Origin of the sequence: Falsiroseomonas algicola (genome assembly GCF_011040385.1) — a bacterium.
In the GTDB taxonomy this organism is placed as follows: Bacteria; Pseudomonadota; Alphaproteobacteria; order Acetobacterales; family Acetobacteraceae; genus Falsiroseomonas; species Falsiroseomonas algicola.
In genome coordinates this window covers 1-57,671 of sequence record NZ_JAAIKB010000022.1, presented here as the reverse complement: position 1 = coordinate 57,671, position 57,671 = coordinate 1, and the positions used below count along the sequence as shown (strand labels likewise).

Below are 57,671 nucleotides of genomic sequence, written 5' to 3'. Positions count from 1 at the left end.
TGCACGAACCTCTGAGTTGTTCGCGATGATAGTTCTGGCGCGCAGCCGGATCGGTTGCCCGGAGGTTTCGAGGATAGCAGGAAGCTCAAGCACTTCCGGTACATCCTGCGGGTTGTTCGTTGTCCCCCGCACGATACCAACTACACATCTATTGTACAGTTCAAGCCCGTTCAGTTGATCATTGGGCCGCAGCGTGGAGACAAAATCAGCAAGAGTCAGTATTCGGCCCTGGCTACGAGCGGCGCCGTATACAGATACAAATACTTGTTGAAGGTTACTGGAAGCATCAATACGATTTTGCTCGATGCACTGCTCAAGTCGACTTCTAAACTCCTCAACTGGTACGTCTGAGCGGCCTTGCGCGGCACATATATTCGAAATAGGAGCCATTAGCAGAACGGAAAAAACGCCAAAGCATGAATTACGAAAGCGGTTGCTTTCGTAAGGCATCCTTGGATGTTCGTTACTACATGAATAATGCGATCTCAAAATTTATGCCTCCGTGCGCAAACAATCCGCTCCCAGGTGGGCTCTCGTAAAGCCTACATCCGTTCGATACGCTCGTGTCAAATCGAACGTGCCTAGCACTCCGTTCCTGCTCTTTTCGTCCCTCTTCGGGGTGATCCCAACCGTGCCACGGTGCTCACTCCAGGCAAGGTCCGGTCCTCGCCATCCTCGCCATGCTCGCGCCAATCGGCGCTGCGCGTGGCTCCGGGTGGCTACGGTCCTCCCCTGCCCTCCGCTGCGCGCCGTGGCCGCTGGGCCTGGTCGGGACGAGGGACGTCCCGACCCATCAACCGCGCCTCCAGCGGGTCGAACAAGGGACCTGGGTTCAGAAAGCGACTTGGCAGGCGAGTCTACGCATCGGTGTCCGGCTGCACCGCATTCGTCCGCCATCCCACGGGCAGCGGCAGCGCCGCATGCAGCGCCGCAAGCGTCTCCAGCAGCGCGGCTTCCTCGTCGTCCAGTGGACGCACCCCGCGCGGGTGACGCACGAAGCGCCCCTCGTCGCAGCCGATAGCGCGCGCAATCTCCCGCTGTTCCGGCGTCAGCGCCCCATGCAGCGCGGCGAGCAGTCGCAGCCAGGCCGCTAGGTTGTGTGCGACCGGCCGCGCCCCGCGCGCCATCTTCCGCAGTGCCGCGTCATCCACGCCGAGGCGCCGCGCGACCTCCCGCCGCGACCAGGGCAGGGCATTGAGGCAGTGGGCGATCTCATCCGGCGTCATGGGCATGGCGGGCAAAATGCCCGCCACCCCGGGGCGCCGGCAACCGCCGGCGGCCCTCATCCAGGACCCGGCGGGGAAGGTCATGAGGTCCCGCCTCCCGGCCCGCCGCTGGAGGCGATGCCCACGTCGTGCCGGGCGCGCTCGCGGTCGCGCAGCAGGGCAAGCAGCGCCGCCTCGACTTCGTCGCCGAGCAGGCAGGCAAACTGCCGCCCATCCGCGCCCTGCAACGAGAACAGCACGCACAGCGGGTCGGGCTCGAACGTGCCGAAGGTCATGGCCTCGCCGCCCTCGCCCTTGAAGGACTGCGGTCGGCCGAGGAACGGAAGGGGATTGGTGATCATGCGGGTGCGCTCCGGATGGGATGGGAGAGGGATGCGGGCGGGGGCGCTGGCCCCCGCCCCTGGCCTCAGGCGGCGCCCTTCAGCGTCGCCATCCGCTCCCCGAGCAGCCACAGCGCCCGGTTGAGCCGCACATCCTGGTCGATCCCCGTGACCTCGCGGGAGGTGACGCGGCGGGGCCGTCCGTTCGGGTCGCGACCCCAGGCCGAGAGCCCGCCCCGGATGGTGTTCTCCTGGACCCGGTTGAACACGGTCCAAAGATCGTCCGACCGGTCGGAGGAGCGCCGCGCCTCGAGCAGCTGCGCCGGGCGGATGGGCGTGTCAGCCTCGCCGGCCGCGTCGCCGAAGCGCAGCACATGCGCCGCCTCCGCCAGCGCCGCCTGTTCGTCGCGGCCGAGCGGCACGCCAGCCCAGGCATCCGCCGCTTCCAGGGCGCGCTGAGATTCGTCGAGGACCACGTGCGACCCCTCGATCACCTGGCGCACCACGTCGCCCTTGTGCGGCACCCGGACCTCGGTGCCGCGGCGGTCAGCGACCACCATGCCGTTGAGGCAGACGAGCCGGAACACGCCGGACATCAGGTGGTAGGAGGACGAGCCGTCGTGCGAGTTGATCAGCACGATCTCGGGGAAGCTGTCGCCCACGCGGCGCGCCGGGCTGACGCCCTGCCGGCGGAAGCGGACCATGTGCTTGGTGTGCTCCTGGCGGCCGGCGTCGCGGCAGCGCGCCTGCTTGGCGAAGACTGGCAGGAAGCCCTCGGCGCGCATGCCCTCGATGACGGCGGAGGTCGGGATGTAGGCGTAGCGGGCGCTGCGGCTTTCGTGCGCCTCCGCGGCGAAGGCGCTCGGCGCCAGGGTGCGGATGCTGTCGTCCGACAGCGGCTCAGCGCCGGCGCGGGTGGAGAAGGAGCGGGAGAAGTTGAAGGTCATGGTGTGCTGGTCCTTGCCAACTCGCCGGGGCACTGCGCCGCTCGGCTAAGAAGGAAGATATGAGATACACTGCTATATAGCAATACAAATGAATCCTAATCGCGCTCCTGTGATATCCCCTAATCCCGACCATGTGTTCTTGCTATATAGCACTGTATTTGTATATTGAGGACGGCACCAAGGAGGAGCCGACCCCATGCCAGCCAAGCCCTTCGACGCTGAGACGATCCATGTTCCCCTCAACCGCCTCGATCTTGCCGAGGCCAATGCCCGGCGCACCGGGCGCGAGGAGGGGTTAGAAGAACTCGCCGCCTCCATCGCGGCCCATGGCTTGCTGCACAATCTCGGCGTCGTGCCGGCGCACGACGCCGAGGGCGAGCCGACCGGCCGATACGACGTGATCGCCGGCGGTCGCCGCCTCGCCGCGCTGCGGCTGCTGGCGGAGCGCCGGAAGATCGCCAAGGGCGCGCCGATCCCGTGCCGGGTGCTGGCGGCCGATGGCGACGTCACCGGCGCCAGCCTGGCCGAGAACGTGGTGCGCGTCGCCATGCACCCCGCCGACCAGTTCGAGGCCTTCGCGCGGCTGCACGCCGAGGGCCAGGACGTGGAGCGGATCGCGCGCCGCTTCGGCGTCTCGCCGCTGACGGTGCGCCAGCGCCTGCGGCTGGCCTCCGTCTCCCCTGGCCTCATCGCCGCCTTCCGTGCCGGGGAGATGGGGCTTGAGGCGGTGACCGCCTTCGCCGTGACTGACGACCACGAGGCGCAGGAGCGGGTCTGGCGGCAGTCCCAGGGCTACGGCATGCATCCCGCCAGCATCCGCCGGCTGTTGGTCGAGGGCCGGATAACGCTGGACGACCGGCGCGTGCGCTTCGTCGGCTTGGACGCGTACGAGGCGGCCGGCGGCAGTGTCGAGCGCGACCTGTTCAGCGAGGACGGCGAGGGTTGGATTGCCGACCCCGCTCTGCTCGCGCGGCTTGTGGACGAGCGCCTCGCCCGCGAGGCCAAGGCGGTGCGCGCGGAGGGCTGGGGATGGGTGGACGCCCTGCCCGCATTGCCGCCCGACCTCTGGCGCATGGCGCGCCTGCGGCCGCAGCGGGCCCCGTTGTCGGCCGAGGACGAGGCGCGCCTTTCCGCGCTCGGGGAGCGGTTCGACGCCATCGAGGCTGAATGCGGCGACGAGCCTGACGAGGACCAGTCGGCCGAGCTCGACCGCATCGAGGCGGAGATCGAGGCCATCCGTGCGCGCGAGGTCGCGTGGCGGCCCGAGGACCGCGCCCGTTCCGGCGCCATCGTCGCGCCGGATGCTGGGGACGGCGTCCGCGTCGAGCGCGGCCTGATGCGGTCCGGTGAGGCGGCGAACGACGACGCGGTGCCGGAGGAAGAGGAGGGCGACGAGGCGCCCCGGCCGGCTGCGAAGGAGCGCCCACCTGCCGGGCTGCCGGCGGCGTTGCGCGGCGAATTGCTGGCGCACCGCAGCGCCGCCTTGCAGGCCGAGGTCGCGGCGCGGCCCGACCTCGCGCTGCGGGTGCTGCTGCACGCCCTCATCGTGGAGCGGGACAACCCGTGGCGGGCCGTCGCCAGGGTGACGCTACGGTCCCCGGCGCTGCACGTCGCCTGTCCTGGCATCGAGGCCGCACCCGCGCACGCCGATCTCGAAGCCCGCAGCGCCGCGGCGCTGGATGCCGCGCGCGTTCCGGAAGGCGAGCGGCTATGGCCGTGGCTGCTGGCACTCGACACTGCCGCCGCGCTCGACCTGCTGGCCGTGCTGGTGGCGCCGTCCATCGACGCCGGGTCGGAGGACTGGACTGTTCCGGGTGGAGCACTTTCGCCGGCCGAGCAGGTGGCGGCATCCGCCGGCCTCGATATGCGGCACTGGTGGAAGCCGACCGCCGAGGGCTTCCTCGGCCGGGTGACCAAGGACGCCATTGCGGCGGCGGTGCGCGAGGGGGCCGGTGAGGACGCAGCCAGGCGGATTGCCGGGGCGAAGAAGCAGGCGATGGCGGAGGCCGCCGAAGGCTTCCTGAACGGTGCCGGGTGGCTCCCGGAGCCGCTGCGGGCACGGCCAGCGCCCGACACGTCGCCGGAGGCCGAGACCATGCTGCAAGCGGCCGAGTAAGCAGGCTACCCAGAAGCCGGAGGCCGCAATCGCGGCCCCGGCGACGGCCGACGAATGCCATGCGCGCCGGATGGTGAGCGAGAAGGGAGTTGCAGACCAGCATAGGGCTATATAGCTGTTGCGGTCAGACGCTATCCCCGCCCCGGAGATCCATCATGCCGGCCCGCAAAGCGCCACAGGCTCTGCCCGAGACGCCGAAGCCGGCGAGCAAGCCGCGTCAGCAGGCGCGCGGCCACATGACGACGATTGACCTGCCCGACTACGTGGTCCCGCAGATCAGCGATTTTCTCGCCAAGCACCCGGAGATGCGCTTCCGCCAGGCTGTGCTGCTCGGGTTGTCCAAGCTCGGCATCGAGGTGAAGCCTGAAGACCTTGTTGCGAAGCGCGGGCGGGGGATTAGGTAGGGTCGAGGCGAAGGTTCCATCTGGTTAGATGGACGTGACGGGTCGCCGGATCGAAGCGGCGGTGAACGCCGCGTCACTTGGCCGGATCATGCCGGTCGCCCTCAGATTCCGCGAATCTCGTTCGCTTATGGCGTTGGCGGCGCTGTAGCCGAGATCATGTATTGTTCCGCTCCCAGAAAATAAAGCTTGTCATACGATTGCGCGGCCGGGTTAGCTGTTTCCTGGCAGTGCCAGATTGCGCGCCGCCCGGACGAAGGGAGGCCGGCATGACGCTTCGCGCCGCAGCGGCGATAGGCGTTCTCGCTCTTCTCGGCGGCTGCACCAGGCCGCCTGAGATCAACGTGGAGCAGCAGTGGGGCGACGCGATGCGCCGCCTGAACATGTTCGCCTTCTATCCGATGAGCGAAGACGTGCGGGTAGGCGACGTATTCCTCCACGTCCCGCCGCGCGACGGCAGCCCCCCAGTCGCGCGCTTCAGCCTGTTGCGTGTCGGCTCCTTCCACCACGACGACGTCCTGGACCTGCTGGAGGACCAGCAGAGCCGCCGCCCGCAGATCCGCCCATTGCCGGAGCGGCGCAGCACGGACGGTAAGCCTGTCGTCGGGGCTGCAAGCACCATCAGTGATTGCGCGGAACGCCAGATCGGCCACGCTGACAGCGGCTGCCCCTTGCGCCTGCAGCGCTCTGCTGTCCCCGCGCTCACGGTGGGGCGGATCACCGCGGGCCAACTCGGCGCGTCGGGACTGTTCGGCAATTTCGGCGCGCGCCTCGGCCTTGGTGCGAGCAGCCAGAGCGCCGTGTCCATCAAGGTCGACAACATGCAGGAACTGATGCTCGACGCTTGGCGCTTCGACCGCCTCATGCGCGGCGCGACAGCCCGCCCGGACAGCCAGGCGCGCGACCCCATTACCGACGTCGTCTGGGCGGAGGCGCTGGTGCGCGACCTAGCGGAACTCGCGCAGGGGCGGCCCGAGCTGGTTCGCGCGGCCTGCCACGGCGACTCCGCACGGCTGGCGGCCGAGCGTGTGGAGGTCGTGGTCATCAACCGCGTCGTTTACGCAGGTCGCGTCGAGTACAGCTTCACCAACTCGGCCGAACAGGCGATCCGCGCGGCGGTGGATCTGCAGAGCATCCTGCCGGGCCAGCCGCAGGCGCCGCAGCTCCCGCAACTTGCCGGCGGCACGCCAACGGCGGAGGCGCTGCGCGCGCAGAGCACGGATCCTGCCCGCCAGCGCGAAGAGGCCGGGGCGCGGCTCGCCGCGCTGCTCGGCGGCATCACCGGCGATTCGGGCGGCGGCGCGCGGGCCGGCGTGACCACGAGCTTTGGGCTCGGCACCTTTGGCATGCTCGCGCTTACGCAGGACTTCAACCGACCGATCGCGGTCGGCGCCGGCAGCCGGCGCAGCGAGGGCCTCCACGTCTGGATGGCAGGCCCCGGCGCGGACGACGCGCTGCGCGCCCGGCGCTTTTGGTACGCCCACGACGAATGCGCGCGTCGGCTTGGCGGGCTCGACCCGCAGCGCCTTGCCGCGGCGATGGGCTTCGCCGCCGTGCCGCCTCGACCGCAACCTTCGACACGGAACTGAAGGCACCATGCGCCTGCTCGTCCAGACCAGACCGGGCGCGGGGCGGCTCCGCCTCCAGGGCCTCGCCGCACGGCCCCTTGAGGTCGCGCTGCGCCCACTCATGCCCGCCACCGCCGCCGCGGGCGGGGAGGCCATGGGCTTCGCCGCCGGTGCTGCCCCCGCCTGGCACGTCACAGGCGATCTACCAGAAAGGGCGAACCCGTGGGACGCCTGCCACATGCTGCTGAGAGAGGGGCTGGGGTTCGGCGCTGGATCCGCCGTCGCCTTCGCCGAGCCCGACATCGAATGGTCCACCCCCGACCACGACGACCCGCCGCGCACCTCCCCGGGCGGTAACCCCCAGCGCGCGGATCACCCCCGGGGCCCCGGCGACAACTGGTTCCTACGTCGCGAGTTCTCGGGCCTCGCTGCGGCGCGCGAGGAACTGGCGCGCCACCTCGGCGCACAGAAGCCCGCGACGCGGCTGGCGCATTTCGACACCGGGTTCGACGCGAGCCACACCACCTGCCCGCTGGGTCTGCGTCCCGACCTCGCGCGCAATTTCGTAGAACGGAACGACGAAGGCGGTCCCGCCCATGAGGCACTCGACCGCGCCGACGGCACCCTTTCCAACCCGGGCCATGGCACGGCGACGCTCGCCATCCTCGCTGGCAGCAAATACGGCGGCGCGCATGGCTTCGAGGTTGCGCCATTCCGCGTCTGCCCGCGCGTCGTGCTGGTCCGGACGTCAGCGTTAGCGGAGGCAATGGACACGGTGCTCGGGTGGCGAGGCGACGCGCAGACACGCTGCGACGTTGTCAGCATGAGCATGGGCGGCCTCGCTTCCAAGGCTTGGGCCGACGCAGCCAACGCGCTCTACGAGGCGGGGGTCGTCGTCGTCACCGCGGCGGGCAACAATTTCGGCGGACTGCCGGTGGAGTCCGTCGTCTTCCCGGCGCGCTTCCGCCGCGTGCTCGCGGTGGCGGGCATCCGCGCCGACGGCTCGCCCTACGCTGACCTCCCGGTGCAGCTAATGGCCGGCTGCTACGGGCCGGCGAGCAAGATGCGCACAGCGCTCGCGGCCTGGACGCCCAACATCCCATGGGCGCGGCGCGGCGCCGGCGCGGTGGTGGACCAGGACGGCGGCGGCACCTCGGCCGCTACGCCGCAGGTCGCAGCGGCCGCGGCCTTGTGGCTCGAGCGGTACGCCGCGGCCTTGGCCGCCATGCCGGGCTGGCGCCGGGTAGAGGCGGTGCGCCACGCGCTGTTTTCCGCCGCCGCGCAGCCCGCACAGGGCAACGCGCCCCACAAGTATTTCGGCCGCGGCGTGCTCGACGCGCGCGCCGCGCTCGACTTGCCCCCTCGCGCCGACGTCTACGCACCGGAGGAAGCGGACACCGCCCGCTTCGCCGCGCTGCGCCTGCTGACCGGCTTCGGCGTTGTCGCCGCCGGCTCGCGTGCCGAGATGCTGGAGATCGAGGCGACGCAGCTCGCCCAGCGCTCGCCCGCCGCGCGCGAGGCGCTCGACGGCCACGACCCCGACGACCCGGCCGGTCTGCCGAGCGCGGTGCGGCGGCGCGTGGTGGAGGCGTTGGCCGGTGACCCGCTCGCCTCCGTCGCGCTGAAGGCTGCGCTGCGCGAGGCGTTGCCCGCCCCGGTGGGCGGTGCTGCGCCCGCCGTCGCCGAGCCGGCGCCCGCGCCGGCCAGGACCGCGCCCGCGCGCAACAGGCCCGCGGGCGGTGAGGAGATGTCCGCCGTGGCGCCGCCCGCGCATCGCCGGCTGCGCATCTTCGCTATCGACCCGACCCTGGCTGCCGCGATGGACACGCGCGACTTCGCCACGGACATTGTTGCCGTGCCATGGGAAGCTGTGCAGCCGGGGCCGGTCGGCGAGTACATCGAGGTCATCGACATCGACGCTGCCTCGGGCCTCGCCTACGCGCCCGTGAACCTTTCTCGCCCGGAGGTGCTGGCGCAGGACGGGCTGGTGCCGAGCGAGGGATCGCCACAGTTCCACCAGCAGATGGCGTACGCCGTGGCGATGCGCACGGTGGACGTGTTCCGCCGCGCGCTCGGGCGCACCCCCTTCTGGGCGGAGCGCGTGACACGCGACGACGACGGCGCCTTCCGCCGCGGCTTCGTCCGGCGGCTTCGGATCTACCCGCACGCGATCCGCGAGGCGAACGCCTACTACAGCCCGGCCCGCCGCGCCCTGCTGTTCGGCTACTTCCGCGCGCAAAGCGAGCCGGGAAGCCAGGTCCTGCGCGACGGCATGGTCTTTACCTGCCTGTCGCACGACATCGTCGCGCACGAGACGTCGCACGCTCTGCTCGACGGGCTGCACCCGCGCTGGCGCGAAGCAGCGAACCCGGAGGCCTTCGCATTGCACGAGGCTTTCTCCGACCTCGTCGCGCTGTTCCAGCACTTCACGATGCCCCGGCTGATAGCCCATGAGATTCGGCGCGCGAAAGGCCGGCCCGGCATCGGCTCCGCCCTTGGCAAGCTGGCGCGGCAGTTCGGCGAGGCAGTCGGCCAGCGCGGCGCGCTGCGCGACGCCCTCGGCACTCCCCCGAAGCCGACCGACTTCCAGGAGGCGAGGCACAAGGGCGAGCACGCACTGGGAGAGGTGCTCGTCGCGGCCGTGTTCGACGGCTTTCTCCGCGCCTACAACGAGCGCGCCGATGGGCTGTTCCGGCTGGCCAGCAACGGCACTGGCGTGCTGCCGCCCGGCGAGATCCCGGACGAGCTGGCCGAGCGCCTCGCGCAGGAAGCTGCCACCGTCGCAGGCCATTTCCTGCGGATGTGCGTACGCGCCCTCGACTACTGCCCGCCGGTCGAGCCGACCTTCGGCGAGTACCTTCGGGCGCTGATCACCGCCGACTGCGACCTCGTCCCCGACGACCGTCGCGGCTACCGCGTGGCGCTGATCGACGGCTTCCGCAAACGCGGCATCCGGCCGCCAGACGTCGAGACTTGGTCGCCGACCGCGCTGGTCTGGGGTGGACCGCTTGACCCGGAAGCGCTGGCGCCGCTGCGGGAGGTGATAGCCGCCATGTCGGCACGCTGGCGTCTCGACGGCGACCGGCTGGCGGCGTGGCAGGCCTCGCGCGACGATGCGCGGACGATCAAGGTCGCCATCGACCGCTTGCCCGACGCCCCGCGCAAGGCGCTGTGCCAGGAGCTCGGCCTGCTCGACTTCGACGACGATGGCGAGCCCGTGGGGCCCGGCGGACGGCGCCGCGCAGGCGAAGTGGAGGGGCCGCGTGGTACCTTTTCGAGCGGCACCTTTTCGCGGATCGAGGTGCACTCGGTACGCCCGGCGCGGCGTGTCGGCCCGGACGGCGAGCTGCTGGCGGACACGGTCATCGAGATCACCCAGCGGTGGTGGCCCCAAGGATCGGATGAGTTCGTGCGCGGCGGCTGCACGATTATCTGGGACCGCGAGCGCCAGGCGGCGCGCTACGTCGTCTCGAAGCGCGTCGGCCACCCGAAGCGGACCAAGGAGGAACTCCGCCTGCGCGCCAAGGAGCGCGAGACGGCGGAGACCTCGGGCTATGTCGGCGGCGCGGCGCTGGCCGACGCCGACGAGCCCTTCGCCTTGCTGCACGGGAGGGACTAGGCGACATGGCCGTCCAACGCCCTGCGAGGAGGTCGGCCCGGAAGGCCACCCAACGCACCGCCACGAACGCCCCCAGGAAGATCACGGACGCCAAGCGGGGAAGGACGCCCGCCAACGCCGAGGCGGCGTCGTTCGACCGGCTGCGTATCCGCATGTACCGCCTCGGCATCGGAGATTGTTTCCTGCTCACCCTGCCCGGCACGGCGGGGGCGCCCTTCCACCTGCTCATCGACTGCGGCACCCACAACTCCGAGCGCACGGGGCCCAAGGACAACCCTGACCCGTGGCGAACCGAGGCCGCCGCGGCGGACATCGCGGCCGTTACGGCGGGCCGGCTCGACGCCGTCGTCGGCACGCACGAACACTGGGATCACCTGTCCGGCTTCCTGCAGGGCAAGGCAGCCTTCGAATCATGCGAGGCGGCGGCCATCTGGTGCTCCTGGGCAGAGGATGTCGCGAACGAGCCGATAGCCCGCGAGCTGGTCGGGTTGCGCAACGCGGCGCAGGACGCGCTGTGGACGGCGCGCACGCGACTGGACTCGCTCGGCCCGGAGCACGCTGAGGAGGCGGCGGCGCTCCGCGACCGGCTGTCGGCGCTGTTCGGCTTCTTCGGCGAAAGCCCGGGCGTGGGCGAGCGCGCCCGCGACGCGGCCGAGGCGCTGCGCGCGCTCGGCCGCGACCGCGTGCGCTATCTCTCGCCTGGCGCGCCACCCATCGAGGGGCCGGGCGGAGATTGGCGGATCTTCGTGCTCGGGCCGCCGCGCGACCTGGCGCTGCTGCGCCGTGACCAGCCCAGGCAACCCGGCGAGGGCTACCCGCTCGCCGGGCTCGCCGCGGCGGAGCGGAACCTCGCGGCCGTGGCGGCAGCGCTGGGGGCGCCGGACTGCGACCCTCCGTTCAAGGCGTCGTTCCAGATCCCGCTCGATGAAACGCGCGGCATGGCGTTCTTCCAGCAGCGCTACTGGCATGACGCGGCGCCGGGTGCGGCGCGCGGCGAGGAGCCGGCACAGGATTTCCGCCGCATCGGCCTCGCCCACCTCGGTGTAGCGGAGGCCTTCGCGCTCAAGCACGACCGGCTGACCAACAACACCTCGCTCGTGCTTGCGCTCGAACTCGGGCCGCCGACGGCGCGGGACAACCCGGTAGTGCTGTTCGCGGGTGACGCGCAGATCGGCAATTGGCTTTCCTGGCGCGACGTGGTGTGGCCCGACTATCATGGGCGGCGCGTCGACGGCGCCGACCTCCTTGCGCGCACCGAGATCTACAAGGTGGGCCACCACGCGAGCCACAACGCCACGCTGATGGAGGGCGGGCTGGAGGCGATGCACCGCCTGCGCGTGGCGCTGGTCACGGTGAGCCAGGCCACCGCGACCAAACTGCATTGGGAAAAGTCGCTGCCGCGCCCCTCCATCCTCATGCGGCTAGCGGAGGTGGCGCGTGAGGCGGTGATCCGCAGCGACGCCGGTATTGAGCGGCGCCCTGGTACGGCAGCGCCGACCATCACACTGTGCGAGACGGAACTCTACGTGGACATCGAACTGGCCATTGCGAAGTTCTGACGGCCCCTTTCCGCTGGATCTCCGGCGGGTAGGGCACCGTGGATTTCGGCATCCCGAACACCTTCGTCTCAAGCCTCGAGGTGTCCACGAAACCGGTTCAACTCCAAGGTCCGCTCCGGGTCGGACCTTCCTGTGCAGGTCGCCCTAGCCATCCCGTCGTGCGTAAAACCGCGCGACGGCGCCACGGCCGGCGAGCGCGCGCTCGGCGTAGCGCGCCGGCATGGCCGGCGACTTCCAGCGGCCCGCCTGCATGATCGCTGGCAGCTCGGAGCCGGAGGCGGCAAGATCCTGCGTCATACCGACGCGCGCCGAGTGCCCAGAGAACGCCGCCGGATCGAGGGCGGCGAGTGCGGCGAGGCCCTTGAGAATCGTCGGGACGGCGGAGGGCGCGAGCCGGCCACCCGGCCGGCCCGCCTTGCTGAGCCGGCGGAAGATCGCACCCTCCGTGACGCCCGCCAGAGTGGTCCAGCGGCGCAGGTGCGCGGCCGCCCGCGGCGACAGCCAAAGCATTGCGCCGCCGCCCTCCTGGTCGGTCTTCGAGCGGCGGATGAGCGCCGTCGCGCTGCCGTCCGCCGCCGGGGCGATGTCCTCGACGTCGAGCGCCACGGCCTCGGCGCGGCGCGCGAGGAGGTCGCGCATGACGAGCAGAAGCGCCACGTCGCGCTGGAGGCGGATCGCGGGCTCGGCGCCGACGACGCGCAGCAGCAGGCGGACGTCGTCCTCGCCGATCGGCGCGGCCTGGCGCTGCCGCGTGCCGAGCGCGCGTGCCATGCGCTTGAGCGCAAGACGCACCGCCTCGGCCCGGACTGGGTCGTCAAGGCCGGCGGCGCGGTGCAGCGCGCCGATCGCCCAGACCGCCTGGCGGATGGAGGCTGGCTTCAACGGCCGCGCGGCGAGCGCGTCGACATAGGCGGCGACCGCCGTCGGCGGGCATGGCAGAGCCGGCACGCCGGCCTCGGCGGCCCAGGCGGTGAAGGCCGCCGAGGCCTTGCGCAGCGCGCGCTCGGTCTCGGGCGCGAAGGCGCCGCGAGCGGCGTGGGCATGCGCCTCGAGCCGCTCGGCGACCGCGGGCGCCACGGAGCCGCCGGGTGTCAGCTCCGCCGCCTCCGCGGTCAGCGCCAACCCCCGCTTGTCGTCGTCCGCCGCCACAGGATCCCCCCGGATCGCCCCCGGGGCACCCTGCCCCGGCGCCGGCCGAATTACCAGCGGTAATTTCAGTTACCGTGGATAATGGTGCCAGCTGGGCTCAAGAATGCGAAAGGCATCGCCATCCGGCATGATGAACGGCAGCCTTGGCCGCAACACTATCCTGGCAGCTCGCTACAGCGACAAAGTCTACTCCGGCTGCCATAGATGGGTCCGATCGAGCACCTTCGGCAACGACTCAGCGCGCGGGCCTTAGTGCCGCGACGACACGGGCGCGACGCCTCACACGCCCGCGCCTCATCGGATTCCACTATTCGGTTGCCTAGTGGCAGCCTCCTTGGCAACCACAGCGCGTCCACCTAACAATGTGGGACGATGTCGTTCACATTTGCCGCTCGCACGCTGCTTGAGCTTGGGAAGGAGCTGATTAGCTCAGACGAAGTCGCGCTTTATGAGTTAATCAAGAATTCCGTCGACGCGAAATCGCCGAAAATATTCATTTCGGCTAGAATCGTTTTCACAAGATCGATCCTGAACGGAGCAATCAGCATGCTCCGTGATAAAGACGCTAAGAAAAGTAAGTCTAGTTTAAGTCTTGTAGAGGACGTTTTCCATTTTGTTAAATCCTCACTAATCGAAACCGCTCCTGAGGAAGCTAAGCAGGTTCTATTAGGGCGCCTTTCGGAGGCGACGGTAAGTGCGTCACGCTTCGAGGCAGAACTAAACGCCTCTTACATAGAGGAGAACTGGATCGAGGTCCGAGACATAGGCGAGGGAATGTCATTTGAGGACCTGAGCAAGGTCTTTCTGCGTATCGGAACCCGCTCTCGCCGTGCCGACAACATCGCCGGGGCGCAATACCTCGGCGATAAGGGAGTTGGCCGACTTTCCGCTATGAGACTCGGTGAACGACTTGGTGTCCGGACTACGCGTGCAGGCGACACCAGGTGGCATCTCCTCGACATAAATTGGCGTCTCTTCTCGCATGACACAGACGTCGACATCTCAGATGTGAAAATCAAGCCCACCGAAGGCGAATTTAAAAAAGATCAGACGGCCAAAGGGACAAGGATCCGCATATCTGATTTGACGGGTGATTGGAATCCGGATCGCTTTCGTGACCTGCTTCAGGGGAAGATCGCTCGAATGATCGATCCGTTTGAGGCTGGACTGGCAAACAAGCTTCTTGAAGTCCGTCACAACGAGAATCGTATCTTGGTTCCGTCGGTTCCGCCCTCCCTTCTTTCCGCCGCTCACGCGTCTGCCCATGGCAAGCTGTACTTTGACAAGGAAGAGCCGGTGCTCGAAGGCAGGGTAGCGTACCATCGCTATGCTGCGGAGCGGCCGATCAATCAGCGTGGCGCTGAAATTTTCTCGCTTGCGCAGGAAGAGATAAAGCGACGAGGTAAGCGTGGTCACGCAGCGGTAAGGCTCGTGCCGATCCAGCCGGATGCCCTTCGCGCGCTAGGTCCATTTTCGTTCGACGTATACTGGTATAACCGTAGGGTCGTCGAAAAAGTACCAGACCTTACAATGAACTCTTCCGAGACGCGAGATCAAGTCGCGCAATGGTCCGGCGGACCGATGCTTTATCGGTATGGGTTCCGTGTTCTTCCTTATGGCGAACCACAAGATGATTGGCTTAGCTTAGACGTAGTGGCGTTCGGTGTGTCAGGTTTTAAGCTGAACCGACAGCAGGTGATTGGCCGCGTTCGCGTGTGGGCACCCCACACAGCATTAAGCGAACAGACAAACCGGCAAGGACTGATCGATTCAGACGCGGCTTCAGCGCTACGAACCATAATGATGTGGGTGTTGCACGTCGAACTGCGGACCCTGATCAACGAGGTCGATGCCGCCGAGAAGGTCACAAAGCGGAACGCGGAGATCAAGGCACTTGCCTTCCGCGATACGCACCAAGAGGTCCAGGACGCCGTCAGGGCACTCCGCGAGCGCTTGGACCCCTCATCGCAGCCGTTAGTCGCGCGAGTTGCGAGCGGTGTCGACGAGCTCGCGTCGCAGTGTGCGGCGCTCGTCCAACGAATCGATGACGCCGTCAAGGAGGTTACGAGCGACCGAGAGAAGTTTGTCTATCTGGCCGGCATAGGGCTAATGACGGAGTTTATCTTCCATGAGTTAGATCGGTCGGTGTCGCACACACTTCGCTTAGTCAGCGATAGTCGAAAATCATTAACTGCATCTAGCCTTAGGGCGCTGGAAGACCAGCTGATTACACTTCAGAAGCGCATATCCGCGTTCGATGACCTAACGGGTGAACGTCGTCAGTCCAAGTCGACTTTCGATATGGCGGACTTGGTTCGCGACGTGTTGGAAAATCACGCTGGAGAACTTGCGAGACACGGCATAAAGCTGCACAGCAAGCTACCTTCGTTGAAGGTGAAGGCTGTGCGGGGTATGGTCATCCAAATTTTGGAGAACCTCTTTGCTAATGCGATTTACTGGCTGAAGGCGCAGGATCGCTATCAAGTAGGTTTCCACCCGCAGATTTGGGTGGAGCTCAACATTAGCGAAAAGACGCTCACTGTAGAAGATAACGGGCCTGGAATCGCTCCAGAGCGTCGTGAGCTGATTTTCCAACCATTTATCACGTCAAAGCCAGCATCGATTGGTCGTGGGCTTGGTCTATACATTTCAAGAGAACTTGCAGAGTACCACGAGTGGCAGCTCTACCTCGATAGCGCAGTTGGCCGGCACCGCAAAGGACGTCTTAGCGTTTTCGTTCTCGACATGGGGGGCTAATGGTGGATCACGCTAAGCGGATCATCGCCGCAATCGAGAAAGGGGGAATCAACAGGGTTGTCGTCATTGACGACGCCTTCGACGTCCCGGTGCTCACTAATGAGGACGCGGGACCATTGTTGGACTTCTTGGAGAGCGACGCCGCCATCGCTCAACGCAAAGCGCTGAAGATCAAAGGCGATATTCTTGAGCAGGCGATTGCTGCGCTAAATGAAAGTGAGTTCGGAAACGAGGCCCTCACAAGCGTTACGCGGGCGATTTATCACAAATTCGTCGAAAATCTCGATAACAAATTTGATCCGGCTGGGCGCTTTAAGGCAATAAAGGGCTCGAATCTAGAGAAAATTCGGCCGCTTATTAAATTGCTCGCGAAATGTACAGGAATAGAGGTAATTCGCATAGGATCTCATGCTGCTGATGGCGCATTACAGGAAGTCCAGGCACAGGTAGTGTTTATAGATTATCTGCTCGACGGCGCGCTGACCCCAGAAGCAGATCCGGAAACCTCTTCAGGTGCGAGCGCAAGGCAAGCATCCCTGCAGATTGTTCGGAAGGTCTTGAACGCTCAGCCGGGAGCTGGTCCGTCGGTAATTTTGATGTCTTCACATGATGTGCGCGACAAGGCTGATGCATTCAGAAAGGAGATCCGTGACAGCAAAAGGCCCATCTTTGCCAGCCGGTTTCATTTTCTTGCGAAGGATGATCTTGCTGAGCGGGATGGGTCAATCACCGTGGCCTCCGCAGCCGCTGAGGCACTTCTGGACATTGCTCAGCAGCATGTGTTTGCCGGAGCAATCGAAGACGCTCTGACCCACTGGAAGGCAGGTGTTGATAAGGCGGTTGCGGGCGTCTGGCAGGATATCTCGGAACTCGAACTTAAGGACTTGGCCTACCTTTCAAGGTTTAGGTTGGCAGAGGAGGGCCAAGCTCTCACCAGCTACCTAGAATGGTTTTTCGGGGAAGTTCTCGTTGATGCGGTGGCACGTTCCGTGGATTGGAAACAAAGTAGTTTCAGTCTGTTGAACGAGAGCGCTGCGAAGGGTAAGCCAGGCAGCCAGATTGAGGGCGCATTCGACGGCCCAACAGTAAGGATTGCAGAGTTGTACTATCGTACGCGAGTCGACGTGCGACTAGATCGCGAAAATATAGATATGCGTACAGGAGATATCTACAGTTCGCCAAAGCAAAATGAGGTACTTGCGGTCGTCACGCCAGAATGCGATTTAGTGTTACGGAAGGGAAAGCGTGCGGCACCACGTCTCACAGTCGTCGCAGGAATTGTTCATCGATTAAACGCTCCTGATTCGTCGATTGCAGATTTTATAATGCGCGGCAACATGCCTGCTAACGTAACATGGAACCCGAAGGACGTTCGAACCATTGACTACGCTGACGTCGGCAACGAGAAGCAGCACCGACTGCTCGGCACGCTCCGGCCGCTTTACGCGTACGAACTGCAAAGGCGAGTGCTTGCCGAAATGGGTCGGGTTGGTCTCGCAGTAGCTCCGGCCATGGGCATGACCGCAAGGGCCGAGGTCGTTGTTCGTGGCAAAGCAGGTCCGATTAAGCTCGAGCTGCCAGGCGGCGAACTTGCTGCCTGCGCCGTGATTCCGTCGCGAGGCGGGACTGACAAGCCGCGCATCATTTACCATCGGAGCTTCGTCGAGAACCTGCTTGAAGCCCTCCAGAAAATTCAAGCGTGCGCTGACGAGGATGCATCCACAAAAATAGTGGCCGTTCTCCAGCCGAAGGCGCAGATCTCGTTGCTCGAAAAACTCTGCCGAGATGGCCAAGCGGACGGCGAGCAGGCGTACAACATTCTTTCAAGCCTAAAGGCAATCGACAGCAGTCCGAAGGCTCCTTGGTGTCAAATCCTCGTCCAGTACGAAGATGGCGAAGCCGTCGAGATATCCCAAGATGACGCAGCATGATCAAATGCATGCGCGTTCGCGCGTATGCTAGGGGTCCGCTTTTTTGTTCAGAGCTAGCTGGACTACGGTTTCAATGAAGTCGGGCGTCACGTAAGGAACTTGCGCGTAAACGAGCTCTCTCTCCCCCTCCAGCTTGGCCAGCAGATGGCCCCGACCGAGGAGCCTTTCCGCTCCCCGCTCGCCCAGCGCTATCTCGGAGGTGCCTTCTGAATCCACTCGAAGAATCAGCCGGTTTCCAAGATTTGCGCGAAGCTGCATTGGCATGACGTTGGCGTCGGGTCGCTGCGCTGCGAAAATTAGGTGAATTCCGGCAGCGCGCGCCTTCACTCCCAACCGCTGCACCATAGCGGAGATCGCCTCGCGGTACTCTTCGGTCAGCATCCACTCTGCGAATTCGTCGTGCACAAGCCAGATGACTGGAAGCCGATGCTCTGGCTGAGCTTTTGCATTGAAGCTTGCAAGGTTTGACGTACGCGCCTCTCGGAAGAGGACGTACCGACGATCCATCTCCCGCACGAGGTCGGCCAGGCGCTGGGTCGCGATCTCCTGGTTGTCGATGATTCCCCCGTCGAGATGCGGGAGATCCTCAAACGCGAAGTAGTCCACACCCTGTTTCGGATCGATCATCACAATGCGTGCTTGCTCGGGCGAGTTGGTTGCGGCGATCGCAAGGAGGATGTTCTGGACAAGAACGGACTTGCCGCTACCCGTGCTGCCCGCGATCAGGGTGTGGGGCGCGTGCAGCGACGACGGTGCAAGGATCAAGGGGTTTCCATCGCGCTCCCGGACGCCGATCAGTAGCTCTTGGTTGCCCCATCCGTTCTGTGGCGGAGTCCACGACGACCAGAGGGTCTCTATCGACACTATCTGTCTGGGGTCACGCTCGACGGCCAGCACCACTGCCCCCGGCTCTGGCCGGATCGAGATGATGTTCAGGCCAAAGGTGGTGAGCAACTCTGATCGCCGCTTGTTCACCTGTTCGACGGTTAGGTTCGCGCTGCCCGCGAACCGCAGGAGTGCGCTGTTGGGCGTCAGAGACGCGCCGAGGAGTTTGGCCTGTAGCTGAAGCTGCTGGAGCGCACCCTTGGTGGCGCTGGACACCCGGGAGAGCCACTCGCTCGAACCGTCGGTTGGCAGCGTCGCTGCTTCCGGAGCGCGCAGCAAGACGTTGATGTCCGGGTGCGCCCAACCTGAAGGCTGCGCGCTCGATGCGGCCAATGGGGGCTGAGCCGCGGATCTTGGAGGCGAGGCCTGCGCAAGACGTTCCGTCGAGGGCGTCTCTGAAGTAATCGTGGCTCTGGTCGAAGGACCACGGCTTTCCAGGTCCGGCGCGGGCTCTGCGCGGCTCGGCCGCCGCCAGGACGGCGCTGCGTTGAGGTGGTCCGCTCCTAACTGCCGCCGAATGTCTAGCGTGCTTCGGCGCTGCCAGTAGGCCATCAGCAACCGCTTCAGCGCTCCGCGCCCGTAGACCTCTTGATGCGCGCCGGCCGCGCCGGGGAGCTCGGAGAATTCGGTGGGGTCCTCGTCGGCACCTGTCGGTACGAAGACGTGTGAAACGCCGCGGAGCTCGATCTCGCAGCGCCCTTCGCGCATGGCGCGCCGCCATTCGCCCAGGTCTACGCCGCTGGCTGCCGGGACACGGATGCCGTCGAGCATCAGGTCGGCCAGGCGCGAGAGCCAGGACTGGCGGTCCAGGCGCTCCGGCTCGCCGAACACCGCCTCGTCGATGCGCTTCAGCGTGTCTCGCAGCTGCTTCTGGGACTCCTTTCGCTTCGCGGCGAGGCTCTCCAGCTCTACATACTTCGCCTCGGCCACGAGGAGTGACGCGCGCAGAACGCCGCCGGGCCCCACCATGGGGCTTATGGCGAGCAGGTCGGCGAGTTGCTCCTCGCGCTGTCCGACCCAGGCCGCATAGTCGTCGAGGAAGTACCAGCCAGCCAGGCGATCGTCGCCAAGCTCGTCGCGCAGAAGGCGGCGGCTGAGCACAACGCCGATTAGCTCGCTCGCGCTTTGGCCGCGCCGAGCAGCTCGGAGCACAATATCACCGGACACGTCATTGGCGTCGTCGATGAGCCGGTCCGCTAGTGCTCGCAGGTCGGCCTCGGAAAGGTCGAGGGCGAGCGAGCGCAGGCGGTGGAGAATCATTGAGCGAAGAAGGCTCAAAGGCGCCCGCGACGAGATGATGAGATTGCGACCCTGCGTGGATGTCTGCTTGAAGCGGATCACGCGGACGTCTTGATTTAGGAGCTGCCGACGGTCGAGAAGGTCGTCGAAGTTCACCACCCATCCGCCCAGGTCGTGGGTCTCTTGGAAGATGCGAGAGGTCCGCGGATCACGGAAATCGAGCTGCCGCACGGGTAGGAGCCGGCGCCCGGTGTCCCCATCCCAGTCGCCGCGGAAAATCGTCGCCATGGCAGAGAGGTAGGACCACCCCTCAAGAGGCTGCACTGGGCAGCACAGGTAGGCCGCTGACTTCAGGTCGTCCGCCGCTGCCGGCCGCCGGCGCGACCACCGGGAGGGCATGAGCGCGGCGAAGTCAGCAGGATCAGCCTTCTCGGGGTACCACTCGACGCGCGCGTGCCGGGAGATGACATCCTGCGAGAAGACAATGTCGTATGGGCATCCGTCCCTCGGATCGGGCGGCGGGGCTTGGTCCGCCACGACGGAGATACGTAGCCGCGCCATGAAGTCTTGAGTCGCCTCGCTCGGGCTATACGCGTCGGCGTCCACTTCGGCCGATAGGATCGCACGATAGAGGTCGCGCAGTCGGCCTCCGTCCACGTGTCTGAGGAGGACTTGGCAACGGACGTCCTCGTCGTCCTGAATGGACGCAACGCGCTCAACCACCGCCTGCGGCAGCCTAGCGGAATCGCAGTTGAACAGCACGACGGACAGGTTAGCCCGCTCGTGAGGGTTAAGGGCGAGGTACCGCCGCACCAGGTCGAGCACACACGCGCTCCCCTCCGCCGGATTCTCGTTGGTGTCCTCGCCGGCATCGGGAGTTGTGACTGGAGGCTCGTTGAGGGTGTAGTCCCCCACGACGTCGCTCACTGCCAGCAGGCGCGGCTCGTCTGCAGTCCAAGCGATGACAATCTCAGGATAGAGGGGGTGTGCTAGGTCGGCGGCCAAGTCGCGAAAGAAAAGGCGCGTGTCGCCAGCCGCCGCGTCGCGTGAAGTGAGCAAGCGCTGCACCAGGTCGGCGACTAGGCGTGCCTTCCGCCAGAGCGCGGCCAGGCGCAGTGGGTGCCAAGGCGCGACAACTGCCGCCGGGGCGCCCCCGTCCACCGGGACAACGCCGATCTGTAGAAGAGGCTGCAGCAGTAGTCCGCGGTTGCGGTCACCTTTGGCGAGAGTAAGCACCAGCTCCAGGAGCGACGCGAATGCGGTTACTTGGGTGCGGTTGGCATGTGCCGCGGCGCCGTGTGATGGAAAATTGCGGATTGCCTGGCTGTAGGCGTCCTCAAAGCGGCTGAACGCCGCTTCCAGCGAAGCGGCCGTAGCAGCGGAGAGGTATCTGCCTTCGAGGCAGGCGCGAAGATTCCGGCGCCAGTGAATGGCGATGTCTCGATCAGCCTTGTAGGCCGGCACGAAGGACCCGCGGTCACGGTCATACGCCGGGACGAGGGTCCGGACGTCAGCAAGGTTGATCGTTTGCGCCCGAGCCTTTGATCCAAAGTCGCGCGAAGCCCTGCATGCGATGAATGGATGCTTGGCCAGTCGCCCCCAATCCTCGGGGAGCTGGCTCGTGACGGCGTTCGGCTCGTGGCGCCAAACGAGCTGCGCTGAGCAACTCTGGGTGCTCCCCGTCTCCGTGTCTGTCTCGAGTTCCAGCACGAACCGAAGCTGCAGCGCAGAGCGCGCGACTGATCGGTTTAGGCCGCCCTTGCCGGCAGAGCGCCAGGCAACGGTAAGCTCGGGGAAGGCGAAAAGATCACCGACGTCCCAAGCGACGTTGTCCCCAAGAAGTCTCTCCAGACCAGCGTAGCGGTGGGCGAAGAAGAGGCCGGCGTCCACGTTCAGCTCACGCAGATCGCGCTTGGTGGCGCGCTCGCACCGGATACTGAGCCGACGGCCCACTCCGGAAGGGGCTCGATTGAAGAGAGGCTCCAGGGCGGCGCTCAACCCCGCTAAGAAGTCAGTCGCCTCGATGGGCCTGCCGAAGACGAACCGGTCCCAGGCGGACTTCAGCTTTCGGTCTTCCTTGAGCTCACCGCGGTGCGCCTCGTAGAACCCTGCGTCGTCCTCGGTCGCCTCGCTGGTGCGGCGGCCGGCAAGCAACTTAAGGTACTCCCGGTCGTCGTCCGACAGCAGGCCTGGCTCGCGCTCTGCGTAGAAGTCGAGAGTCCCCTGCGCAAGATTGAACTTCTCCCGCTGCAGGCCGTCGAAGAGGGGCTTTACCTCTTCCCACTCACACTCAGAGAGCCGGGCTGCCTGCGAGTTCCAGCCGCTCGGCGCGGCGATAAAAGCCGTGACGCTGGGGTGATGTGCCTCCGGAATAGCCTCGCGCACCTTCTCGAAGGCCGAGGAGAGATCGTCCTCACCCAGAATCAGTTGAGAAGCTGTCTGCTTCAGGAGCAGGCCGCCGCGGCGACGCTGGGCATTCGCAAACTGTGCACGCCAAGCCGACGCGTGACCACGCACCTTCTCCTTCAAGCCAAGGAAGTACGAGCTGTCACGCGGGAGGCGCAGCGCCGGAAGCGCGAAGCCCATCGCACGCAGCAGCGGCAGGCCGTCGCCCTCTACGGCGTCGCGCGTCCGAAGAACGTAATCCGCAAACCTGTCGAGAGATACGAGGCGGAGGTCCCGGAGGCCGGCGAGCGCCTTCTCCCACCAGCGTAGCTGCTCCTCAGGAAGTGTCAGACCCGCCGACGCAATGCGAACCCAAAGATCCAGACGCTCCAGCAGCTCAGAAGGCCCGAGCCGAGCGATTTCGTTGAAGGAGGCCTCCTCGTCGTGCTCGACGCTCGCAAGCAGGAAGGCCGCTTTGGAGCAGTCCGCGTTGCGGAAATAGGTCGCCGGCAGCGACGTGAGCGTCTCGTCGGGCAGGCCGTATCCCGCGAGGTAGTCGGCCGGGAGCTTCAGCTCGATCCGTTCCTGGAGCACTGGATCGGCGAGCACAGCCTTCGCGACCGCGGCCGTCTGCTCCGGCCCGAGGTTGAGCGCGTAGCGGCCGGTGCCCTGCGAGCCGCCTGTATCGGGTGCGAGCTCCTCGGAAAGGATAGCTGCGGCGACGGCACCGATAAGCTCGGAGGCTATCATGCCGCGCCTCTTTGGTAGGGGTTCTCCACGTAGGCGCAAGCGTCTGACAGGCGCCGCAGCATCCCCAGAGTTCGGAGCCGTCCTTCCAGCCGCTCGGAGTTTGCCTGAAAGGCACGCTTGTCGAAATCCTCGGCGCTGAGTGCCTGGCGCGCCTCCCGCTCGCCGAACACCAAGCCGTAGCGATCGAAGAGGACAGCGAGAAACTCCCCGTACTCCATCCGTGATGGCACGTTGGCCAGGATGAGAGCTTTAAGTAGACCGTCGGTCGGGGCGTAGCGAAGCCGGTTCGTGCCGCGACGCGATACTAGGCCACACCCGCCGCCGTAGCTCCGATGGACGTTGGCGACGTGCTGCCGGTGCCGCGCGACCGCTGCGCGCCGGAGGGCGGCGAGTAGCGCTTCGGGGTCGGCTGGACCCTCGTAATCGTCGTCGTCACGCGGCCAACTTACGCGCGCGCGAAGCTGCTCGCGACACGCCGCGAACCCCGCGGGGTCGGAAGCTGCCGCTTTCCAGTCGGCGCTCGCGCCGATATTGGCCACGTACCGCTCGACGGCTCGCTGCGGAAGCTGCGTGTTCTGCAGGTAACTCATCACCGAGAGCTCACGGACGAGGCTCTTGCGAGGCGACACGACCTCGCAGACCAACGTCGGGCGCGGCTCGGCACAGACAGCTGCGGCCACAACAAGCTGGTACAAGGCGAGATGAAGCGTGCTCAGAGCCGCAAGATGCGGGTACGCGTCGAAGCGCGGTAGCCCAGCCTCAAAGACAGACAACCAGTCCTGCGCGAGGGCGTCGAACGCTGGGTGCCGGGCATACGGCAGATAGCTGTTTCCTCGGACCTGCCTGTCGTCCGGTCTGTCCGGCTGCAAGAGCCGCAGCAGCCTGTTACAGGGGTCATCCCGGTCGAGCGCTGCGGCCAGGCGTGGACGCAGTTCGTCGACGTGCCGGGAGCGGGCGAGCATCTGGTAAAGGAGCTCGCCAGGCCGCCCGAAGTATATGTATTCCCGACTGGCCGAGCCGCCCGCTACATTCAGATCCTCGTAGATGGCATACCGACCGAACGGAAATACAAAGCGCGAACTCCATCGTTTGTTGGAGCCGCTCTCGATAGTGGTGGAGCGCAGCATGCCGACGAGGGAAGCAAATTCGGCAAACGAACGAAAGCGGTGTCGAAGGTAGGAGAAGTCGCGGTCGGGCACGCCCTGCGCGTTGTCCTGCATCCACGCGAGCCAATTCGTCCACGCCGTCGCATCGTCGGTGTGTCGCCGTGCTACATCAGAAAGGGCCTCGTTGTTATAAAGGATGTTCCTGAGGTGAAGCCGCTTAGAGGGGCGAAAGATCAGCGGGAACTCCGGCGCACGTGACAGCAATCGCGCGTCAGCGTGTGCAGCTTCAGCTACGGTCAAGAACTCGAGAAAAATGAGCCACGGGCTTTGGGAATCCCAAAGGCGGTGGCCCCAGATCTGCTCGTCGAGCCACATCGCATTGTCGTGGAAGTAGCTCGGCGGTGGCGGCGGGAGCTGCACCACATCAACCATTGGACGCCTCAATCACATCGTCGACCGGGTTTCCCGCTCCGTCGAGGCTCAGGAGCCTGAACGCGAGGCCGTCGTCGTCGCCATCGCCCTGCTCGCGTTGTACAGCTGCGAGGAGTGTGCTCTTGAACGCGAGGATGTCTTCGTAGCACTCGCGCGAGAAATTTCCGGGGAGCGCGCCTTCGCTTACGCGCATGAGGAACTCGTAGCGGGTGAGGTTAAGTCGCAGGGATCGGAGTGCGCCAGTCGGAAGGTGGACGTCGAGGTGAGGAAAGCCGCGTCGCAGCGAAACCTCGATCCGCTCCTGGCGGCCTCTAGCGGAGACCGCGATCCGGTCCTCGAGCAACTGGCTTACTGGCGCGCCGGAGAACGAGAGGCTGGTCGCCAGCAGTAGCTCGCGCTCCGAGGAGACGAGAAGCCCAGTGAAGATGCGGTTAAGGCCGCGAACGAGTCCCGCCACAACGTGCTTGGCAACGCGGCCGCCAGAGAGCAGAGGCGCGGTGACGTCGTCGAGGTACTCGCCCGCGCCCGTAAACACCGTGAGGCGCCATAGATTGAGCTCGTTCGCCTGCGAATCAGGGATGCGGAAGAATAGCGCGCGACGCTGCTCCGTGAGTGCCTCCAGAAAAGGGTGCTGCTGGCCGCCAGCCCCCTCTGGGGCTTCCACGTACGAACGCTGCTCTGCGCGGAAGCGCTCCGTGCCCCCGTAGAATGGGTCGGACGCCACGAGGGTATCGTAGTAGGGGCGCAAGGTCTCGTCCTCTGCCCCGAAGATCAGGATGTTGTCGATCCTGTTGGTGGTCTCCTGGCCGATGCCAAAGCGGGCGAGGTACTCGAATATCTCGAGGGACTCGCGCTTCGTCGCAGTCAGGTTCGCACCGAACAGGTTCGAGAACAGGCTAGCGCCGCGGAGGTCTCCAGACCGGAGTAGTCCGCGCACGTCCCGCGGCGCCATAAGCCGGTCCCTGGCTGCCGGATGCCCGAGCACTGCATTGGCCAGGAGCATCAGCACGCGCCGCACGGGCGTATGAAGCTCATTGAAATCGCAAAGACGAAACAGCGCGTGCAGACGGGCGCGCACGAGCGGTTCGCCCAGGAGTTCGTAGTTGCGCCGGATGGGGCACCGCGGGCCGAAGAAGCCGTCTGGCTCGGCCTCATCGTAGCAGGCGCGCCAACCCTCGTGAGCGAGGAGGGAATCGAGGGCGAGTGTCAAAACCTCCGAGCTAGGTACCGAGCTCAGGTTGAAGAAGCGCAGGCGGCGGACTTCATTCGGATCGCCCTCCTCCATGAGGCGCGCCTCGAAGAGGGCGTGGGCCCTCGCCGTCGACGGTGTCCCGCCGAGCCGCCGCCATTTCTCGACAAGCTGCCCGTCATTGGCAGCCAAGAGGAACAGGTCTGGCCCTGGCTCAAAGAGCGCGTCGCTGAGGCGCTGCAGGAGGGCCGACTTGGTGGTGTAACGGCCTTCGGGGTCGTGGTCCGGCAGAGCCGTGAGGTCGCGGATCACGTGCAGGGTGCGGGGTTGGCCCCCGGCTGAGACGTTCATCCGGAAGTACACGTTGTTCGAGGCCCACGCGGCAGCATCGCCCCCGAGAACTTCCCAGATGCGGCCGCACAGGTAGCTCTTCCCGTCTCCGGCGGTCCCGGTGAGCACCACCGCGCCCAAGCTGGCTGGGTCGTCCGAGAGCGTCCCGAGGAGGGCTTGCTCCATCGGGTGGTCGAAGACGATCGGCAGCACTCCCAGGCGCCCTGCTGAACGCCGTATGTGCTCGTCGAACATGTTGTCGTTGCGCGAGATCGGCCCGTACTGCCGAAGAAACCTGACCCAGCGCTCCCCTGCCCCCCCCATCGTCCCCTGCCTCCCGGCTAATTGCCGCCCAGGACGGCTAGGCGCCTGAGGGTCGCCACGGGCGTCACAGCGAACAAATCAGGCATCCTTCGCGCAGCCCGGGGTCGTCCTCGGCCTCCATGCCGCCCAGCGTCTCCACGAGCGTCAGGCCTTTGCGCTTCGACCGCGAGCGCGCCTGGGCAGCCTCCCAGTTCTCCTTAATCTGCTGCATGCGCTCGGGGCGCTCGAGGTCCGCCAACCTTTCGTTTCGGCACCAGTAGAACTGCTCGCCGTGGAGAACAGCCCTCTCCTCGTATTCCTTCGCTTGATCGAAGTGATCAGGATGTTGCTCCTTCAAGCGGACCCACTCAATCTTTTGCTGATAGAAGCAGAAGAAGCAGCCCGATCGCGAACGGCCCCACTCCATGTAAGGCGGTAGCCCCAGACCCGAATCCTCCAGGATGCGCATAATGTCAGCGCGGACGAGGCCGTCCTCTCGGAACGGGTAGACGGCGGTAATGTTCGGTTTGGTACTGATGTAGCCGGTCCGCTTCTCGTCGGCACGGAGGCCGACGTAGTTGATGACCAGATCATCCCCTACATAGTTCTCGAACGGCTTCAGCTTCAGCATCTTCGTGCACCACCTGCGGTGGTTCGAGGGCAGCATCATCCCGTACACGACGAGCCAGTGGTCAAAAGTGTCTGTCGGCGACGTTCGGACGACCGGCTGCCCAAGTATGGCCTCTAGCCGGGCAATGTAGTCGTATGTCTCGGGAAGTTCTTTGCCGCTATCGTGGAAGATGTATTCCATTTCGGATACGCGGTCGCGCATGTAGATCGCAAGAGCCGCGCTGTCCTTGCCTCCAGAGAGGCTCAGGATATGCCGAGACGGACGCTCAGCCCCGTCCGCCGCGCTCACCGCTTGCGCTCCAGGTGCGAAGCAGCGGCCGCATCGGTTGTCTCGTCGCGCTCGGCTCGATCATCTGACACGGCGAGTTCCTCCCAGAGCAAGCGGGAAAGTATTTGGAGCCGGAGAGCCCGGCTTCGCGGGAGACGGGCGGCAGCGGCGCGCACCAGGTCTTCGGGCGGCTCCGCCTCGCCCGTCTCAGGCAAGACAACCCGGACGCGCTCAACACCGTCAGCGCGCGTCAGGCTGACCCGCACCGCCTCCTTCACTGGTACAGTGCTCCCGCCACGGCTGAAGGCAGCCGCCTCAACGCGGTGGAACAGCTCAGCCAGAGCGCCGACTTCCTCAACGAACCGCGCCTCGTCGGCGCTGCTCCACTGCTTGGGCGGCTTCGCCACGATGAAGCTGCCTAGGGCTTCGGCCCACGCCTCGTCCGACAGGCCGGGGTCGCGGAGGCGAAGGGCGAACGTTCGCAGGCGCGGCTCACGCGCGACGAGAGAAACCGACGCCGCGCGCTGCGCAAGGCGCGTGCGGTCCAGCGCCTCGCCGGTGTTCCCGACCGCAGAGGCAACCCCCCGAATGGTCCGCCCGATGAGCTCGTGGTAGGCCGCGCGCAGCTCGTCGAGCGCCTCCCGCAAGACTTCGACAAACGCGCGCACACGCGCAGGATCGGCCGGCTCGTTCAGCGCGAAAGGCGGCATGTCGAGCGCCTGCGGCAGCTCTCTGAAGAGCAGTGGACCGGGCTCGCGTGCGGATAGGAGTACGTCGCGCACCGCGAGCGTTTGTCGGCCTAGGATGCTGGTCCGCCGCGTGTACTCCGGCAATCTCGCCGCGAACTGGCAAAGCGTCCGCACGACGTCCAGGACGTCCGGCCTTCGGCCAACAGGAGGCTCTGCGAAGGCCGCGGCCAGCTCCTGGAACACATCCGCACGGACACCTTCAACACTGCAGTGCTGGATCTCGAAACTGGCAGGCGCCTTGGTCAGGCGGAGAAAGTCTGGCGGGCCAAACCTATGGAGGAACGTACCGTTTTCGTAGATGGCCAGTTCATGCGCGCGCGTCCGTAGCACAATCGCAAGAAGGAGCAGTGCGACGCCGTTGCGCACTCCGTACTGCGGGCGCCGGATAACGTCCAACAGCTGAAGAACCGCGACCCGTCCGCCCTGCGCCGCCGTGACGACATCAATGATCTTCGAGATGGCCGGCCGCAGATTGAGCGGATCCGCCTTCTCGGTAGGCTCGACCAGCCGGTAGCGACCGTTCTCCTCGACGTGCACGAGCCCCTTTTTGAGCACGGAGAGATACATCGATTTCTCGGGCGGCGACTTTAACGGATCCATGCCGAAGAGGGGCTGGTCGGAGGCCTCGAATATCCCTCCAATGAGCCGCATGCGCGCCCCTGCAGCCGCGCTGCTGAGTGCATTCCGGTTGAGCAGCTCATTCTTGATGCGCGGCGCATCCTCGAAAAGCTTATCGCAGATGCTGGACAGCAGGCGCGATATCCCACGGCCATCCATAGGGCCGAGCTGCTTTCCGCGGCGGAACAGCAGCTGGCCTGGTGCACTGCCGGTGCGCAAGCCTACCGCCTCTACAAGGCGCACTGAAAGGGCGCGCCGCGCGGCAGACAGCTGTCGCTCCACCTCGGCGGCGGCATAGCTGTCCTCGGCTAGCGCGGGCGTGTTGGCCGCGACCCACGTCCAGCAGCGCACGTCGTGCAGTTCCGGAGCCAGGCTTAGGAGTGGCGTGGTGACGCAGACGACGACGTTGTCATGGGAGGTGTAAGGCTCTGCGAGCGCCAAATCGACGATGGCTGCGCGCTCAGCCTCGGTGTCGACGAGGGCGACCACGATTGCTCCGTCGCCCTCGATCGGCGTGGCAAGTGCGGTGGAAAGAGCGGCCGAATGCGCATATCGAATTTCAAAGTAGCGCAGAGTGCCCCGTTCAACGTAGTGCCGCCTGGCCAGGATGGGCTCTCTGTCGAGATACTGGTCGAGCCCGCTGGCCACGGTCTCGACCGGACCGAGGGCGCGTGTGGCCTCGGCGAGCGCCATATCCAGGCTCACACTGGAGGTCGGCCATAGGCGATAGGCACCAGCCTGGCCCCGGCCAAACAGAAGGCCGCGCTCCGCCAAGCGGGCGAGCACGCCACCGACGTCGGACGTGCCCGTACCCACGAAGCTTGCGCGAATGGCGCGTTCCGTTGGCAAAAGGTCGTCGGCATCCAGCAGGTTTAGGACCGCGACAGCCTTCAACACGGCGATCTCGCGTGGCTCAAGCTCCGCCACCGCGTCGATGCTCGCTGCGATGCGAAGCCACTGACTGCGGTAACTGGCGCCCGCCAAGCGGTGGCCGAAAGCCGCACGCACGTAGTCGTAGAAATCAGCGAGCGTGTACCACGCCTCAGGCGCCACCGGTCTCGCGGCGAACGCCTGAAGCGCGAAGGGCTCCGAGGAAAGCAAGAATCCGAAGAGCGACCGCTCATGCTGCCCGAAGCGGGCGAAAAACCGGACAAGCACAGGCAAAAGGGTCGGATGAAGGGGGTAGAGCTGCTCGGCGTCGAGCGTCGCCGCTGCGGCCGTGGCACCGCCAAGCCATCCGGACGCAGCGGTGGCCCGCGCGACATCGCGGGCGACGTTGCGCACGCCCTGAGGCAGCCTGCATTGGTCTATGCCAATGGCCCCGGACACCAGAGCCGCCGTGTGGGCAAGCGGCTGGTCGAACACAAGCTCCTCGAAGCGCCCGGCCACCTTGTCCCATTCGTGACGGAGCGCCGAGGGCAGCCGCTCAGCGTAGGCGCCGAAGCCTTGGTGCAAAAGGCCTAAGAAGAGAAGTGGTCGCTCGCCGCTGCGTGCAGCGGCCTCGGCTACTGTCTGCAGGACAAAAACGTCCTCGCGGTCTGGATGTTGGGCGGCGTACTCAAGCAGCTTGCCCATCTCATCGACCACAAGCAGCACACCCGCGTGGGTGCGTGCCGCATATGCGCGGACCTGCTCGATGAGCTTCTCTAGATCTGCCGCACTGCCAGAATCGGCGACAGCGTGGGCGAACTTGATCAGTCGCCCAGCCTCGCGCCCGTCTTTGTTCTGGTCCAACGCACGCCAGCGTTCGACGGATTGTGCGATGCCGTGGGCCAAGGCCGGCACGATGCTAGTTCTCGATCCCGTCACGAGCACTGGGCGGAGCGTGGGCCTGTCGCTGCGGCCCACGTGCCAGCCGAGTTCGCCTGCGAGCCGCGCCATCGGACCACCCCGCATGCCCCCTAAAACATGGGCAAGAGCGAGCGCGAAGGACGACTTTCCGACGCCGTAGTCCCCGGTGATCCGCCAAGCCCTATGCCCCGAGCCTGGCCGCAGTCCGTCCTTAAGGCGCTGGAACGCGTCGGCCATCGGCGGTGTCAGGACGTAGCCATCCAGCGCGGACGGATCGTCAAAATCCCTTTCAAGCTGCGCCGATCGGAGGAAGCGCCCAGGTACTCGGAAGAATTCGGCGATGTTTGGGATGATCGCCTTACGCATTTACAGCCTCCGCGTCGTAAACAGACGCGAGGTCTACCGGCCGGCCTCCACGCTGGCGGAACAAAAGGCCCTGGACCGCAGAAGGCTGGAAGCGGAATGGTTTCTTGCTGGCCTTAGAGTCTACGGCGTAGCTCTCCAGACGCGACCTGATGTCGTCCTCAGGAAGCTTGAAGACCTGGCCGGGCGAGCACGGTGCCAGCGTCAACTCGCGCAATGTCAGCGTCTCCTCGCCCGGGCGAAAGCGATCCCAATAATCGATCACGCAGTACTCAAAGAGAGCGGCCGTGATCTCCGGCTTCGGCTCGCGCCTAAACGCAAGCACCGTCTCCCAGCGCCCGCCATCACCCTTGCGCTGCCCAATGGGCTGCAGGAAGCCTAGCTCGGCGAGCGGTCCATCGAGGGAGTCCTCTACGCTCGCTGCAGCCCCGCGTGCAGGGCTGTAGGTGTGAAGGAAAACGTCGAGGTGCTGCGTGAGGGTCACCGCACTGTGGGAATGCCCGAGGCGCTTCGACTCCCGTGTGAATGCGGCGAGTGCCTCGGATCTGACGAACTCGGGGAAGGGCCAGTGGCTCAGAAGGAGCCTCCATGCGAACAGAGCCCCTTGGCTGCGCGAACCCAAATTCCAGTGCAGCAGCCACAGCGTTTTGATGTCCTCGAGGTACGGGTCACATCCGTCCTTTGTGCTGAGCACCACTCGGCCGAAGCGGGTCGGGATGAGGCCCTGACCATCCGGTGCCGGCTCCGCCACTCCCATAGCCTCCACCCAAAAACGGAGTGAACGAACCATGTTCTTGCCCAGGCCAAGCTCGACCATGGCGCTTTCTTCGTTGGCGAAGACCCACTGATCCTTTCGAAGCGCCCGGTACGCTTTCGGGAGCCACGCATACCGGCAAGCAAACGTCTCATGCCCAGAGAACTTGAAGCTCCCGGATATCCCCGTTTCCGAAACTAGAGAGACCGTCACGTTCGCATGCCCATCGCTGTCCTCACGTCGGCGATCGCTGCCGCCAAGAGCGCCGCAGCCCTGTCGACCTCGTCCGTGGTGGTAAATTTGCCCACGGAGACGCGCAGGGCGCTGTCTTGAATGTCCGCGGGCAGCCGCATGGCTCGGAGCACATGCGATGGCGCGTCAGAGCCCGATGAGCAGGCCGAGCCTGTAGAGACGGCGACGTCGCGCCGCACACGGGCGACGACTGCGCCGTTCGGTACCCCCGGCGCACTGATGTGGAGATTGCCCGCTAAGCGGTTCGCCCGGTCCCCGTTGACAACGAGCCTAGGCACAGACGAGAGGAGCGCGGCTTCAAGCCGATCGCGAAGCTCACACAGCCTTACCTGGTCGCGGTCCCTCTCCAAGAGCGAAAGCCGACTGGCTTCGCCGAAGCCGGCCAGCGCGGGCGAATTGGGCGTACCGCTGTGCCCGGCGGCGAGCTCAGCAGCTTCGGAACACGCGAGAGGACCCACAAGCGCACCGGCGCCCTTCGGACCGTAAAGCTTGTGTGCGCTTAGCGCGAGGTAGTCGATGCCCCAGTCCGCTGCGCGGAGCGACCCGGCAGAAGCCGCCTGGGTAGCGTCTACGAGTATTGCCGCGCCCGCACGGCGGGCGATCGCAGCCGCGTCCTCGATGGGGTAAATCGTGCCCACCTCATTGTTCGCTGCCATGAGGCACAGCAAATCTGCTCCCTCGGCAACCGCCGCCGCGATGGCCGAGAGTTCCACGCGGGCTCGCTCGTCCACATTGATCCATACGACCTGCGCCCGCCCGCGGCGTTCCCAGTATGCCAAAGCATCGAGGACCGCCTTATGCTCCACGCGCGTCGCGGCAACTCGTAGCGGTCGGCCTTGGACCGCCTCCTCCGCGATGCCGAGAGCGATCCGGATGGCCTCGGTTGCACCCGAGGTGAAGCGGACATGCTCCGGTTCTGCTCCCACCAGCGCGCCGACATGCTCGCGCGCCTCTGAGAGGAGCGCGGCGGCACGGTCGCCAAAGACATGATCCACGCTGTTCGGATTGCCGAAGCATTCCTCCATGACCCTGCGAACAACAGTGATGACCCGCGGGTCCATCGGTGTTGTCGCGTGATGGTCCAGGTAGATCGGTCGGGGAGGCGCGAGACCGTGCGCGTCCGATGCCGGGCAGGTCGACGTCCATACTCCGGGCGCGCCCTCCCCCTCCCCAGCTCTCGAGAGGCTCGACGCGTGATCGCGGGAGTGAAGCGCTTTCATGCCCCTGCAGCCGCGCGTCGACGGTGACCGCGGCTGCCGGAAGGGGCTGCCGCGCGGAGCCCTACCTGGGTCTGTCGCTGGTAGGCGCGGAGATCCTCCAGCAGGACGCGTCGCTTGCGCCCGACCTTCCGGTGGGGAATGCGCCCCTCGTCGAGGAGGCGGACCAGAAACGGGCGAGACACCATCAGGAAGGCGGCGGCCTCTTGCGACGACAGGTCCTGACGGAGAGGCAGTACGGCCACGTCGTCGCCGCGGCTGAGGTGACCGAGGGCAGTCATGAGCGCCGTCACGGCGGCTCTAGGCAGGGTCACCGGCGACGCGTCGACCAAATCCGTTATCACCCGAACCGTACGGCTAGGCTGCCCAGCACCGGCTTGACGGAGGGCGGCAACGGCCTCTTCCGCGCAGGCGGAGCGTGTCCTTGGCGCAGATGCAGGAAATGAGCCCATCGAATCGCCCCCAGCCCTCCCCAATTCGGCTTACGCGGCGAACGAATCAAACGCAACAGAAGAATGCTGCAAGCTGAGACCCTTGCATGCACCCGAAGCCGGTTTGTGGTCCACTATCCGCCATGCTAGGCCACGATGGGGCTGCGGACGCCGGCGCTTGCCCGGCGCAGCCTCAAAGAGCCAGTTTTCACCAGCACTCTCTGGTGAGGCCATAGGTGGACCGGGGTCAGGTCGCTGATGGAGGGTTCGTCTTGAGGCTGCTGCCGCCGGATCAGGCCATTGATCGGGTCGCTCCGAGCGATGGTCGGCATGCGGCAACGATGCGCCTCGTCGAAGGAGGCAAGCGGGTGGGGCAAAGCGTGTACCTTCACGTTTCGCTGCTCGCGTTGCAGGCGCAGACGGTCCGAGAGCTGGTGGCGGGGGCAGTGGCGTTTGCGGGTCCCGCCTCTACCGGCTTTACCGTGGTGCGCTTCAATCTCCAGAGGCCGGAAGTTGCGCTTCTCGACTATCCCAATTTCTTCGAGGAGCCGTTCCCAACGCTGCGAACCTCGTGGTTCGTCGATCTTCCTTCGAAGAGCGCGAGGGAGATCGACTTCTCCACGCGTGAGAACCCGCCCATCCTGCATCGTAAGGAGCTGCTGCTTCCGGCGAGCCATCCCGAGCGCGTCCGGTTTGCTCGCCTCACTGCGGCACTCGAAGACTATGGCGCCTTCGCTCAGCCGTCACACCTCATTGGACAGCGGGACTACTGAAGCCGCGCCCTCGCTGCGCTCGGGTTGTCCGTCGACGGCCATGAAGTGCGCCTGGTGCAGCGAGGTATTGACCGGCCGCCAACCGCAGCGGCCTTGTCCGGCTCGGTGGCCGTCGAGAGACATCGAACTGCGATCTCGCGCAGTGGTTTGTCAGCCCCGATGCAGGCGCTCGCGCGCTGGGGCTTCCTGGACGGAGCGCCGACCGTTTTGGACTACGGCTGCGGCCGCGGTGACGACGTCCGGGCACTCGCAGCGGCGGGCCTTCGCGCGGTCGGATGGGATCCCCACTTCGCGCCGGACGCCCCTCGCGAGCCATCCGAGGTGGTCAACCTCGGCTTTGTCCTAAACGTCATCGATGACCTTGAGGAGCGGAACGCGACCCTTCGCGCTGCCTTCGGGCTCGCCAAGTGTGTGTTGTCAGTCGCCGTTATGACAGTCAGGAAGGGTAGCGGCAGCGACCACGCCGACGGCCTCCTCACAACGCGCGGCACCTTCCAAAAGTACTTCGGCCAGACAGAGCTGCGCGCCTACGTGGCCGAGGTGCTCGGACGCGAACCCGTGACGGTCGGGCCGGGGCTCGTCTTCGTCTTCCGCTCCGACGAAGAGGAGCAGTCGTTCCTCGCGCGCCGGCAGCGCCGCGCCACACTGGCGGCCAATGACCGCTTCGAGATGCCCCTGCCGCCGGCCTCGGCGAGGGCTGGCCGGTCCTCGGCCTACGCGCGGCACCAGGACCTCTTGGACGCCTTCTGGTCGGCGGCTCTGGAGCTCGGGCGCCTGCCGGAAGCGGACGAGTTCGGGCGTGCGGACGAGCTCAGCGCGGGCCTCGGGTAAGCGTGCACTGGCGGCTACGGCGTCGATCAGGCTGTGTCGGGCTGTAGGTTCCAGGGTGCGAATTCGCCGAGGGTCGTCCGCGCCAACGGCGTCATGGTGTCGCGGCGGATCGCCGACGTACGCGGCGTCGAGCCAGCGCGAAGGGCCAGCCGATATGCCATCAGCGAGCGCAGCGTTGCGGGTCAGAGGGTTGCGTGGCGGGGAGGGCGTCTGGACACGCCCTGAAAACGGCGCCGCTGCGGCGAGAGGCCAGTGGGGGCGTGCGTCGCACGCCCCCGAGGTAGGTCAGTCCAGTCCGAAGAACTCGCGGAGAGACTTGTGGGTGGCCGCAGTCACCCCGTAGTGCCCACAGCCGGCGGCCTGATTCTCCGCGGTGGACCAGTCATCCCAGCCCAAGAGGAAGGCGTGCCGGTTTTTCGTGATCGTCCGCGTCCTCTTGGTCACTCGGCCCTGGAAGTGCCGGTAGTTGGCGATTCCAGCGGCGTTGAGCTTGCTGGCCCTGATGATCGGCCCTTCCTCGGCGAACACCCTGAGCCCCGCGACCGTCTCCGCGTGGCACCCTTCCGCGAACTCTCGCACTTGCGGCAGGGTGAGATCCACGACGTCCACCCAGTCGAACCCTGGAGGCTGATTTGGTATGATTTGCACTCCGCCCGGCGTGGTCGGGACGATGAACTGTAGCGGCGTGCCGCCGAACAGATCCTGTAGTGTTGCGGGCTTCTTTTGGCTAAGTTCCGCCATGTCAAAGACGATCCACACGTCTTCGATCCTTCCTTGTTAGGGTTGTGCGAGGCCGTCAGTTGCAGCTGGCGGCCTCAAACCTTATGCGCGCTGTTTTTGGGATGGGTCAAGCGGATTTTGGGTCATCCCAAGAAGAAATTGGGGGGCTGACCTTCGGGCGTGGCGGTGGTGTCCGGCCCGATCCTTGCCCCTCAGCAGCCGTAGCGGCGTCCCTCGAACTCGATCGACAGCGACTCCCACTGCGCCACCGTCAGCTTGGGGATGGGATAAGCGTGCAATACCGACTACGGCGTCGGCGGCTTGACGGTGGTCAGGCTGTGTCGGGCCGCAGGTTCCAGGGTGCGAGTTCGCCGATGCGGTTGATCGGGTGATCGGCGATGCGGTCCAGGAGCACGCGCAGGTAGGCCTGCGGATCCCAGCCATTCAGCTCCGCGGTGCCGACCAGGGTGTAGATGATCGCCGCGCGCCTGCCGCCCTCGATCGACCCGGCGAACAGGTAGTTCTTCCGGCCCAGCGCGAGCGGGCGCATCCGCCGCTCGGCGGCGTTGTTGTGCAGGCAGGCGCGGCCGTCGCGGAGCACCGTCGTCAGCGCACCCCACTGCGCCAGCGTGTAGCGGATGGCCTTCGCCAGGTCCGACTTGCCGGAGATCCGGCGCAGCGTTGCCTCGAGCCAGGCGTGCAGGTCGGCCATCACCGGCGCCGAGCGGGCGAGGCGGGCGGCGAGGCGCGCCTCCGGTGGCTGGCCGTGTATCTCAGACTCGATGGCGAACAGCGGCTGCATGCGCCCGATCGCCTCGCGCGCGATCAGGCTGCCATTGGCCAGCAGTTCATCGTGGAAGTAGCGCCGCGCATGCGTCCAGCACGCCGCCTCGACCACGCGGCCGCTTTCGTAGAGCGCGTTGAACCCAGCGTAGGCGTCGGCCTGCAGGATGCCCGCGAAGTCGTGCAGGCGCCGCTGCGGGTGCTCGCCCTTCCGGTCCGGCGTGAACTCGTAGAACACCGCGGGCGGATCGCGCCCGCCGAATGGTCGGTCGTCGCGGAGATAGGCCCAGAACCGCGCCGCCTGTGTCCTGCCGCGGCCGGGCGAGAGCATCGGCATCGGCGTGTCGTCCGCGTGCACCCGCGGCCCGGCCAGGGCGTGGCGGCCGATGTACGCGGCCATGGGCTCGGCTAGCGTCGCCGACTTGCCGACCCAGCCCGCGAGCAGCCCCCTTGGCAGATCCAGGCCATCGCGGGCGTAGATCTCCGACTGCCTGTAGAGCGGGAGATGGTCGCAGTATTTCGAGACCAACACATGGGCGAGCAGCCCGGCCCCCGGCCTGCCGCGCTCGATCGGCAGCGATGGCATCGGCGCCTGCGTCATCGCCTCGCAGGTCCGGCAGGAGAACGCAGGCCGGATATGGCGCACCACCTCGAACCGGCCGGGGCGATACTCCAGGATCTCGGTGATGTCCTCGCCCACCTTGCGCAGCGCGCCGCCGCAGGCGCGGCAGGTGCAACCTTCGGCGGGCAGGTGCTCGACATCCCGCCGCGGCAGGCTGTCCGGCAGCGGCTTGCGGCCGCGGCGCCGCGTCTTATCCTCCGGCGCCTTGGCGCTGGCCGCCTCGTCCTCGGTGTCGTCCGCGCCACCCGACGCGGCGATACCGGCCAGCACCTCGTCGAGCCGCAGTTCGAGCTGTTCGACCTCGCCCGTCAGCCGCTCCGACGATCGCCCGAACCGCTCGTGCCGGAGGCGCGCGATCTGCACCCGCAGCCGCTCCGCCTCCAGCGTCTTGGCCTGCAGGCCGAGTTCCGCAGCACGGCGCGCGGCGCGCTCCTCGGTTAGCTCTCCGCGCAGCGCCGCGATCATCGCCACCAGCGCGGCGGGATCCTCGGGCAATGCGCTGTCGGCGTGCGGCGTCACGCCGGAATCGTCACAGACGCCGCCGCGTCGGCGCAAGAGGCTACACCGCGATCTCGGGCTTCCAGCTCGGCGTCGGCGTGCGCCAGTCCAGCCCCTCCAGCAGCATCGCCAACTGCGCCGTCGTCAGCGTCACCACGCCCTCGCGCGCGATCGTCGGCCAGATGAACCGACCCTTCTCGAGCCGCTTGGCCAGCAGCACCAGGCCCTGGCCATCCCACCACAGCGCCTTCAGGAGATCGCCGCGCCTGCCGCGGAACAGGAACAGATGGCCGGAGAAAGGATCGGCCCTCAGCACCGTCTGCACCTGCGCGGCCAGCCCGTCGAAGCCCTTGCGCATGTCCGTCGCGCCAAGCGCGAGGTGTACGCGCATCCCAGCATGCAGCGCCAGCATCAGCCGTCCAGCGCCGCCGCCAGCCGTCCCAGCACCTCCGGCGCGATCGCTTCCGAGACGCGCAGCACGCGCCCGTTCCGCAGCACCAGTTCGATCGTCGCGCCGGACCGCGCAGGTCGTTCAGGACGTGACGAGGCGGGAGCCTTCGGCTGCGGCGGCGGATCCTCGACGACGCGAACCGGCACCAGAGTGGGCGGGACCTCCGGCTCCGTCCGGACCAGGCCCGGCATCGTTCCTTCGCGAGCCTGTCGCCGCCACTCGAAGAGAAGGCTCCGGCTCACGCCACGGCGGTCGGCGACGCCCGCCACCGAAGAGCCGGGGCGCATCGCCTCCTCAACCAGCGCCAGCTTCTGCTCCGTCGTCCAGCGGCGTCGCCGCTGCACCACGCTGATCACCTGGCCACGCTGACCGTCCGGCAACGCCCATACCCCTACGCGTAAGGGCGACAACCGACATCCGCGCCGCCCACCAGCCGCGTAGGTCAGCCGACCAGCATCACGTGCCGCATGGCAGTCGAGGGAGGACGCTTACGGCCTCGGTTCGCCTCGCCGGGCCTTTGCCGCCCTCCCGCATCCGGAGAAACAGTTTGAGCTGGCGCGTGCGGCGGAGCGCCGCTCCGAGGACATGCTCGTCTACCTCGCGCTCAACCTCTTCGAGCGGAGGGCTTCGGTGGGGTCGCTCCCCCTTGCCGTCCAGCGCGACATCCGCGCCTTTTTCGGGAGCCACAAGGCCGCGCTCGAGCGGGCGGAGGCGGCACTGCTCGCCGTGGGCGACCAGGCGCTGACGGCAGCGGCGGCCACCGCCGGCGCAGCGAGGGGCGACGGGATCCTCGACCACAGCGACGGCGACTACACGTTCCACGTGGCTCTCTCGGAGGCGCAGCCCGTGCCGCTGCGGATCCTCCTCGGCTGCGCGGAGCGGCTGGAGCCGCTTCCGGCAGACGCCGACCTCGTGAAGGTTCACGGCTCCGGGAATCGCGTGAGCTACCTCGCATTCGACGGCTTCGAGGAGCGGGCGCTGCCCACGCTCGCGCGCCGCACCGTGGTCGACCTCCGCCGGCGACGCGTGTCGGAGGTCCCGGTGGACACTGCGGACGGACGGCGGGTCCTGCTCGGTAAAGCAAGCCTGATGCCGACCGACATGGGCGGGCGGGAACGGCAGGAGCGGTTCGACGACGGCCTCCGGGCCCGCGGCGTGTTCGCGCAGCCTGGGCTCGGCCCCGGCCTGCGCCTACTCACGCGCCGCCTCGTCGAGGCAGGCATCGTGGCGGGCCGGAGCGGGGCCGCGGGGAAGCGGTGCTGACGGCCGGCGATCTCGACCGGCAGTGCGGGCGGCACGTGCGATTCCGCGACCTGATCGAAGCCGGCGAGACTTGGCGCCGAGTGCGGGTACCGAACCTCCCAGAGCAGCCCAGCACCGTGGCCGCGCTTCAGCAGCTGGCCGGCGAGGTGCTTGATCCGGTTGTCAACAAGTTTGGGCCGATCGAGATAACCTATGGCTTCGCCTCGCGGGAACTTACTCGGCACGTGCCGAATCGAATCGCCCCCTCCCTTGACCAGCATGCTGGGCACGAAATTCGGGCCGATGGGCAGCCAATCTGCCGGAGGCTGGGCCAAGCGGCCGACTTCAGGGTCCCGGGGGTTTGTTCAGGGGTTGTCGCCGCCTGGATCGTCGCCAAGCTCCCTTTCGACAGGCTCTACTTCTATGGGCCGGACCGGCCCATCCACGTCAGCATCGGGCCGGAGGAGACGCGTGGTGTGATTAGCATGCTTTCCGGTCCAAGCGGCCGACGCATCCCCCGCATACGTGCGTCAAGCTGGTTGAGCGATCGATATGGGTCCCTCTGAACCCAGCCCAGCGACCGCGGCAAGCGACTGGACTCTTGCGGGAAACTCATGCGAGTCGTTCGCCGCTCTGGTGTCGCTGGTAGCCGAATTCCCCAGGTCTACTGCCGTAGCGAACCTGATCTTTGTCGGGAGAAAACTGGACTTTATCAGGAAGTGCCGGTGGCAGGTTTTTCCTTATAAGAGAATGGCTTAGGTGATTATCCCCTGGACTCTATCCGCCCTCTACAAGAGTCTCTACAAATAATTCTGGCAAGGCCCGGCAGAGTCCAGCATGACGAATCTTGGCTGTCTTGGCACATTGGCGGCCATTCCGATGGGTAACCGCCATGGGTGAAGTCCACAGGCTATTGAAGGAAGCGGGCCGTGAGGCAGCGCTTCGATCTGATTTCGATCGCCGGGTGGTAGAAGCGGCAGCCGCCTACCTCGCCAGCGAAGACGTGGAAATCGGCTTTCTTTACTCAGGGTGGTCCCAGGCCGCCCTTCCCCACAAACGTCTTCCAGACGACGCTCCGTGGCAGGTCACCACAGAACGCGTCACGCTCATCGTTCAGCCCGGGCTCCGCGCCGTACCGGGCGGCGAGCCGGTTAGCGTAGGCGTCCCCTACGGCAGTCGCGCTCGCCTCATCCTGCTTTACCTCCAGTCCGAGGCGCTCCGCACGAACAGCCGCGAGATCGAGCTCGGGAAGAGCCTGCACGCTTGGCTTCGCCGCCTCGGGATCCCAATCGGCGGCAAGTCCATGAAGGATGTGCGCGATCAAGCAGAGCGATTGAGCCGCTGCAGGATGACCTTCACCATCAAGCAGGGCAACCGCACCGGCCTCGTAAACCAAAACATCTTGGACACCTCGATGTTTGTCGAAGACGATAGCGCTCAGGGAAGCCTCTTCATCGAGACGGCGACGCTGTCGGAAATGTTCTTTCAGCAGCTGAAGAAGCACCCTGTACCGATCGAAGAATCCGCAGTCCGCCAGATTGCCAACAACAGCATGGCGCTCGACGTCTACTGCTGGCTTGCCTACCGGCTGCACGCGCTGACGGAGCCCACGCCGATCGGCTGGCGCGCATTGCATCAGCAGTTCGGCCGCGGCGTGAAGCGGCTCGACCACTTCAAGGACCAGTTCAAGGACACGCTTAACTTGGCGACCGCCGTCTACCCCGACGCCGATGTCGGTGTGCACGAGCGCGGCATCACACTACGCCCGTCTCGCCCGCCGGTGGCACCAAGCACGCCTCGGGTTGTGGCCCTCAACGGTCGTGGGCCACGGCGCGCCGCCAGCGGCTGAGCCCGCCAGAGTCCAGGCCCGGAAGGAAGGCCCCGGAAAAGTCCAGGCGAGCGTTACCCGGCATAGTCCAGCGCCCTCCCAATCTTCAGGGGCCCTAGCAAGTCCCGCAGTGTAAGCGTCTTCCCTCGACTGCCTTGCGGCGTGTGGTGCTGGTCGGCTGACCTGCGCGGCTGCTGGGTGGTGCGGAAGTCCGTTGCCGCCCTTACGCGCAGGGGTATGGGCGTTGCCGGACGGTCAGCGGGGTGAGGTGATCAGCGTGGTGCAGCGGCGGCGCCGCTGGACGACGGAGCAGAAGCTGGCGTTGGTCGAGGAGGCGATGCGTCCGGGGTCGTCGGTGGCGGGCGTCGCCGACCGCCGTGGCGTGAGCCGGAGCCTTCTCTTCGAGTGGCGGCGACAGGCTCGCGAAGGAACGATGCCGGGCCTGGTCCGGACGGAGCCGGAGGTCCCGCCCACTCTGGTGCCGGTTCGCGTCGTCGAGGATCCGCCGCCGCAGCCGAAGGCTCCCGCCTCGTCACGTCCTGAACGACCTGCGCGGTCCGGCGCGACGATCGAACTGGTGCTGCGGAACGGCCGTGTGCTGCGTGTGTGTGAAGCGATCGCGCCGGAGGTGCTGGGTCGGCTGGCGGCGGCGCTGGACGGCTGATGCTGGCGCTGCATGCTGGGATGCGCGTTCACCTCGCGCTCGGCGCAACGGACATGCGCAAGGGCTTCGACGGGCTGGCGGCGCAGGTGCAGACGGTGCTTCAGGCGGATCCGTTCTCCGGCCACCTGTTCCTGTTCCGCGGCAAGCGGGGCGACCTGCTGAAGGCGCTGTGGTGGGACGGCCAGGGCCTGGTGCTGCTGGCGAAGCGGCTGGAGAAGGGCCGGTTCATCTGGCCTACGATCGCGCGCGAGGGCGTGGTGACGCTGACGACGGCGCAGCTGGCGATGCTGCTGGAGGGGCTGGACTGGCGCACGCCGATGCCGAGCTGGAGACCCGAGATCGCAGTGTAGGCCCTTGCGCCGACGCGGCGGCGTCTGAGACGATTCCGACGTGACGCCGCACGCCGACAGCGCACTGCCCGAAGACCCCGCCGCGCTGGCGGCGATGATCGCGGCGCTGCGCGGGGAGTTGGCCGAGGAGCGCACGGCCCGCCGCATCGCGGAACTCGGCCTGCAGGCCAAGACGCTGGAGGCGGAGCGGCTGCGGATGCAGATCGCGCGGCTACGGCACGAGCGGTTCGGCCGATCGTCGGAGCGCCTGGCGGGCGAGGTCGAGCAGCTGGAACTGCGGCTCGACGAGGTGCTGGCCGACATCGCTGCTGCGGGCGGTGCCAACGACACGGAGGACGAGACCGCCAGCGCCCCGGCGCCTGAGGAGAAGGCGCGACGCCGCGGCCGCAAGCCGCTGCCGGACAGCCTGCCGCGGCGCGATGTCGAGCACCTGCCTGCCGAGGACTGCGCCTGCCGCGCCTGCGGCGGCATGCTCCGCAAGGTTGGCGAGGACATCACCGAGATCCTGGAGTATCGCCCCGGCCGGTTCGAGGTCGTGCGCCACGTCCGCCCCGCGTTCTCCTGCCGGACCTGCGAGGCGATGACGCAGGCGCCGATGCCGTCGTTGCCGATCGAGCGCGGCAGGCCGGGCCCGGGGCTGCTCGCCCATGTGCTGGTCTCGAAGTACTGCGACCACATCCCGCTCTACCGGCAGTCGGAGATCTATGCCCGCGACGGTCTGGACCTGCCGCGTGGCCTGCTCGCGGGCTGGGTTGGCAGGTCTGCCGCGCTGACCGAGCCGATGGCCGCCTACATCGGCCGCCACGCCCTGGCCGGGCCGCGGGTGCATGCCGACGACACGCCGATGCCGATGCTCTCCCCTGGGCGCGGCAGGACGCAGGCGGCGCGGGTCTGGGCCTATCTCCGCGATGATCGACCATTCGGCGGGACCGACCCGCCCGCGGTGTTCTACGAGTTCACGCCGGACCGGAAGGGCGAGCACCCGCAGCGGCGCCTGCGCGACTTCCAGGGCATCTTGCAGGCCGACGCCTACTCGGGGTTCAACGCCCTCTACGAGAGCGGCCGCGTGATCGAGGCGGCCTGCTGGACGCATGCGCGGCGCTACTTCCACGACGAACTGCTGGCCAACGGCAGCCCGATCGCGCGCGAGGCGATCGAGCGCATGCAGCCGCTGTTCGCCATCGAGGCGGAGATCCACGGCCAGCCGCCGGAGGCGCGCCTAGCCGCCCGCCAGGCCCGCTCGGCGCCGATCATGGCCGACCTGCACGCCTGGCTGGAGGCGACGCTGCGGCGGATCTCCGGCAAGTCGGACCTGGCCAAGGCGATCCGCTACGCCCTGGCGCAGTGGGGCGCGCTGACGACGGTGCTCCGCGACGGCCGCGCCTGCCTGCACAACAACGCCGCCGAGCGGCGCATGCGACCCCTGGCACTGGGACGGAAGAACTACCTGTTCGCCGGGTCGCTCGAGGGCGGCCGACGCGCCGCCATCATCTACACCCTGGTCGGCACCGCGGAGCTGAATGGCTGGGATCCGCAGGCCTATCTCCGCGTGCTGCTCGACCGCATCGCCGACCACCCCATCAACCGCATCGGCGAACTCGCACCCTGGAACCTACAGGCCGACGCCGTCTAAACCGCGCCAAGCCAGCGATGCCGCAGTCGTCGGCGGACGCTTACCCCGCAGTGGTCCCTCCCGCCAGAGTCCAGGGGCGTTCAGGGCGAAGCGGGTCCCCTGCCCTCCCCTTTCCTAAACCTCCCTACGCAATCGCCTCGGCCTCGCCGTCGATAACCGGCGACATAAGATCGTCAATCTGAGCTATCCGGCGCTCCACCACCGCCAGCTCCTCGACCAGACGGGCCCGCCTCTCACCAAGCCTGGCGCGCTCCTCCCGCAGCCGAGCTCGATCGAGGCGCCCAGGCGGCAACGGCTCGAGCCCATCGGCCGGCACCTCCCGGCGCAGCTGCATGATTTCGCGCCGCGTCACGTCTGAGCGGATCAGTCCCCTCTCCCGGGCAACACGGAGCTGGGGTTCGGAGAGCAGCGTGATCTGGTAGGCGGTGCCGTAGCTCCCCGGGCACGCCTCGACCGGTATGCGGCCGCCATCGACTGCCCGGGCTATCTGCCGGAGCTGGGTTGCCGTCGCGTCGGAGAAGGGAAACAGGCGCTCTGTACCGTGGCGCAGGCGCGCGAACTCCGCCTTCGTCAGATCGCCTTCGAGCGCGAGCAGTGCACGGCCGATGGCCAGGAACGAATCGCGAGCGTCGCCCCACTCCTTCTGGATCTCGCTCCGGGCGCGGAGGATGCGCCGGACCTTCTCCTGGTCCTCCGGAAGGCTCGTACCGGCGAAGACCTCGCGGATCGCCTGGAGCGCGGCGGGGTCCTCGATGCTGAGCGAGCGGAGCTCCTTGGCACGGGGATCTGCGGCCACGCCCTCGCCAAGGGGATCCTCCTCTGCCGCGAGGAAGGCCTTCAGCGCTGCCTTCGAGCGCTTACCTGACGCAGCACTCACAGCCCGATCTCCCGGCGAACGTAGGCCCAGATCTCCTCGAAGGGTTCGATCCCGCGCGACTTGGAGTAGTCGAGCAGCGTGAGCCCCTTCGTGGACGGCACGTGGATATCTTCCAGCTGTGGCAGTTCCGTCGGGCAAACGGAACCGGCCTTCACCAGGACGCCCCGCATTCGCGCGTAGCTCGTTGTGCGGCGGTTGGCGCGGTTAAGGACAACTGATGTGGCGAAACCCTTTGCGGCGAGCGCCTTCACCCAGGGAGCGACTGATTCAACGTCATCCTGCGTGCACACTGCCGGAACTAGAATCAGGTCGGCAGCTTCGCCGAGACCGTCGATCGCCGGCAGGTGGTCCTCCACGCTCGGCGGTGTGTCAAGAATGGCAAGGCTGTAGCCCTCGGTCCGGCGGAGCGCTCCGCGCCAGTGGGTCAGCGACACCGGCTCTACGACCGTCTCGGCGAAGTCTGGGAATGCCTCGCGCGTGCGCGCGCGCCGCGCCGCCCACTTCGAAAATGTCTGCTGCCGGTCGAAGTCGAGCCCAATGGCCTTAATGCCTGCCTGAGCAGCGCTCACGAGGATATGCCGGCTGAGTACGGACTTTCCCGATCCGCCCTTAGGGCTGCTAATCAGCAAGATGCGGCACTGCGCACCTTTCACCTCAACGGCGCGCTGGCGCGCGGCGGCCTGCGGCATTCCCTAATTCCCCCAATCCCCAAAGGGCCATACCTTTCTGTGCACCGCCGTGTCTACAGCGACGCAGCGACAAGGGGCAGAAAGTTCAAATTAGACATGTCTAACCGGCTTGGCCGTCAAGGGCGGTGCGGGATGACCGATCTCAGCCAGAAGCAGGCAGCGGCAGCAAGCGCAAACATGGTGCCCTGCCCCCACGCTCCGCCTGTTCCTTCGGTGGCATGTGCGAAGGCGCCAAGGGCAGCTACGGTCGTAGCACTTCCCATAAGCCATAGACTCAGGCGCGCCACGGGTGCAGCCAGCATATACGCCGGTAGAAGAGATGCGCGGATGAAACGCCGCACCGGCCTCCCCTCCCTGTTCACGGCCTGGGTTGCGTAGGAACCGGACTACCCGGTTCGAGGTAGAGGGTGATTGTTCCTGCCCGCCAGCCGGTCCGCTCGTCGCGGAAGGCTTGGCTGCGGGCAAGCGCGGGCCGAGGGTCAGGGTTTGCCTGGAGGATCGGCACCCAGGCTGCGGCAGCCGCCAATGATGTCCGGATTTGATGCTCGGCGATGGCGACCTCACCAGGCAGGCTGGTGCGGCCGGCCCACCAGCCTGCGACCCCGCCCAGCATCGCAGCACCAAGGAGCGCCGCACCGGCGAGGATCGCCGTCCGCCGCGCTATCACCGGCCCAGCGGTGGCGGCTCCCCGGCGGGCAGCTTCCTCGACCCGCCGGAGGAGCTCGGCCTCCACCTTGGGCGACAGTGGTTGGCGTACCGTCTCCGAAGCCGCCTCGACGCGACGAACGGCAGCCGGGAATACGACGAGGCTGGACGATAGGGCAGCCAGTACGAAGCGCAGCGGGTCGCGGCGAAGGCCCCCTGTGTCAATGGCCTCGGCCAGTTCGGACCGCGCGACAGCCACTGCCTGCTCGAGCTCCCCCGGCACTGTCGAGGTGATGTCCTGGCCGCTCACGGCAGCCAGGAATCAACGGGTGCGAATGCGCGCTCCATGCGATCCATCCAGGCGCGTACGCCTGCACGGTCGAGCGGCCCAAGCCCGCCCTCACCATCCCGGGCGGCCCCAAACCCGAGCCGCTTGCGCTCGACTTCCAGCGCCAGTTCTGGCGGATCGAGACGCGGCATCTCAACCATGATGGCCCCACGCGAGACGGCAGCGCGGAAGACGGAATGGCGCTGAATGGCAGCAAAAGCCTCGCCTGGGTCGAGGCCGGCGTCTACTCGGGCCGTGTTCAGGATCAGGACCGTTGAACGCGGCCGAAAGCCAGACGCTTCGAAGGTCGCTAGCGAACTGAGGTCGTCCACTCGTGGCCCAAGGAAGTAGGAAGCAACCGGCGCAATTCCGGCTTCCTCCATGGTTTGGGCCAGCGCCGGGAGATCGGCGATCAGACGGGCGAGCGAGGTGTCCCCGCCGCCCATATCGGCTATCGCCGGGAGGCGCTCGCGCATCAGGTGTTCGACGAGGGCGCGCAACCATCCGGGTGTTAGGCTGGGGTCCGCTGAAGCAGGCTGTTCGACACCTTCGAAGAAGTCGGTGAGCGTGCGGTTCAGCGGATCGAGAGCCGCAAGGAGGGCCGAGCGCTTCGCCGCGAGCATCCGTTCGGCTGCCCAGCGCGCGAAGGTAGTCTTGCCGCTGTAGTTCGGGCCGATCAGCAGCCACACGGGCGGGTTACCGCCCAGATCCGCTACCCGTGAGCGAGCCGTGGGTCCGTCCGTCGCCGCCAACGTTCGCATCGGAGGCAGGCCGACCCGGACCTCAACCTCATCCGCGCTTTCTCGGCCTCTCCGAAACAGCGATCGAACACTTGCCTTCTCAGGGGCTGAAAGGATCTCCGCGACGTCTGCGGTGACGGGCGTCTCAGGCATCGATGGCTTGCCCATTGGCTTCACTCCTCAAGATCGTCGCTGGGGGGGTGTCCACGTTTTCGGACGGATACCGGTGCCGAACCGATGCGTTGAACGCGGCCCGGGCATCGGGCTGGGATCTGGCGGGAGCGGGCTTGGACCCGCTGCGGGAGGCACTGCGCGCGAGACGGAAGCGACGTCGCCGCCTGACCCTTTGGCGTCAGGCATACGCCGGCTCGTGGCTGCCTTGTCCTTCCGGACGCGCCACCAGGTCTGCCGCACCGTCTCGGCCCCCGGCACTTCGCCCCAACCGTCGAGAACGGACGTGTCGCCAGCCTGGGCCAGGGCTGCCATGGCATCGGCCACCGACCGCCAATTTGGCCGCCGAGGTGGGCTCAACTCCACCGATAGAGCGTCGAAGCGCGCCCATAGCCACTCGTAGAGGGGACTGTGGCCGCCGCCGCCCCGTGCCCCGGACTGCCGACGGGCGGCCGCGAGGACATCGTTCAGCCCGGCATCGGCGTCCATCTCATGGCGCCTCTTACGCCTCCGATCCGTCGAGGGTTCGTCGGGCTTCTGTCGGGGGACCGTCTGGACTTTGTCGGGGGCACGCTGCGGGAATGGGTTTTTACAGACCAAGTCACCCCTCAGCGGGGTGCCCGCGCCTTCCGGCGCGGGTTCTCGCATGCCGCCGGGCCGCACTGCCGGGCCATCATCCGGCGCCATCAGCCGGAGAGCGCCTGGCGCTGCCGCGCCGCTCGCTTGCGCTCCTCGCCTTCGTCGCCGCCCTTGCCGGCGGAGGCGCGTTCGGTTTCTACCTCACCGCGCCCCTGGCGGGCAGCCTTGCCCGCCTCCGCTACGCGGCCCCAGTAGGCGCCCTCGCGCTCGCGGACCTTCGTCCGCGCCTGTTTCACTTCGCGTTCCTCGGCCATCTTCAGGCTCCCATCCTCGGGCCTTGCCGTGCGCCGGCCCGTTCCCGCATGCGCGCCGGCACGGACGGCGCCTCCGACGACCGAGGCGCTTCGGCCTGACCGTCCTTGTCCCGCTGCAGCGCCGCGCGCAGCGCATCGCGCGCCGCTGCCAAGCCGCGCCGGGAGGCGAAGTCGTTCCAATCGGTGCCGCGGTCGGCCGGCGCGAAGTCGGGTACCGCTAAGCGCCCGCCGACGGCGGCAGCGGCGGCCCGTGCGCGCTCGATGCCGACGTTGGGCAGCGGGTCCGCCCGGCGGGGAAGGTGATGGTCGTTGTCGGCCGCGATGAGCAGCGGTCGCGCCGGATCGCGCGCCCTGACCGCCGTGGCGACCGCTGTGAGGTTTGACGCGTCCAGCGCCACGACGGCCTGAAGGCCCGTGGCGGCGTGCACTGTCGCTGCGGTGGCGAAGCCCTCGGCAATCCAGAGCGGACGCTGCGGCCCAGCGTCCTGGCCAATGGTGAAGAAGGTCCCGACCTTCCGAGCGCCGGGGAGGAGCAGCTTCTCGCCACGCGCGCCTATCGTCTGCAGGTTCCACAGACGTCCTTCGCCGTCCCGGAGCGGCACGACGAGCCGGCCGCTCAGGTCTTGGACCAGGCCGTGCGAGGCGACCGCCTTCCGCGCCAGATAGGGGTGCGACGGGTCTGCCGGTCGGCAGCCCTCGAGCAGCCAGGCCGCGACTGCGGCGCCGGCCTCTTCCCGTCTTGCCCGTTCCGCGGCTTGGCCTGCGCGGCGCGCCTCGGCCGCCGCAGCGAGGCGAGCCGCATCCTCCGCGCCCAACGCGACCATCTCGCCGGAGGCGATCCACTTCGCTTTGGCGCCCGTCTTGTAGTTCCAGAGCAGGGCGTTCGGGACGCCCTCGTCGTAGAAAGCCATGTAGGCGCCCGACATGCGTCGCCCTTGGTTGCCGTCGACCGGCACGTAGTGCCGCTGGCCGTCCATTGCCGGCGGGCAGCTCGGGCGGAGACCTGCGCGGCGCATCGCCTCCATGAGCTGCGCCTGGGCCTCTGCCTCCGAGATCTTCACGCGCCGGAAGGCCGGCCGAGGCGAAGCGGCCGAGGAGGGGGCAGCGGCCTCTATGCTCCGGCGCGCAACCGTCTCGATGCGGGCCGCGACGGCGACGAGGCCGCGGGCGGCCCCGCCCATCGCCGCAGCGAGCCGCGGCAGCGCCCGGTTTGCCTGCGCTCGCTCCAGAGCGCGGCGGAGGGTCGTCGCCGGCGCACCGGCCGCCTCGCGGGCCTCGGTCCCGCGCAGAGCGCCCTGGAACGCCCGCGCCCCCTCCTTCGCCTCCGCGACCGTGGCCCGGAGCAGACCGAGCGCGGTCTCCCGCACCGGCTGCCGGGCCAGGTTCCGCGCGACGTTCTCCCACGCCTCGGCTGCCGTGTCGGCCGGGGGCGGTGCGTTCATCGGCCGTCTTTCCGCGGCGTCGCGCAGTTCCGCGCCGGCGGATCCGACGAGCCAGGACGTCACGCGGTGCCGGCTCTCCGCCACGTAAGCCTTGAAGCCTGTGACGGCGCGCGAGCCGCTGGGCAGGGCGTTGACGTGCTCGTCCGAGGTGAGGCCCTGGCTGCTGTCGATGGTGAGGCAGTCGCCGTAGGCGAGCCGCACCCTGCCGGAGCCCTCGTCGCGGAGCTTCTCCCAGGCGACGAAGCCTTCCTTCCCGGCGGCGGTTCGCAGCATGAGCCCGTGCGCGGGCCGGACCTCCGCCACCTCCAACACCGAGCCGTTGTCTCCAATCGCCGCCGACTTCCCGCGCCCGCCAGGACCGGCGAAGACACCGCGCGTCCGGGCAAAGAGCCGTACCCGGTCGCCCGCCGCCAGTTGCAGCGTGTAGGCGTTGCCGGCGCCGTCGGTCGCGCGCACCGCCAACCGGTCGGGGCCGACTTCGCCACGGGCCTGCCGGCGCGAGCGGATGGCCCGCCCGATCGCCAGCGCATCGGCATTGGTCGGCGCCGAGACGGTCACCGTGTAGCCAGGACCGCCCGCGTCGCGGCGGGTAAGGACGAGGTCGGCCGTGCGCTCGACAACCTCCCGGTAGCCACCCGGCACCAGCTCCGCCGTGCCGTCCTCGCGCTTCATGCCGAGCGCCCGGGTTACGTTCGCCGCGTGCGCCTCAGCGCTCTCGTCGCCAGTGCCGCGAAAGAGGCCGGCGATCTCGCGCTCCCGCTCGCCGCGCTGCCGGACGGTCGTCAGCACTTCCGGGACCGCCTTCGGCCCGAGCCCCTCGCGCAGCAGATCAATCACGGGCCCGGCCTCGATGCTCTGGCACTGGCGCTCGTCGCCGACCGCGACAACCTTGAAGCCGTGCCGCGCCTGGAAGCGCAGCAGGTCGAGCAGCTGCCGTGTGCCGACCTGGCCGAGTTCGTCCACCACCACCACTGCGTTGCGGCCCGGGGTAACCGAGCCATTCGCGAGCCCGTCGAGAAGGGGCTGCAGCGCGCGGAGGCGCCCGCGCCCGATACCCGCTTCCTCCAGCGCGCCGGCCTGCCGCCAGGCGAGCGCCGCGCCCCAGACCTCGCGCCCTTCCGACGTCCAGGCATCCACCAAAGGCCGCAGGAGGGTCGTCTTCCCTACACCGGCTGCACCGACGGCGACGGCGAGCCTCCCGCCCTCGCCAAGAGCGCGAGCCGCGGCCTCCTGCTCATCGGAAAGGGCGATGCCGCGGCGCTGTGCCACCTCGGCCAGCTTCCCCGACGACAGCGCGCCTCGGCGATCGGCGCCAGCGGCGCGCGCGAGGCGCACCAGCTCCTCCTCCTGGTCGCGGTGCAGCGCCGTGGTGACGCGGGCGCGCCCATCCTCCGGCCCGCCTCCTCGCCAGATGAGCGACGTCCTCCGGCCGTCCTGCTGGACGCCGTCGCGCGCCATTGCCCGCGTCACTGCCAGCACGTCGTCGGCCGAGGCGGCCCCGGTAGAGATCAGTCCTCGTGCCGCCGCGGCTCGGACGTCGCCAGAGACCAGTACGGCCCGCTTTTCCAGGTCACGGCCGAGGAGCTCGCCGGCCACCTCGCGCGCCGCGGCGACGCGTTCGGCATCCGGCAGGGCAGGGGAGGGCGGTCCCGCCCGGACGGCGGACCGGTGCGACCAACCGAGCGTCTCGGCCTGGGCACGCCACGCGTCCGCGTCGGCCAGGTCATCGCCCTTGCCCTGCCGGCTTGCCTTCGCGCCGCCCTTTAGGAAGGCGACACGCGCCTCCTCCGGCATGGCATCCCAGTCCCGTCCGCCGCGAGCAGCGTGCTCGCGCGCCGCCGACTGCGCGTCGCGCGTGCGCTGGCTGAACTCCTCGCAGACCGCCTCGGGAATGCAGGGAAGGCGGGCGGCGAGGGTGCGGTTGTCCAACTCGACCTCGACGCCGATGGCCCGCAGCCGACGCGCAAGCATCGCTTGGTAAACGGCGCCGAACTCGTGGATCCGGTCCCGCATGAGGTCCCGGTTGACGGACAGGACGCGCCCCGACGTGGTCACCAGCAGGTTCGGCACGACGCAGTGCGAGTGCAGTTGCGGGTCGCCAGCGCGGGGCAGGGTGTAGAGCTCCGTGGCGACGACGCCGGTCGCCGGGTCCGGCCGCGTCACCTCTACCGTCGGCCGCGCAGTGAAGTGGTCCACGGTGATCCAGGCGAGCTTGCCGCGCTCACCGTCGCGGGCCACGCCGATCTCCCGCTCGATATAGGCCAGCGCCTCATCTCGGGCATCGCGGTGCGCCTGGAGAATGCTGTTCCGCTCGGCGTCATTTTCGGCGAAAGCCCAGGCCACGCTGACCGACTTCGGTGCGGAGAAGCAGAGGTCGACGCCGGCGATCCGGTGCCGCTCGGCACCGCCATCCTCGGCCTCGTAGCGGCGGATGCCGCGTTGATGACCCTCCATCTCCTCGCCGGTCGCCGAGCGCCCTCCCAGAATGTTCTCTATACGTTCCTTTGAGAGCGTCTCGCCAGGAGTTATCCCCAGGACTCTGGCGGAGACCGGATCGATGTCTTCCCGTGCGATCGGGATCGAGCCGAGCCCTTCGGCGAGGGCCTCATCCGGGCTGCCGGCGCGGGCGTAGTAGGCGGCCATGCGCTGCTCGGTCTCGTCCACGGTCCGCTCAAGCAGGTGGAGAGCGTAGGCATTGGCGGCAGAGGGCGCCCCTGCGACGAAGGTGCGGTAAGTCAGCACGGAAAGGGCTCACAGGGGTTCACCGCGCGGGTTCCCGCGACATGGCCTGACGGGCACCCCGCGCCGCCGCCTCCTCGACTGCCTCCGGCAGGTCGGAAAGCGCCTGCGTGGTGCGCGCCTGGGCATCCGTCATGGCGGTCAGAGCGACTTCGACCTGGCGCAGTGCCTCGGCTAGTTCCGAGCCGCCCGCGTCCTCCCCGGCGGCGGCCTCAAGGATGCGCTGCAGCATCTCGCGGTGCGTGCCAAGGATCGGGACGATACCTGCGACGGTGGCGACCACGCTGCGCAGCGCGTCCTCGATCCCGTCCAGCCGGCTCGCGGCCTCCGCCTGGCCGGTGAGCAGCGCATCCAGCTTACGGGACAGCAGATCCGTCGCGTCGTTCATGGCGCGCCCCCTGCGACGGCCGGCGCGAAGCGGTTCTCGGCAACGAGCGCACGCAGCGCGGGACGGCGGAAGTAGACTGCCGCAGCGCAGCGCAGGGGCCGCCCGGCGGGGACGAGGACGATGCGTTCGTCGCGCGCGATCTCCTGCAGCACCTCGAAGGGCTTCGCCAGTTCCCGGCCGATTTCGTGCTCGTTGAGGTTCGACCCGCGCGAGCGTGAGCCGAGCTCGAGACCGCGCGCGCTTGTGCCGCTGTTGGAGCCTCTGCTGACGGCGACCGCACCGAAGGTGCCGAGCGCGGCCGAGAGATCCTTCGCCGTGGCGAGCGACTGCACGCCGCCGTAGGCGCGCCAGGACACGCCGTCGAACCAGGATTCCCGGCCTGGCCGGCCCCAAACCTCCTCCACCTGCCCCTCGGACTGGTAGAAGAGTTGCAGCGTGATCCGGTACTTCCGGCCCTGGTCGCGTGCGACCTGGAGCGCGGCGAGCGGCCCGAGCAGCACTGCCTCGTCGATCGCGAAGAGCACGCGCCCGTCGACCACGCCGTCGGCGGCCATCACCGCGTCGAGCAGCGAGCCGACCACGACGCGCGCCACCGCCGGCGTTTCCTTCAGCGCGTCGAGCGGCACCTGGAGGAAGACCGAGAGGTCGCCGCGGGCCAGGTCACGCGCGTCGAAGGCGTCGCCGCTCACCATCTCGGCGTAGGCGTCGGCCGACAGCCAGGCTGTGTCGCCGGTTGCGTTGAAGTAGGCGCCGGAGAAGGTTTCCGGCACCAGGTTCATCAGTGTGCCGGCCACGTCGCGGGCCATCGGGCTGTTGCTAGTGGCGTGGATGCCGGCGAGCACGTCGCGCAACTCGGGCTCCGGCAGGGCGACGCCGCGGCGCAGGCGTCGGAGTGTCTTCTCCTCCGGCGGCACGGTGTCGTCCCACATCATGTGGGCCAGCAGCGCGGTGACGATGTCCCGACCCGCCGCCTTCCAGCGCTGTGCGTTGTCGTCGGCGCGAGAGGGGAGGGGCCCCACGACCCGCTGCGCGACCGCGCGGACCTTCATCTCGGCCAGCGGCTCGGCCGTGTCGATCGCCGCCAGCACGTTGAAGCCGGACCCGTCCCCGACCCGCAGCTGCACGACCTGCTGCCCCCTGTCGGATAGGGCACCTTCCAGCATCGGCCCAAGCTCGGCCGACGGGTCCATCACGACGCGCGACTTCCGCCAAGTCAGCAGCGTGGCGACGAGAGACGTCGTCTTGAACGCGCCGGAGCCGGCGAGGACGATCGAGTGCGTTGGCCCCTCCCGGCAGGGATCCACCAGCAGGGCTGCCGCCCCCGGTGCCTCGCCGAGGTCGAGCCGCGCGGCCTCGCCCACCACGACGCCGCCGACGTCGGCGTCCGGCCCCGGGAAGCGCTCGCGGGCCTCCGCCATGTCCATCCAGCGCGCCGCGCCATGGTTCGCGGTCGCGCCGCGGCGCGGCTTCCGCGCCAGGCCAAACGCTTGGCGCAGCCGCGTCCGGCCAAGCCATCCGGCCCGCGCTAGGATCGCGGGGGCGAGAAGGCCGGCTGCGGCGCCACTCCAAAGCCTGCTGCCGAGCGCCTGCCGGAGATGGTCGTCCAGCGCATAGGACCACCAGGCCCAGGTCCAGCCCAGGCCGGCGGCGAAGTGCGGGTGCTCCCAGAGGCCAGCCAGGACGAGCGTGGTGGCGCTGGCGATCGCGGTCCATCCGGCTGCGGCGAGGGCGAGGGCGGACGTGCCGGCGAGGAGGAGCCCCTTCATGGCGGTCAGTCCTGCGCCAGGAGGTCGGCGGCGGTGTCGCCGCGGCGGGCCGCGTCGTCCTTGAACCAGACCTCGCCGATGCGGAATGCGCCTGCTTCGGTTCGCAGTGGGATGATCACGTCCACTGCGTCGGCGATCATCCGGGCGAGGCGCGCATCATCCATGGCGCCGCCGCCGGGCGTACCCTTGCAGAGCGCGAACATCCGGCGGAACGCCTCCGCCGGGTTGCGACCGTGGATCGTGGTTGGGCTGCCGGGATGCCCGGTCATGATGCCGTTGAGGTAGACCCAGGCCGCTTCGCCGGTCCGGACTTCCTGCAGGGGGATCCGGTCGGGGCGCATCCGGAGCGCCGCGACCATCAGGTCCTCGGCTGTCGCCGAGCCCGCGCCGCCGTGGCTGTAGAGCAGGCGGACGTTGTTGGGCTGCGGCACGACCAACTCGGCGGCGTCCTCAACAGTGACGATCCGCTCGCCTTCCGGAACCTCGCGCAGGAGGGACTTAAACAACGTCGTCTTGCCGCCGCCGGTGGCGGCGCACATCCAGACGTTCAGCCGCGCCCGCATCGCCTCGGCGAGGAAGCCGGCCGCGTCGCCTTCATCGAAGGCGGCAAGCACCCGGCCCGACGCGGCGGCCCGCCTGTCGTGCCGACGATCCCAGAGGTTCCAGCCCTCCGTCCGGTAGCGCTTGGAGATGTCTTCCAGCGGCGCGGCGCCGTCGCCCGGTCGCCGCCAGGTCAGGCTGACGGTGCCGCTGGGCACGGCAGGCGGCAGGCAGGCCTGGAGCCGCAGCAGAGCGCCGCCCGGGCCAGGGGCCTCCGTCGCCAGCAGTGGCGCGAACCAGCCGACGTCCTGACCGCGCAGCGCCGCCGAGAGGATCGCAACGCCTTCGAGCGTTGGGAAATCGAGTTCGGGAAGGGCATGACGCTCCCAGGCGCCGCGTCGGCGGACCCAGGCTTCGCCCGGCATGTTCACCGCTACGTCCTCCGTCTCCGGGTCCTCAAAGAAGGGCGCCAGCGGGGCCGCGGCGTGTGCCAGCAGGGGGAGGGCAGAGCTCGTCATTGGCCCGTGGCCCGCAGGCGGTAGACGTCACTGAAGTCGAGGTCGCGGGCCACGAAGACCGCCTCGGCCTCGCCCTGCGGCGCGGTGCCCCAGGGCGGAATGTTCACCGTGGCGTCGAGCACCCGCGCGGCCGCACCGCGGCCGCCGGCCTGGAGCTGGAAGAAGTTCAGGCGCGGCCCGCTGCCGTCGCCCCCGGCGACAGCGTTCGAGGCCGCGATCGCCGCGGCCTGGAGTCCGGCATCGATGAAGGACAGCATCACCGCGCCGCCGAAGCGCGCCCAGAAATTCGTATGCACGTCGACCGCGATGCCGTTCTGGCCGAGGGCATCGGTGCCCGGGCTCGCCAGCTCGACGATGACGTGGTCCGGCGTCTCCGCCCGGGTCCAAAGCACGAAGGCGCGGTTGGTGCCGTGCTCGAGGGACCGCTGGATCTGGCCGACCATGCGCGTCCCGGCGCCGAGCAGGACGACGCGACCGGAGGTCCCGTAGACGTCGACAGGCACCGTGCAGGCGACGAAGCCCGGAAGCTGCGTGTTCACCGGCGTGTTCCGCGTGCAGGGCACGACCGCCCCCATGGTGATGGTGAGGTCCGGATCGCGAAGGCGACGGGCGCGCGTTGGCGGCGTTCGGGTGGCCTGAAGTCGGGTGGCAAGCGCGTCCTCGGCGACGTCCGCGCGCTGGGGATCCGCGCCGCCCGCGGTGCTGCGCCCGTCCGCGACGTCCCGTGCCGCTTCCCAGGCCATGATCGGCGCGGCGCGGGCGGGCTGCGCGGCTGCACGCGACGGGTAGGGGCGGGGCGGTTGCTGCGGTGCGGGTAGGGACGCCTGCATCGACGCGGGCATCACAGGGAGGGACGGCGGGTCCGGTGGCGGGAGGACCACGCTGCGCAGCGCCCCGGCCGGCCCGGCCGAGCCGCCGATGTCCTCGGGCTGGGCACGAGGCGCGTCGCTGCCGCCCATCCAGTAGAGCACCACGAGCAGGCCGGCGACGCCGGCGACCAGCCCAAGCTTGCTTCCAGCCGAAAGGGGCGCCCGTGCGCCCCCGACTGGGGCGGGCGGCGGGGCCGCTGATCCGCTCATGATCGGCGTTCCGGCGGCTGGACGGCCTCACGCACGACGCTTGGCGTGACGGTGCCGGTCCGGTCGTCGCGCCCGGGCATCCCGAGGCCGAGGTTCAGGATGCAGAGCGCCCGGCCGGCATCGCGCAGCGTGAGCCGCGGCGCTCGGGCATGGACCGTGACCCAGCCCCCCGACCCAGGCGTCACGCCCACCGCGCCGTCGCGGCCATCCGGCAGTGACGCCTCGACGGCTGGGATGCGCTGGCCTGGCGCGAAGCGGAGATGTGTTTGCCGGCCGTCGTCGCAGACCTCCTGCGGCGCCAAAGCGGCGTCGCCGCGGCCGGCGAAGCGATGATGCACCCCGGCTGCGGCGCTGCACGGTGCCGAGCTGGCCTGCGCGAGGCGCTCGCGCGCGGCGCGCTCCTGGCGCGCCGCCGCCATTGTCTCCCACCGTGCCCGGCGGTCGCCTTCCTCGGCGGCGACGTTGCGCAGCCTGACGCTGTAGAAGCCGGCACCGGTGCCGACCGTCTCCAGCTGGAAGCGGTAGCGGGTCGGGCGGCCGCCATCGCGCTCGGTGAGCACGAAGAAGGGCTGGGGCATCAGGTCCGCATGCGGCTTCAGGACGACCGTGCTGCCGCGCACCGCGACCGAGAGATTCCCGTCCACCGTCGGTCGGTCCTCGGCTGGCCCGGGACCCTCGGCCACGACGCGAACCGAGCCGGCACGGCTCCCGCGCATCAGCATTTCGTCGCTGACCGGCACCCCGACGACGCGCTCGCCGTCCGGCAATTCGATGAGCAGGGCCGCGCCGCGCTCGGCGCGCAGCAGCACCACCTTGTCCGTGGTCACGTTGGCGCAGCGGACGCGCGGGTCGGCCCCGACGTTGGCGGAGCAAGGCGCCGGCTCCTCCAGCGCCAGGGCCGGTGCGGCGGCGGCGCAGAGGATCGCGGCAAGCGTGGCGACGCGGGAGCGCGGCATCAGCGCATGCTCCCCTCATCGGTCCAGGAGTATTCGACCACCTGGAGCCCGAGCGGGTTGTAGGTCACGCGCTGCCAAGCCGGGATCTCCGGCGCCAGTCGGAAGCGGATGCTGGCCTGCCTCTGAGTGATGACCTCGCGCTGGCCCTTGTAAGTCTCGTTCATCGGCGTCGGCCTGTCATAAGCTGGCTGGCGCGGTGGCGGAGGGGATGCCGATCTGC

42 protein-coding genes are annotated in these 57,671 nt (G+C 67.8%); 14 read left to right on the top strand and 28 right to left on the bottom strand.

Translation table 11 applies throughout. The features are described 5' to 3' along the window. Window positions 1-857 precede the first annotated feature (857 nt). The 3 genes from G3576_RS28575 to G3576_RS28565 all read right to left on the bottom strand — a co-directional run bounded on the left by G3576_RS28575 (window position 858) and on the right by G3576_RS28565 (window position 2,493). Entirely contained in the window at window positions 858-1,232 is a 375-nt protein-coding gene (locus tag G3576_RS28575; RefSeq protein WP_164697905.1) for a hypothetical protein, read from the bottom strand. 74 nt (window positions 1,233-1,306) lie between these two features. After that, window positions 1,307-1,567, bottom strand: coding sequence for a hypothetical protein (locus G3576_RS28570; RefSeq protein WP_164697904.1), 261 nt, complete (start codon window positions 1,565-1,567; stop codon window positions 1,307-1,309). A 65-nt stretch (window positions 1,568-1,632) separates the two neighbouring features. Next, on the bottom strand, window positions 1,633-2,493 hold the full coding sequence (locus G3576_RS28565) for a DUF932 domain-containing protein (RefSeq protein ID WP_164697903.1): 861 nt from the start codon (window positions 2,491-2,493) through the stop codon (window positions 1,633-1,635). A gap of 196 nt (window positions 2,494-2,689) precedes the next feature. On the opposite strand from G3576_RS28565, the gene G3576_RS28560 reads away from it, so the two are divergent. The 5 genes from G3576_RS28560 (at window position 2,690) to G3576_RS28540 (ending at window position 11,756) form a co-directional block, all read left to right on the top strand. Then, the gene (locus G3576_RS28560) at window positions 2,690-4,609 is read left to right on the top strand and encodes a ParB/RepB/Spo0J family partition protein (RefSeq protein WP_164697902.1); all 1,920 of its coding nucleotides are present in this window, start codon (window positions 2,690-2,692) and stop codon (window positions 4,607-4,609) included. A gap of 155 nt (window positions 4,610-4,764) precedes the next feature. Continuing rightward, a complete protein-coding gene (locus tag G3576_RS28555) occupies window positions 4,765-5,013 on the top strand; it encodes a hypothetical protein (protein ID WP_164697901.1) in 249 nt (82 codons plus the stop codon). Between the two features lie 266 nt (window positions 5,014-5,279). After that, window positions 5,280-6,599, top strand: coding sequence for a hypothetical protein (locus tag G3576_RS28550; protein ID WP_164697900.1), 1,320 nt, complete (start codon window positions 5,280-5,282; stop codon window positions 6,597-6,599). A 7-nt stretch (window positions 6,600-6,606) separates the two neighbouring features. Continuing rightward, window positions 6,607-10,197 (top strand): S8 family serine peptidase, encoded by a 3,591-nt coding sequence (locus G3576_RS28545; protein ID WP_164697899.1) that lies wholly within the window; start codon window positions 6,607-6,609, stop codon window positions 10,195-10,197. A gap of 5 nt (window positions 10,198-10,202) precedes the next feature. After that, window positions 10,203-11,756, top strand: a complete 1,554-nt coding sequence (locus G3576_RS28540) for an MBL fold metallo-hydrolase (RefSeq protein ID WP_164697898.1) — start codon at window positions 10,203-10,205, stop codon at window positions 11,754-11,756. A 144-nt stretch (window positions 11,757-11,900) separates the two neighbouring features. Here G3576_RS28540 and G3576_RS32670 read toward each other — a convergent pair whose 3' ends face one another. Next, a complete protein-coding gene (locus G3576_RS32670) occupies window positions 11,901-12,905 on the bottom strand; it encodes a tyrosine-type recombinase/integrase (RefSeq protein WP_164697897.1) in 1,005 nt (334 codons plus the stop codon). A gap of 372 nt (window positions 12,906-13,277) precedes the next feature. On the opposite strand from G3576_RS32670, the gene G3576_RS28530 reads away from it, so the two are divergent. Together G3576_RS28530 and G3576_RS28525 are read left to right on the top strand one after the other, a co-directional pair. Continuing rightward, window positions 13,278-15,662: a sensor histidine kinase gene (locus G3576_RS28530; RefSeq protein WP_164697896.1), complete on the top strand. Its 2,385-nt coding sequence runs from the start codon at window positions 13,278-13,280 to the stop codon at window positions 15,660-15,662. Next, the gene (locus tag G3576_RS28525) at window positions 15,662-17,593 is read left to right on the top strand and encodes a hypothetical protein (RefSeq protein WP_164697895.1); all 1,932 of its coding nucleotides are present in this window, start codon (window positions 15,662-15,664) and stop codon (window positions 17,591-17,593) included. The genes G3576_RS28530 and G3576_RS28525 overlap by 1 nt, the downstream gene beginning before the upstream one ends. A 27-nt stretch (window positions 17,594-17,620) precedes the next feature. On the opposite strand, the gene G3576_RS28520 is transcribed toward G3576_RS28525, so the two are convergent. The 8 genes from G3576_RS28520 to G3576_RS32740 all read right to left on the bottom strand — a co-directional run bounded on the left by G3576_RS28520 (window position 17,621) and on the right by G3576_RS32740 (window position 33,135). Continuing rightward, complete coding sequence (locus tag G3576_RS28520; protein ID WP_164697894.1) at window positions 17,621-22,852, bottom strand: FtsK/SpoIIIE domain-containing protein; 5,232 nt, start codon at window positions 22,850-22,852, stop codon at window positions 17,621-17,623. Continuing rightward, window positions 22,849-24,390, bottom strand: coding sequence for a hypothetical protein (locus G3576_RS28515; RefSeq protein WP_164697893.1), 1,542 nt, complete (start codon window positions 24,388-24,390; stop codon window positions 22,849-22,851). Before G3576_RS28515 ends, G3576_RS28520 begins: the two co-directional genes overlap by 4 nt. Beyond that, a complete protein-coding gene (locus G3576_RS28510) occupies window positions 24,383-26,164 on the bottom strand; it encodes a hypothetical protein (RefSeq protein WP_207623092.1) in 1,782 nt (593 codons plus the stop codon). Before G3576_RS28510 ends, G3576_RS28515 begins: the two co-directional genes overlap by 8 nt. A gap of 133 nt (window positions 26,165-26,297) precedes the next feature. Then, window positions 26,298-27,131, bottom strand: coding sequence for a phosphoadenosine phosphosulfate reductase family protein (locus G3576_RS28505; RefSeq protein ID WP_164697891.1), 834 nt, complete (start codon window positions 27,129-27,131; stop codon window positions 26,298-26,300). Continuing rightward, window positions 27,128-30,634, bottom strand: coding sequence for a P-loop NTPase family protein (locus G3576_RS28500; RefSeq protein ID WP_164697890.1), 3,507 nt, complete (start codon window positions 30,632-30,634; stop codon window positions 27,128-27,130). The genes G3576_RS28505 and G3576_RS28500 overlap by 4 nt, the downstream gene beginning before the upstream one ends. Then, entirely contained in the window at window positions 30,627-31,598 is a 972-nt protein-coding gene (locus G3576_RS28495; protein ID WP_207623091.1) for a DUF4007 family protein, read from the bottom strand. Before G3576_RS28495 ends, G3576_RS28500 begins: the two co-directional genes overlap by 8 nt. Beyond that, a complete protein-coding gene (locus G3576_RS28490; RefSeq protein WP_164697889.1) occupies window positions 31,595-32,857 on the bottom strand; it encodes a cysteine desulfurase family protein in 1,263 nt (420 codons plus the stop codon). The genes G3576_RS28495 and G3576_RS28490 overlap by 4 nt, the downstream gene beginning before the upstream one ends. Then, window positions 32,854-33,135 (bottom strand): helix-turn-helix domain-containing protein, encoded by a 282-nt coding sequence (locus tag G3576_RS32740; RefSeq protein WP_407926143.1) that lies wholly within the window; start codon window positions 33,133-33,135, stop codon window positions 32,854-32,856. The genes G3576_RS28490 and G3576_RS32740 overlap by 4 nt, the downstream gene beginning before the upstream one ends. Before the next feature lie 422 nt (window positions 33,136-33,557). On the opposite strand from G3576_RS32740, the gene G3576_RS28480 reads away from it, so the two are divergent. Then, complete coding sequence (locus tag G3576_RS28480) at window positions 33,558-34,058, top strand: class I SAM-dependent methyltransferase (RefSeq protein WP_164697887.1); 501 nt, start codon at window positions 33,558-33,560, stop codon at window positions 34,056-34,058. A gap of 24 nt (window positions 34,059-34,082) precedes the next feature. Further along, the gene (locus G3576_RS28475; RefSeq protein WP_164697886.1) at window positions 34,083-34,889 is read left to right on the top strand and encodes a DNA phosphorothioation-associated putative methyltransferase; all 807 of its coding nucleotides are present in this window, start codon (window positions 34,083-34,085) and stop codon (window positions 34,887-34,889) included. Between the two features lie 285 nt (window positions 34,890-35,174). Here G3576_RS28475 and G3576_RS28470 read toward each other — a convergent pair whose 3' ends face one another. From G3576_RS28470 to tnpA (G3576_RS28455), 4 genes are all read right to left on the bottom strand, one after another. Beyond that, window positions 35,175-35,648, bottom strand: coding sequence for a hypothetical protein (locus G3576_RS28470; RefSeq protein WP_164697885.1), 474 nt, complete (start codon window positions 35,646-35,648; stop codon window positions 35,175-35,177). Between the two features lie 292 nt (window positions 35,649-35,940). Next, a complete protein-coding gene (gene tnpC, locus G3576_RS28465; RefSeq protein WP_235952513.1) occupies window positions 35,941-37,479 on the bottom strand; it encodes an IS66 family transposase in 1,539 nt (512 codons plus the stop codon). 94 nt (window positions 37,480-37,573) lie between these two features. Beyond that, on the bottom strand, window positions 37,574-37,903 hold the full coding sequence (gene tnpB / locus G3576_RS28460) for an IS66 family insertion sequence element accessory protein TnpB (protein WP_456237358.1): 330 nt from the start codon (window positions 37,901-37,903) through the stop codon (window positions 37,574-37,576). A gap of 20 nt (window positions 37,904-37,923) precedes the next feature. Continuing rightward, a complete protein-coding gene (gene tnpA / locus G3576_RS28455; RefSeq protein ID WP_164697883.1) occupies window positions 37,924-38,343 on the bottom strand; it encodes an IS66-like element accessory protein TnpA in 420 nt (139 codons plus the stop codon). 205 nt (window positions 38,344-38,548) lie between these two features. Here tnpA (G3576_RS28455) and G3576_RS28450 point away from each other — a divergent pair, with 205 nt between their 5' ends. The 5 genes from G3576_RS28450 (at window position 38,549) to tnpC (G3576_RS28430) (ending at window position 43,680) form a co-directional block, all read left to right on the top strand. Then, complete coding sequence (locus G3576_RS28450; protein WP_164697882.1) at window positions 38,549-39,226, top strand: class I SAM-dependent methyltransferase; 678 nt, start codon at window positions 38,549-38,551, stop codon at window positions 39,224-39,226. Between the two features lie 871 nt (window positions 39,227-40,097). Next, the gene (locus G3576_RS28445; RefSeq protein WP_164697881.1) at window positions 40,098-41,054 is read left to right on the top strand and encodes a replication protein RepA; all 957 of its coding nucleotides are present in this window, start codon (window positions 40,098-40,100) and stop codon (window positions 41,052-41,054) included. 223 nt (window positions 41,055-41,277) lie between these two features. Then, on the top strand, window positions 41,278-41,697 hold the full coding sequence (tnpA, locus tag G3576_RS28440; RefSeq protein WP_164697880.1) for an IS66-like element accessory protein TnpA: 420 nt from the start codon (window positions 41,278-41,280) through the stop codon (window positions 41,695-41,697). Between the two features lie 20 nt (window positions 41,698-41,717). Next, window positions 41,718-42,047, top strand: a complete 330-nt coding sequence (gene tnpB / locus G3576_RS28435) for an IS66 family insertion sequence element accessory protein TnpB (protein WP_456237357.1) — start codon at window positions 41,718-41,720, stop codon at window positions 42,045-42,047. 94 nt (window positions 42,048-42,141) lie between these two features. Further along, window positions 42,142-43,680, top strand: coding sequence for an IS66 family transposase (gene tnpC, locus G3576_RS28430; RefSeq protein WP_164697916.1), 1,539 nt, complete (start codon window positions 42,142-42,144; stop codon window positions 43,678-43,680). 124 nt (window positions 43,681-43,804) lie between these two features. On the opposite strand, the gene G3576_RS28425 is transcribed toward tnpC (G3576_RS28430), so the two are convergent. The 12 genes from G3576_RS28425 to G3576_RS28370 form a co-directional block, all read right to left on the bottom strand. Continuing rightward, entirely contained in the window at window positions 43,805-44,557 is a 753-nt protein-coding gene (locus tag G3576_RS28425) for a hypothetical protein (protein WP_164697878.1), read from the bottom strand. Next, window positions 44,554-45,246, bottom strand: coding sequence for a ParA family protein (locus G3576_RS28420; protein WP_164697877.1), 693 nt, complete (start codon window positions 45,244-45,246; stop codon window positions 44,554-44,556). The genes G3576_RS28425 and G3576_RS28420 overlap by 4 nt, the downstream gene beginning before the upstream one ends. 358 nt (window positions 45,247-45,604) lie before the next feature. After that, entirely contained in the window at window positions 45,605-46,201 is a 597-nt protein-coding gene (locus tag G3576_RS28415) for a hypothetical protein (RefSeq protein ID WP_164697876.1), read from the bottom strand. Beyond that, window positions 46,198-46,908, bottom strand: a complete 711-nt coding sequence (locus tag G3576_RS28410) for an ATP-binding protein (protein WP_164697875.1) — start codon at window positions 46,906-46,908, stop codon at window positions 46,198-46,200. The genes G3576_RS28415 and G3576_RS28410 overlap by 4 nt, the downstream gene beginning before the upstream one ends. Before the next feature lie 908 nt (window positions 46,909-47,816). Beyond that, the gene (locus G3576_RS28405; RefSeq protein ID WP_164697874.1) at window positions 47,817-48,023 is read right to left on the bottom strand and encodes a hypothetical protein; all 207 of its coding nucleotides are present in this window, start codon (window positions 48,021-48,023) and stop codon (window positions 47,817-47,819) included. Window positions 48,024-48,025: 2 nt separating this feature from the next. Beyond that, window positions 48,026-52,207, bottom strand: coding sequence for a MobF family relaxase (gene mobF, locus G3576_RS28400; protein WP_328730028.1), 4,182 nt, complete (start codon window positions 52,205-52,207; stop codon window positions 48,026-48,028). Window positions 52,208-52,226: 19 nt separating this feature from the next. Continuing rightward, window positions 52,227-52,592 carry a hypothetical protein gene (locus tag G3576_RS28395; protein ID WP_164697872.1) on the bottom strand — a complete coding sequence of 122 codons (366 nt, stop codon included), beginning with the start codon at window positions 52,590-52,592 and terminating at the stop codon, window positions 52,227-52,229. After that, a complete protein-coding gene (locus tag G3576_RS28390) occupies window positions 52,589-54,358 on the bottom strand; it encodes a type IV secretory system conjugative DNA transfer family protein (RefSeq protein ID WP_164697871.1) in 1,770 nt (589 codons plus the stop codon). Before G3576_RS28390 ends, G3576_RS28395 begins: the two co-directional genes overlap by 4 nt. A 5-nt stretch (window positions 54,359-54,363) precedes the next feature. Then, window positions 54,364-55,323 carry an ATPase, T2SS/T4P/T4SS family gene (locus tag G3576_RS28385; protein ID WP_235952510.1) on the bottom strand — a complete coding sequence of 320 codons (960 nt, stop codon included), beginning with the start codon at window positions 55,321-55,323 and terminating at the stop codon, window positions 54,364-54,366. 89 nt (window positions 55,324-55,412) lie between these two features. Further along, window positions 55,413-56,375, bottom strand: coding sequence for a TrbI/VirB10 family protein (locus G3576_RS28380; protein ID WP_164697869.1), 963 nt, complete (start codon window positions 56,373-56,375; stop codon window positions 55,413-55,415). 116 nt (window positions 56,376-56,491) lie between these two features. Beyond that, window positions 56,492-57,451 carry a TrbG/VirB9 family P-type conjugative transfer protein gene (locus G3576_RS28375; protein WP_164697868.1) on the bottom strand — a complete coding sequence of 320 codons (960 nt, stop codon included), beginning with the start codon at window positions 57,449-57,451 and terminating at the stop codon, window positions 56,492-56,494. Beyond that, complete coding sequence (locus G3576_RS28370; protein ID WP_164697867.1) at window positions 57,451-57,615, bottom strand: hypothetical protein; 165 nt, start codon at window positions 57,613-57,615, stop codon at window positions 57,451-57,453. The genes G3576_RS28375 and G3576_RS28370 overlap by 1 nt, the downstream gene beginning before the upstream one ends. Window positions 57,616-57,671: the final 56 nt, after the last annotated feature.

Coding starts and splice junctions, on each gene's coding strand:
- G3576_RS28575 (WP_164697905.1), bottom strand. CDS start 1,232: ATGCCCATGACGCCGGATGAGATCGCCCACTGCCTCAATGCCCTGCCC.
- G3576_RS28570 (WP_164697904.1), bottom strand. CDS start 1,567: ATGATCACCAATCCCCTTCCGTTCCTCGGCCGACCGCAGTCCTTCAAG.
- G3576_RS28565 (WP_164697903.1), bottom strand. CDS start 2,493: ATGACCTTCAACTTCTCCCGCTCCTTCTCCACCCGCGCCGGCGCTGAG.
- G3576_RS28560 (WP_164697902.1), top strand. CDS start 2,690: ATGCCAGCCAAGCCCTTCGACGCTGAGACGATCCATGTTCCCCTCAAC.
- G3576_RS28555 (WP_164697901.1), top strand. CDS start 4,765: ATGCCGGCCCGCAAAGCGCCACAGGCTCTGCCCGAGACGCCGAAGCCG.
- G3576_RS28550 (WP_164697900.1), top strand. CDS start 5,280: ATGACGCTTCGCGCCGCAGCGGCGATAGGCGTTCTCGCTCTTCTCGGC.
- G3576_RS28545 (WP_164697899.1), top strand. CDS start 6,607: ATGCGCCTGCTCGTCCAGACCAGACCGGGCGCGGGGCGGCTCCGCCTC.
- G3576_RS28540 (WP_164697898.1), top strand. CDS start 10,203: ATGGCCGTCCAACGCCCTGCGAGGAGGTCGGCCCGGAAGGCCACCCAA.
- G3576_RS28530 (WP_164697896.1), top strand. CDS start 13,278: ATGTCGTTCACATTTGCCGCTCGCACGCTGCTTGAGCTTGGGAAGGAG.
- G3576_RS28525 (WP_164697895.1), top strand. CDS start 15,662: ATGGTGGATCACGCTAAGCGGATCATCGCCGCAATCGAGAAAGGGGGA.
- G3576_RS28520 (WP_164697894.1), bottom strand. CDS start 22,852: ATGATAGCCTCCGAGCTTATCGGTGCCGTCGCCGCAGCTATCCTTTCC.
- G3576_RS28515 (WP_164697893.1), bottom strand. CDS start 24,390: ATGGTTGATGTGGTGCAGCTCCCGCCGCCACCGCCGAGCTACTTCCAC.
- G3576_RS28510 (WP_207623092.1), bottom strand. CDS start 26,164: ATGTTCGACGAGCACATACGGCGTTCAGCAGGGCGCCTGGGAGTGCTG.
- G3576_RS28500 (WP_164697890.1), bottom strand. CDS start 30,634: ATGCGTAAGGCGATCATCCCAAACATCGCCGAATTCTTCCGAGTACCT.
- G3576_RS28490 (WP_164697889.1), bottom strand. CDS start 32,857: ATGAAAGCGCTTCACTCCCGCGATCACGCGTCGAGCCTCTCGAGAGCT.
- G3576_RS32740 (WP_407926143.1), bottom strand. CDS start 33,135: ATGACTGCCCTCGGTCACCTCAGCCGCGGCGACGACGTGGCCGTACTG.
- tnpC (WP_235952513.1), bottom strand. CDS start 37,479: ATGATCGCGGCGCTGCGCGGAGAGCTAACCGAGGAGCGCGCCGCGCGC.
- tnpB (WP_456237358.1), bottom strand. CDS start 37,903: ATGCGCGTACACCTCGCGCTTGGCGCGACGGACATGCGCAAGGGCTTC.
- G3576_RS28450 (WP_164697882.1), top strand. CDS start 38,549: ATGCTCGTCTACCTCGCGCTCAACCTCTTCGAGCGGAGGGCTTCGGTG.
- G3576_RS28445 (WP_164697881.1), top strand. CDS start 40,098: ATGGGTGAAGTCCACAGGCTATTGAAGGAAGCGGGCCGTGAGGCAGCG.
- tnpB (WP_456237357.1), top strand. CDS start 41,718: ATGCGCGTTCACCTCGCGCTCGGCGCAACGGACATGCGCAAGGGCTTC.
- tnpC (WP_164697916.1), top strand. CDS start 42,142: ATGATCGCGGCGCTGCGCGGGGAGTTGGCCGAGGAGCGCACGGCCCGC.
- G3576_RS28420 (WP_164697877.1), bottom strand. CDS start 45,246: ATGCCGCAGGCCGCCGCGCGCCAGCGCGCCGTTGAGGTGAAAGGTGCG.
- G3576_RS28405 (WP_164697874.1), bottom strand. CDS start 48,023: ATGGCCGAGGAACGCGAAGTGAAACAGGCGCGGACGAAGGTCCGCGAG.
- G3576_RS28395 (WP_164697872.1), bottom strand. CDS start 52,592: ATGAACGACGCGACGGATCTGCTGTCCCGTAAGCTGGATGCGCTGCTC.
- G3576_RS28390 (WP_164697871.1), bottom strand. CDS start 54,358: ATGAAGGGGCTCCTCCTCGCCGGCACGTCCGCCCTCGCCCTCGCCGCA.
- G3576_RS28385 (WP_235952510.1), bottom strand. CDS start 55,323: ATGCCGGGCGAAGCCTGGGTCCGCCGACGCGGCGCCTGGGAGCGTCAT.
- G3576_RS28380 (WP_164697869.1), bottom strand. CDS start 56,375: ATGGGCGGCAGCGACGCGCCTCGTGCCCAGCCCGAGGACATCGGCGGC.
- G3576_RS28375 (WP_164697868.1), bottom strand. CDS start 57,451: ATGCCGCGCTCCCGCGTCGCCACGCTTGCCGCGATCCTCTGCGCCGCC.
- G3576_RS28370 (WP_164697867.1), bottom strand. CDS start 57,615: ATGAACGAGACTTACAAGGGCCAGCGCGAGGTCATCACTCAGAGGCAG.